Origin of the sequence: Delftia sp. 60, assembly GCF_002754395.1 — a bacterium.
GTDB classification, from domain to species: Bacteria; Pseudomonadota; Gammaproteobacteria; order Burkholderiales; family Burkholderiaceae_C; genus Comamonas; species Comamonas acidovorans.
The window spans coordinates 5,085,616-5,142,590 of record NZ_PEFD01000001.1 but is presented as its reverse complement, the minus strand read 5'-3'; the positions used below and the strand labels follow the sequence as shown (position 1 = coordinate 5,142,590).

The following is a 56,975-nucleotide window of genomic DNA, read 5'->3' as shown; positions in this document are numbered from 1 at the left end:
TCACCGTCCTGGGCTCCACGGGCTCCATCGGTACCAATACGCTGGACGTGGTGGCGCGCCACCGCGAGCACTACGAGGTCTTTGCACTCAGCGCGGCCACGCAAGTGGACCTGATGCTGCGCCAGTGCGCCGAATTCAAGCCCGCCTATGCCGTCATGGCCAGCGCGCCACACGCGAAGCTGCTGGCTGAGCAGCTGCGCAGCAATGGATTGGCGACCGAAGTGCTGCAGTCGCCAGACGCGCTGGAGCAGATCGCCTCGCATCCCGAGGTCGATGCCGTCATGGCTGCCATCGTCGGTGCGGCGGGCCTTGCGCCTTGTCTGGCGGCCGCGCGCGCGGGCAAGCGCCTGCTGCTGGCCAACAAGGAGGCTCTGGTCGTTGGCGGCGCACTGTTCATGGACACGGTCAAGCGCCATGGCGCGACCCTGCTGCCCATAGACAGCGAGCATTCGGCCATTTTCCAGTGCCTGCCGGAAGACCGAGCCAGCTGGCCCGATCGCGTGGACAGTCTGCTGCTCACGGCGTCGGGTGGACCCTTTCGCCTGCGCGATCCGGCCACCTTGTCCGAGATCACGCCGGAGCAGGCCTGCGCGCACCCGAACTTCTCCATGGGGCGCAAGATCTCCGTGGACTCGGCGACCATGATGAACAAGGCGCTGGAGGTCATCGAGGCACGCTGGCTGTTCGACATGGCTCCCGACAAGATCAAGGTCGTCATCCACCCGCAGCAGATCGTGCACTCCATGGTGCAGTTCAAGGATGCCTCGGTGCTGGCACAACTGGGCACGCCCGACATGCGCGTGCCCATCGCCTGCGGCCTGGCCTGGCCACGGCGCATCGCCAGCGGCGCGGCGCCCCTGGATTTCGCGAAGCTGTCGGCCCTGACCTTTGAAGAGGCGGATGCCGTGCGCTTTCCGGGCCTGCATCTTTCCTGGCAGGCGCTGCTCGCCAGCGAGGGAACTACGGCGGTTCTCAATGCTTCCAATGAAGTCGCCGTTGCCGCCTTCCTGGAGCGACGCCTGGCATTTGACCGTATCCACGCTGTGAATTTGCGCACTCTCGAAACCTTGCTGCCGCCTACACTGGGCAGCCTGGACGATCTGCTGGCCCTGGACGCCCAGGCCCGCGAAATCGCGCACACCGTGGCGCGGCAGTGGCAGCTGTAATGCCGGCTTCGCGGGCCAGACCGGGTTTCTCGGTGGGCCTGCGGCGGTATCCAGGTGCGCATTGGATTCAAAGGAGTATCAATTGTTGCTGACCGTAGTTGCATTCGTGGTCGCGCTGGGCGTGCTGATTGCCGTCCACGAGTGGGGCCACTACCGCGTCGCTGTGGCCTGCGGCGTGAAGGTACTTCGGTTTTCCGTCGGCTTCGGTCGCCCCATCCTGCGCTGGAAGCGCAAAGGTTCGGACACGGAATTCGTCATCGGTGCACTGCCGCTTGGCGGCTATGTGCGCATGCTCGACGAGCGTGAGGGCGAAGTCCCGGCCGATCAGCGCCATCTGGCATTCAACACCCAGCCGCTGCGTGCACGTGCGGCCATCGTGGCGGCAGGCCCGGTGGCCAATCTCGTGCTGGCCATTGCGCTGCTGGCCATCGTCAATTGGATGGGCATGCAGGAGCCCGTGGCGCGATTGGCCACGCCGCCGGCGGGCACGGTGCTGCAGATGGCGGGCGTGCAGGGCGGCGATCGCGTGCTGCGCATCGCCTTGGGCGACCAGGAGTGGGAAGAGGTCCGCTCCATCAATGATCTGCGCTGGACACTGACGCGCGCCGCGCTCGATGATGAGTCGGTGCGCATGGAAGTGCTCCAGGGCCGGCGCACCGCACCGTCCGAACTGCGGCTGGCGCTGGCCGGGCAGGTGCAGGGCGAGCCCGATGCCGCCTTCTTCGAGCGCCTGGGCCTGCTGGGGCCCTGGACGCAGCCCGTGCTGGACAAGGTGATTGCCGGTGGTGCCGCCGAAAAGGCCGGCTTGCGCCAGGGCGACCTGGTGCTGCGCGTGGGCAGCACCCCGGTGGATGACGGCACCCAACTGCGCAATCTCATCCGCAAGATGGGTGCATCGGGCCAGGTCCAGCAGCAGGTCTGGCTGGTGGAGCGCGATGGCAGGCAACTGCAGATCCCCGTGCTGCCCGATCTGGGCCGCTCGGAAGATGGCAAGGAGAGCATTGCCCGCATCAGTGCCTACATCGGCAGTGCTCCCGAGATGGCTCTGGTGCAGCGCGGTCCGCTGGAAGGCCTGTGGGCTGGCGTGCAGCGCACCTGGGAGCTTTCGTCGCTGACGCTGCGCATGATGGGCCGCATGGTGATAGGCGAGGCATCGCTCAAGAACATCAGCGGCCCCTTGACCATTGCCGACTATGCAGGGCGCTCGGCCAGCATGGGCCTGGTTCAATACCTCTCGTTCCTGGCGCTGATAAGCATCAGCCTGGGGGTTCTCAACTTGCTCCCCCTGCCGGTGCTCGATGGCGGGCACCTGATGTATTATCTTTGGGAGGGCGTGACTGGCCGAAGCGTGTCGGAAGTCTGGGCCGGGCGCTTGCAGCGTGCAGGCGTGGCGGTTTTGATGATGATGATGTCCGTCGCCTTTTTCAACGATATCAACCGGCTTTGGGGCTAACTTTTCAGCCGTTTTCGGCAAGCCGCAGCGGCGGCAAATCCATTCATGACTAAACGTATCAATCGCCTGGGCGTGCGCGCTGCATCGACCCTGGCTGCCATGGTTTTGGCTGCCAATGCAGCCTGGGCGCTGGAGCCCTTCCGGGTACAGGACATCCGCATCGAAGGCCTGCAGCGCGTGGAGCCGGGCACGGTCTTCGCATCCATCCCGCTGCGCGTGGGCGACCAGTATGACGATGACAAGGGCGCAGCTGCGATCCGATCGCTGTTCGCGCTGGGATTGTTCAAGGACATCCGCCTCGAAGCCAATGGCAACGTGCTCGTTGTCGTCGTCGAAGAACGCCCGACCATCGCTGAGGTGAACTTCGCCGGCACCAAGGAGTTCGACAAGGAAACCCTGCAAAAGGCCATGCGCGATGTGGGCCTGGCAGAAGGTCGTCCCTTCGACAAGGCCCTGGCCGACCGTGCCGAGCAGGAACTCAAGCGCCAGTACATCAACCGCAGCCTTTATGGCGCGGAGGTCGTCACCACGGTCACGCCCATCGAGCGCAACCGCGTCAACCTGACCTTCACGGTGACCGAGGGCGATCCGGCCCGCATCAACGAGATCCACATCGTCGGCAACAAGGCCTTCAGCGAATCCACGCTCAAGGATCTGTTCGATCAGGATACCGGCAACTGGATGAGCTGGTACACCAAGTCGGACCGCTATGCGCGCAACAAGCTCAACGCCGACCTGGAAACGCTGCGCTCGTACTACCTGCAGCGTGGCTACCTGGAGTTCCGCGTGGACTCCACCCAGGTGGCCATCTCGCCCGACAAGCAGACCATCTCGCTGACCCTGAACATCCATGAAGGCGAGCGTTTCGTGGTCTCCGGCGTCAAGCTGGAAGGCAACTACCTTGACCGCGACGACGAATTCAAGTCCCTGGTCAAGATCAAGCCCGGCGAGCCCTACAACGCCGACCAGGTCACGGCGACGACCAAGGCCTTCACCGAGCACTTCGGCAACTTCGGCTTTGCCTTTGCACGCGTCGAGGCCGTGCCGGACATCGACCGTGCAACCAACCGCGTGGCCCTGGTGCTGCACGCAGAGCCTTCTCGCCGCGCCTATGTGCGACGCATCAATCTCAGTGGCAACAACCGCACGCGCGACGAAGTGATCCGCCGCGAATTCCGCCAGTACGAAGCTTCCTGGTATGACGGCGACAAGATTCGCCTGTCGCGCGACCGTGTGGACCGCCTGGGCTTCTTCACCGAGGTCAATGTCGAGACCCAGGAGGTGGCGGGTTCGCCCGACCAGGTGGATCTGGTCATCTCGGTGGCTGAAAAGCCCACCGGCTCGCTGCAGCTGGGCGCTGGTTTTTCCAGCGCTGAAAAGGTTTCGCTGTCGTTCGGCATCAAGCAGGAAAACGTGTTCGGCTCGGGCAACTACCTGGGCGTGGACGTGAATACCAGCAAGTACCGCCGCACCATGGTGCTGTCCACCACGGATCCGTACTTCACGGACACCGGCATCTCGCGCACCTACGACCTGTACTACCGCACTGACCGCCCCTACTACGACGATGCGGCCTACAAGATCGTCACCTCGGGCGGCAGCGTGCGCTTTGGCGTGCCCTTCAGCGAGATCGACACGGTGTATTTCGGCGGCGGCGTGGAGCGCTCCGAAATCAAGCCCGGCACCTACCTGCCCCAGGCGTACAAGGACTATGCCGACAAGTACGGCTACTCCAACACCGGCATTCCGCTGACTCTGGGCTGGTCACGTGATAGCCGTGACAGCGCGCTGGCGCCCAACTCGGGTCTCTACCAGCGCCTGAACACCGAGTGGTCGGTGGGTGGCGAGGCCCGCTATGTGCGCGCCAACTACCAGATCCAGCAGTACATCCCGCTGAGCAAGAAGTACACGCTGGCACTGAACGGTGAACTGGGCTACGGCAAGGGCCTCAATGGCCGTCCGTTCCCGCTGTTCAAGAACTTCTTCTCGGGTGGCCTGGGTTCGGTGCGTGGCTTCGAGCAGGGCTCGCTGGGTCCGCGCGACACCAAGGAAAACCTGGCGCTTGGCGGCTCCAAGAAGGTGACCTTGAACGCAGAGTTCATGATTCCCTTCCCCGGTGCCGGCAATGACAGGACTTTGCGTCTTTTTACATTCCTCGATGTGGGCAATGTCTACGGGGCCAACGAGAACTTCGATCTCGGGGAGCTGCGGGCTTCCACGGGCCTGGGCATCAGCTGGATTTCCCCGCTGGGCCCCCTGCGTCTCGCCTTTGCTCAACCCATCCGCAAGCAGACCGGGGATAAAATCCAGCGACTGCAATTCCAAATCGGAACCTCTTTCTAATGAAATCTCTATCTAGCCATTTTTCCCTGGCTGTGCTGCTTGGCGCCATGGCTGTTTCTGCGCATGCTCAAGAGTTCAAGGCCGGCTTTGTGAACACGGACCGCATCTTCCGTGAAGCGTCGACGGCCAAGGCTGCGCAGTCCAAGCTGGAGCAGGAATTCTCCAAGCGTGAGAAGGAACTGGTCGACCAGGGCAATACGCTCAAGAGCGCTTCGGAGAAGTTCGAGCGTGAAGCGCCCACCATGGCCGAAAGCCAGCGCGTCTCCCGTCAGCGTCAGCTGGTGGACCAGGACCGCGAGTTCCAGCGCAAGCGCCGTGAGTTCCAGGAAGACCTGAACTCCCGCAAGAACGAGGAACTGGCACAAGTGCTGGAGCGCGCCAACAAGGTGGTCAAGCAAGTGGCCGAATCCGAGAAGTACGACGTCATCCTCCAGGAAGCCGTCTACATCAACCCCAAGTACGACATCACTGACAAAGTGATCAAGGCGCTGAACGGCGGCGGCAAGTAAGCCAGCGTCCAGGGCTGCATGCCGTGAGCGTATTGTTGGGTCAGATCCTCGATGCACTCGGTGGCGAACTGGTCGGTGGCGAAAGGGAGATGTCCATCTCCCGCATCGCACCGCTGGATTCCGCCGGGGCCGGGGATCTCAGTTTTCTGAGCAACCCCCGCTACCGCCAGCAACTGGCCGCCTCCGAGGCGGCCTGCGTTATTGTGGCGCCCGCCATGCGTGAACTGGCGCAGCAGCGGGGTGCCTGCATCGTGGTCCCTGACCCGTATGCCTACTTCGCCAGGGCCACGCAGTGGTGGAAGCGGAACTGCAGGTCTGTGGCGCCGGCCGGTATTCATCCAAGCGCGGTGGTGCACGAGAGTGCCATCGTTGATGCCTCTGCCACGATCGGCCCGCTCTGCGTGGTTGAAGAGGGTGCCACCATCGGTGCCCACACCGTGCTCAAGTCGCGCGTCACCATTGGCGAGAACTGCCATGTGGGGGCGCGCTGTCTGCTGCATTCCGGCGTGGTGCTGGGAGCGGACGGCTTCGGGTTTGCGCCTGAGAACGGAGCATGGGTGAAGATCGAGCAGCTCGGTGGCGTGCGGATCGGCGACGATGTGGAAATCGGCGCCAATACCTGCATAGACCGCGGAGCGCTGGACGACACGGTGATCGAGGACGGGGTCAAGCTCGACAATCTGATCCAGATCGGTCACAACGTGCACGTCGGCAAGCATACGGCCATGGCCGGTTGCGTGGGGGTGGCCGGCAGCGCGCGCATTGGCGCGCATTGCACCGTGGGAGGCGGCGCCATCGTGCTGGGCCATCTGCAGCTGGCCGACAGGGTGCATATTTCGGCAGCGACGGTAGTGACCCGTTCGCTGACACAATCAGGTGTTTACACGGGCATGTTTCCCGTGGATGAAAACGCCAAATGGGAAAAAAATGCTGCGACGCTGAAGCAGCTGCACTCCATGCGCGATCGCATCAAGGCCCTGGAGCGGCAACTGCAGCAATCGGCGGATCAAGGCCATAACGGAACGCAATGATGGATATTCACGCAATTCTCAAGCAACTGCCCCACCGCTACCCCTTCCTGCTGGTGGACAAGGTCACGGAGCTTGAGCGCAATACACGCATCAAGGCGATCAAGAACGTCACGTTCAACGAGCCCTATTTCATGGGCCATTTCCCAGGCCGTCCCGTCATGCCGGGCGTGCTCATCCTGGAGGCGCTGGCGCAGGCTGCCGGCCTGCTGGCCTTCGATGCCATGGGCCAGGTTCCCGACGAAAACAACATCTACTACTTCGTGGGCATCGACGGTGCGCGCTTCAAGCGCCCCGTGGAGCCGGGCGACCAGCTGGTGCTGGAGATCACCATCGATCGCGTTCGCGGCGGCATCTGGAAGTTCAAGGGCGTGGCCCGCGTCGAGGACGAAGTGGCCTGCGAAGCCGAGCTGATGTGCACCATGCGCAACGTGGGCTGACGGGCGCATGGCTGGCATTGAACGCATCCATCCCACGGCACTGATAGATTCCGCTGCACAGCTGGATTCATCGGTGTCGGTTGGCCCCTATGCCGTCATCGGGCCGCATGTGGAAATCGGCGCCGGCACCACGATTGGCGCGCATTGCGTTGTCGAAGGCCATACCCGCATTGGTTGCGACAACCGGATTTTCCAGTTCGCGTCCCTGGGCGCGCAGCCCCAGGACAAGAAGTACGCAGGCGAGCCCACGCGGCTTGTCATCGGTGACCGCAACACGGTGCGCGAGTTCTGCACCTTCAATGCGGGCACCGTGCAGGACCAGGGTGTCACGGTCATCGGCCATGACAACTGGATCATGGCCTATGTGCATGTGGCCCACGACTGCGTCGTGGGCAGCCACACCATCCTGGCCAACAATGCCACCCTGGCCGGCCACGTGCATGTGGGCGACCATGTGATCCTGGGCGGCCTGACGGGCGTGCACCAGTTCACCAAGGTGGGGGCCCATGCCATGGCGGGCTTTGCCAGCCATATCTCGCAGGATGTGCCGCCCTTCATGCTGGTGGATGGCAATCCCCTGTCCGTGCGTGGCTTCAATATCGAAGGCCTGCGCCGGCGCGGATTCGGGCCGCAGCGTATCCAGGCCATCAAGCAGATGCACCGTCTGCTGTATCGCCAGGGGCTGACCCTGGAGGCCGCGCGCGACGCCATCGGAGCGCTGGCTGGCGAGCAGCCCGAGGCCGCTGCCGATGTATCGCTGATGCTGGATTTTCTGGCCGCTTCGACCCGGGGCATTGCGCGCTGATCCGGCGCGCGAAAGGACGGCATGACAGAGAACGCGGCGCCATTGGCGCGCCTGAGTCCATCGATTGCCATGGTCGCCGGGGAAACCTCAGGCGACCTGCTGGCGTCCTTGCTCCTGGGTGGGCTGCAGGCCCGCTGGCCCGAGGCTTCGGCCTTTGGCATCGGCGGGCCCCAAATGCAGCAGCGCGGTTTTGAGGCATGGTGGTCCTGCGAGCGGCTGGCCGTGCATGGCTACAGCTGGGAAGTGTTTCGCCGGCTGGCCGAGATTCTGAACATCCGCCGGCAGTTGCGCCAGCGCCTGCTCAAGCAGCCGCCAGCCGTTTTTGTCGGCATCGATGCGCCCGACTTCAACCTGGGCCTGGAGACCGATCTGCGGGCTGCGGGCATCAAGACCGTGCATTTCGTCTGCCCCTCGATCTGGGCCTGGCGTGCCGATCGCGTCGAGAAAATCCGGCGTGCGGCCGACCATGTGCTGTGCATCTTTCCCTTCGAGCCCGAGTTGCTGGCCCGTCACGGCATAGATGCCACCTACGTGGGTCATCCCCTGGCCAGCGTGATTCCGCTGCAGCCCGACCGTGCCGCCGCGCGCCGTCGGCTGGGTCTGCCGGAAGATTGTCTGGTGCTGGCCGTGCTGCCCGGCAGCCGACGCTCCGAAATCCGCTATCTTGCAGCCCGTTTCTTTCAGGCTGCAGCTTTGGTCCGGAAGGCGCTGCCAGCTATTAAAATAGTAGTGCCTGCCGTGCCTTCGCAACTGGACGAGTTGCGGCGCATTGCCCAGGAGTCCGGCATGGCCTCGTCGCTGCACATCGTGCGCGGCCAGTCCCATGATGCATTGGCAGCCTGCGACGTGACGTTGATCGCCAGCGGCACGGCCACGCTGGAAGCCGCGTTGTACAAGCGCCCCATGGTCATCGGCTACAACATGCACCCCTGGAGCTGGCGCCTGATGCGTGGCAAGCAGTTGCAGCCCTGGGTGGGCCTGCCCAACATCCTGTGCGGCGATTTCGTCGTGCCCGAGCTGATCCAGGATGCGGCAACGCCCCAGGCGCTGAGCGCGGCTGTGCTGCAATGGCTGCAGGCGTGCGAACATTCCCCTTCAACCGTCGAGGCGCTGGTACAGCGCTTCACAGCGCTGCACCATGAATTGCGGCGCGATACTGCCGAACTGGCCGCCCATGCGATCGAGAAAATCATTGCCCCCACTGCCGCCTGAACAGGCGTGCCTGCCCTGGCATCCGCCGGGGTTGGTTGCGGGCGTGGACGAAGCGGGCCGCGGCCCGTTGGCCGGCCCTGTCGTGGCCGCTGCTGTCATTCTTGACGATCTCAATCCCATCGAGGGCCTGAACGATTCCAAGAAGCTCACGGCTGCGCGCCGCGAGGCACTCTATGACGAGATCCGTGCCAAGGCACTATGCTGCAGCATTGCCGAGGCCTCGGTCGAGGAGATTGATCGCCTGAACATCCTGCAGGCCACGCTGCTGGCCATGCGCCGCGCGGTGCTGGGCCTGCGCCTGAAGCCGGTGCTCGTGCTGGTGGATGGCAACCAGCTGCCTGTGCTGGATGTGCAGGCCGAGGCCATCGTCAAGGGGGACTCCCTGGTGCAGGCCATCTCGGCCGCCTCCATTTTGGCCAAGGTCACGCGCGACCGCTGGTGCGAACGGCTGCATGAGCAATATCCGGAATACGGCTTCGACGGCCACAAGGGCTACGGAACGGCGGCCCACCTTGCGGCGCTGCGCCTGCACGGTGCCTGCGAGGAGCACCGGCGAACCTTCGCGCCGGTGGCCCATGTCGTGAGCATTGCTCGCATGGCCGAGCCCCTGGCCGCTGCCCGCGTGGCAGCTGCGGCGCAGGGCGCGCAAGCCTTGCTGCTGTCTGCCTGATTGCCTTTGCCGTTTCTTTCTGCGCCGGTGGCGCGCTGTTCCCTTTGCCCGAAAGCCTCGCCATGAGCCGACAACCCGCCGCCACATTGATCCAGTCCCGTGACAACGTCCTGGTCAAGGATTTGCGCAGGCTTGTCCAGGACAGTGGGGGCTACCGCAAGCAAGGGCGCGTCTGGCTGGAGGGGGACCATCTGTGCCGTGCCGCGCTGGCGCGTGGCATGCAGCCCTCCGTGGCCGTGGTGGCTGAATCCTTCTGGCCGCTGGTGCCGCTGGAATGGGTGCAGGGTGCGGGTAAGTGCGTGGTGCTGGCAGATGCCCTGTTTGCCGAAGTCAGCGGCCTGGAGTCCCCGGCGCGCATCGGTTTTCTGATGGACTGGCAGGCATCGGCGGTCATCCGTGCCGGCGTGGCCACGGTGGTGTTGGACCGCGTGCAGGACGCAGGCAACGTGGGCTCCATCCTGCGCAGTGCCGCTGCCTTCGGTTTCAGCCAGGTCGTGGCCCTGAAGGGCACGGCTGCGCTGTGGAGCCAGAAGGTGCTGCGCGCCGGCATGGGAGCGCATTTCGGTCTGCAACTGGTCGAGTCGGCCTCGCCCGAAGACCTGGATGCGCTTGGCTTGCCCCTGATCGTGACCAGCTCTCACCAGGGCGAGCTGATCCAAAATGCCGCGCTGCCCTGGCCTTGTGCCTGGGCCATGGGTCATGAAGGGCAGGGTGTTGGCGAGGCGCTGATGCAGCGGGCAGCGCAGCATGTGCGCATCGGCCAGCCAGGCGGTGAGGAGTCGCTGAACGTGGCTGCTGCAGCGGCGATATGCCTGCACGCAAGCAGCGTGAGTGCCGGCTCACGTCAAGGGTAATCCCGCCTCCTGTCAGGAGGCTGAAGCACGACCAGCCTATAATGGGCGGCTTTCAAGCATTCCACACTACGCCTAGCGACGCTTCCTCGCCACCCCCTGCAGACAAGCTATAACCCGCCCGGATCCGTCCGTGCGGCACGCTGGGCGTAACCGTAATTAGAACCGGAGAACCCAGTGCTTTTGTCTCTCAAGGGAGCATTCCCATCCGCCATCCTGGCGCTCGCAGACGGCACGGTCTTTGTTGGCAACTCGATCGGTGCGCAAGGCACCACGGTTGGTGAAGTCGTTTTCAACACGGCAATCACCGGCTACCAGGAAATCCTCACCGACCCCAGCTACTGCCAGCAGATCGTGACGCTCACGTATCCGCACATCGGCAACTACGGCGTCAACGCAGAGGATGTCGAGGCTGGCAAGGTCCATGCGGCGGGCCTGATCATCAAGAACCTTCCGCTGCTGGCCAGCAACTTCCGCAAGTCCGAGACCCTGCCCGACTACCTCACGCGCAGCGGCACGGTGGCGATTGCCAACATCGACACGCGCAAGCTCACACGGCTGCTGCGCGACAAGGGCGCACAAAACGGCGCCATCGTCGGTTTGGCCGCTGGCGAAGAAGTGACCCAGGCGCGCATCGACGAGGCACTGGCTGCGGCCAAGGCGGCCCCCAGCATGAAGGGCCTGGATCTGGCCCAGGTGGTGAGTGCAGCCCAGCAGTATGAATGGACGGAAACCGAGTGGAAGCTGGGCGAAGGCTACGGCCAGCAGCAGGCCCCGCGTTTCCATGTGGTGGCCTATGACTTCGGCGTGAAGTTCAACATCCTGCGCATGCTGGCCGAGCGCGGCTGCAAGCTGACCGTGGTGCCCGCCAAGACGCCCGCCAAGGATGTGCTGGCACTCAACCCCGACGGCGTTTTCCTGTCCAACGGCCCTGGCGACCCGGAGCCCTGCGACTACGCCATTGCCGCCACCAAGGAACTGGTGGAGTCCGGCAAGCCCGTCTTCGGCATCTGCCTGGGTCACCAGATCATGGCCCTGGCCGCTGGCGCCAAGACCTTCAAGATGGCCAACAGCCACCACGGCGCCAACCACCCCGTCAAGGACCTGGACAACGGCCGGGTCAGCATCACCAGCCAGAACCACGGTTTTGCCGTGGAGATGGAGTCCCTGCCCGACACGCTGCGCGCCACGCACATCAGCCTGTTCGACGGCACGCTGCAAGGCCTTGAGCACAAGGACAAGCCTGCGTTCTGCTTCCAGGGCCACCCCGAGGCTTCGCCCGGCCCGCACGATATCGCCTACCTGTTTGACCGCTTCACGGCGCTGATGGAGAAACACAAAAATGCCTAAGCGCACCGACCTCAAAAGCATTCTGATCATTGGCGCCGGTCCCATCGTCATCGGCCAGGCCTGCGAGTTTGACTACTCCGGCGTGCAGGCCTGCAAGGCGTTGCGCGAAGAGGGCTACAAGGTCATTCTGATCAACAGCAACCCTGCCACGATCATGACCGACCCGGCCACGGCCGACGTCACCTACATCGAGCCCATCACCTGGCAGACGGTCGAGAAGATCATCGCCAAGGAGCGTCCCGACGCCATCCTGCCGACCATGGGCGGCCAGACGGCGCTGAACTGCGCGTTGGACCTGTGGCGCAACGGCGTGCTGCACAAGTACAAGGTCGAGCTGATCGGCGCAACTCCCGAGGCCATCGACAAGGCCGAGGACCGCCTCAAGTTCAAGGATGCGATGACGCGCATCGGCCTTGGTTCGGCACGCTCGGGCATCGCCCATTCGATGGACGAAGCCTGGGCCGTGCAAAAGGAAATGGGCTTTCCCACCGTCATCCGCCCCAGCTTCACGCTGGGCGGCACGGGCGGCGGCATTGCCTACAACCCCGAAGAGTTCGAGACCATCTGCAAGCGCGGCCTGGAAGCGTCCCCGACCAATGAGCTGCTGATCGAGGAATCGCTGCTCGGCTGGAAGGAGTACGAGATGGAAGTTGTCCGCGACAAGGCGGACAACTGCATCATCATCTGCTCCATCGAGAACCTGGACCCCATGGGCGTGCATACCGGCGACTCGATCACCGTGGCACCCGCGCAGACGCTTACCGACAAGGAATACCAGATCATGCGCAACGCCTCGCTGGCGGTGCTGCGCGAGATCGGTGTGGACACGGGCGGCTCCAACGTGCAGTTCTCGGTGAATCCGAAGGACGGCCGCATGATCGTCATCGAGATGAACCCGCGCGTGTCGCGTTCCTCGGCGCTGGCCTCCAAGGCCACGGGCTTCCCCATCGCCAAGGTCGCTGCCAAGCTGGCCGTGGGCTACACGCTGGATGAGCTCAAGAACGACATCACGGGCGGCAAGACGCCCGCTTCGTTCGAGCCCTCGATCGACTACGTGGTCACCAAGATCCCTCGTTTCGCGTTCGAGAAGTTCCCCGCTGCCGACAACCGCCTGACCACGCAGATGAAGTCCGTGGGCGAGGTCATGGCCATTGGCCGTACCTTCCAGGAGTCCTTCCAGAAGGCGCTGCGCGGCCTGGAAGTCGGCGTGGACGGCATGAACGAAAAGACCCAGGACCGCGAAATCCTCGAAAAGGAACTCGGCGAGCCAGGTCCGGACCGCATCTGGTATGTGGGCGATGCCTTCGCTGCCGGCTGGACGCTGGACGAGGTGCACAACATCACCAAGATCGACAAGTGGTTCCTCGTGCAGATCGAAGAGATCGTGAAGATCGAACTCGAGCTGGACCAGGTCTACGAGGAAAAGGGCGATGCCGCGCTGGCCGCACTGGACGCCACCACGCTGCGCACGCTCAAGCAAAAGGGCTTCTCCGACCGTCGCCTGGCCAAGCTGCTGCACAGCAATGAAAAGGCCGTGCGCGAGGCACGCAAGACACTGGGCGTGCGCCCTGTGTTCAAGCGTGTGGACACGTGCGCTGCCGAGTTCGCCACCGACACGGCCTACATGTACTCCACATATGACGAGGAGTGCGAAGCCGAGCCGACGAACAAGAAAAAGATCATGGTGCTGGGCGGTGGCCCGAACCGCATCGGCCAGGGCATCGAGTTCGACTACTGCTGCGTGCATGCTGCGCTCGCCATGCGCGAGGACGGCTATGAAACCATCATGGTCAACTGCAACCCCGAGACCGTGTCCACCGACTACGACACGTCGGACCGCCTGTACTTCGAGCCGCTGACGCTGGAAGACGTGCTCGAAGTCGTGGCTGTCGAGAAGCCTGTTGGCGTCATCGTGCAGTACGGCGGCCAGACGCCCCTGAAGCTTGCGCTGGGTCTTGAAAAGGAAGGCGTGCCCATCATCGGCACCACGCCCGACATGATCGACGCGGCCGAAGACCGCGAGCGCTTCCAGAAGCTGCTGCATGAGCTGGGCCTGCGCCAGCCGCCCAATGCCACGGCCCGTACCGAGCCCGAAGCGCTGGAAAAGGCGGCCGGCCTGGGCTACCCCCTGGTCGTGCGTCCCAGCTATGTGCTGGGTGGCCGTGCCATGGAAATCGTGCACGAGCAGCGCGACCTGGAGCGCTACATGCGCGAAGCCGTCAAGGTCAGCAACGACTCGCCCGTGCTGCTGGACCACTTCCTGTCCAACGCCATCGAGTGCGATGTGGACTGCGTGCGCGACCGCGAAGGCGCCGTCTTCATCGGCGGCGTGATGGAGCACATCGAGCAGGCTGGCGTGCATTCGGGCGATTCCGCCTGCTCGCTGCCGCCTTACTACCTCAAGCCCGAGACCGTGGCCGAGATCAAGCGCCAGACTGCCGCCATGGCCAACGCGCTGAGCGTGGTCGGCCTGATGAACGTGCAGTTCGCCATCAAGGAAACGGCCGAAGGCGACGTGATCTACGTGCTGGAAGTCAACCCGCGCGCCTCGCGCACCGTGCCCTTCGTCTCCAAGGCCACCGGCATCCAGCTGGCCAAGGTGGCTGCACGCTGCATGGCCGGCGACACGCTGGCCCAGCAGGGCATCACCAAGGAAGTCACGCCGCCGTACTTCAGCGTCAAGGAAGCCGTCTTCCCGTTCGTGAAGTTCCCTGGCGTGGACACCATCCTCGGCCCCGAGATGAAGTCCACCGGCGAAGTCATGGGCGTGGGCAAGACCTTTGGCGAAGCCTTCGTCAAGAGCCAACTGGGCGCCGGCGTCACGCTGCCGACCCAGGGCAAGGTCTTCCTGACCGTGAAGAACGCCGACAAGCCGCGTGCCGTGGCCGTGGCCAAGGAGCTGGCAGCGATGGGCTTCGTGCTGTGCGCCACGCGCGGTACGGCAGCGGCCATCTCAGAGGCCGGCATCGAGGTGCAGCTCGTCAACAAGGTGACCGAAGGCCGCCCCCACATCGTGGACATGATCAAGAACGGCGAGATCGCCATGGTCATCAACACGGTGGAGGAGCGCCGCAACGCCATCGCCGACTCGCGTGCCATCCGCACCAGCGCCCTGCTGGCGCGTGTGACCACCTTCACGACCATCTTCGGCGCAGAAGCTGCCGTCGAAGGCATGAAGTCCATGGGCAATATGGACGTGCACTCGGTCCAGGAATTGCACGCCCAACTGCAGGCTGCCTGAGATCCTTCCATTGCCGCTGCGCCTGTTTTTTGATGGCGCGCAGCGAGCGGCACTGTCCGACAGTGCCGCCGGGTTATCCCACCATTTCGGGTGGGTAAACACGGCATAATGGAACGAATCATTCGATGAAACCGCCGCGCGGCAACGTGCGGCGGTTTGCTTTTGGGGTGCAGGTCCAGCCGCAAAGTCGCCGGCCCGCCTGTACCAAAGAAACCGCGCAGCGCGCGGTGTTCGCTGAACATGGAGACTTTTCAATGGCCACCATTCCCATCACCAAGCGCGGAGCCGAGAAGCTCAAGGACGAACTGCACCGCCTGAAAACCGTGGAGCGTCCCTCCATCATCCAGGCCATCGCCGAGGCACGTGCCCAGGGCGACCTGAGCGAAAACGCCGAATACGAGGCCGCCAAGGACCGCCAAGGCTTCATCGAAGGCCGCATTGCCGAGGTCGAGAGCAAGCTGTCGGCTGCCCAGATCATCGATCCCTCTTCCGTGGATGCCGGTGGCCGCGTGGTCTTCGGTGCAACGGTGGAGCTCGAGGATGAAGACAGCGGCGACACGGTCAAGTACCAGATCGTCGGCGAGGACGAGGCCGACCTCAAGCTGGGCCTGATCAACGTCTCCAGCCCCATCGCGCGCGCGCTGATCGGCAAGGAAGAGGGCGATACCGCCGTCGTGCAGGCACCGGGCGGCGAGCGCCGCTATGAAGTGGTGTCGGTGCGCTACCTCTGATGCGTCAGCGCCTGTGCCTCGATCATTGAGGAAGGCCTAAGCCCATGAGCAACCTGTACGAGCGCATTCCCCTGCTGGCTGCTGCCCTGTGGTGGGGCAGCCTGTCGGCCATCGGCTTCATGGCCGTACCCCTGCTGTTCGCCCAATTGCCCACGCCGGCTGTCGCGGGCTTCATGGCAGCCAAACTGTTTGCCGCGCAGACCTGGGTGTCCATCGCCTGCGCGGCCCTGCTGCTGGTCCTGTCCCGGCGCAACAAGGAGCAGGTCCTGCAGCCCTGGGCCAAGGCCTGTCTGGGCTTTGTGATCGCAGGCATGCTGCTGGCATTTCTGGTCCAGTACGGCGTGTCGCCGCGCATCGTTACACGCGACAACCTCAAGCTGTGGCACAGCGTGGGCACGGTGATGTATGCGCTGCAGTGGCTGTGTGCGCTCGTCGTGCTGTGGCGCATAGGCAGTCCTCCGTCTCAAGCGAAAGCCGAGGCCACGGCCTGATCCCGGTCCTGCCGGTCCGGCACCATGCCAAACGAAAACGCCCGCAAGCGCGGGCGTTTTTTTGTGGGCCGAGCTGCTCACTCGTGCCAGTGCTCGGCCACCCAGGTGGCAGGCCGGATATAGCGAAAGCGCCGATTGCGCCGGCCGGCCAACGCGTCGGGCGGGTTGCATTCTCCGTGGAAGATGACCACGCGTGCACCATCCGGCACGAAGGGCGGCTTCCAGTAGTTCGTCGGCCATGCGGGAATGCAGTGGTACTTGAAGCTGGGGCACCAGGCCTGCGGCCAGTACTTGAGCTTGCCCTGCTTGTGCAGCATGTCGGACAGGTAGGCCTGCTCGTTGCGGAAGCTGCTGCGGATCTCTTCGAAATGCGTGCGGAAGTAGTCCAGTACCTCGGGGTGGGCACCCAGCTCGAAGCGGTACACCGAGGAGTTGCCCGTGATGCGCCAGGGACGCTTGTAGTCGTGGATGATCAGGAATTCGCCGGGCTCGGTGAAAAAATCGTCCAGCGGCCCGGTGATGACCACGTCCACGTCAAGAAACAGCGCCGTGCCGCGCAGGCCATGCAGGTCGGCGCTGAAGGTGGCCAGCTTGTTCCAGCCACGCTCGGGAATGCCGGCGGGCAGGTTCAGCGGCGGAATGGGCAGGCATTCGACTTCGTCACGAATCCCCACGCCGTCATCGGTCAGGCAGACAAGGCGAAAATCGCCCTTCAGATGCCGACGCACCATGGCGTAGAGCCTGTTGACATACTCCGGACCGTACTTCTTGCCCCACTTCATGCAGATCACGAAGCGCTGCTGCGCAGAGGGGGAGGCGGAGGGCGGTTGCGCGGCCTGGGCCACGCTGGCGGCATGGGATGCTACGGTCATGGATGCGGCGGACTCAGTCTGCCTGGCGCTTCTTGACCGACTTTTGCTTGGGCTTGGCGCGCTTGACCTGGCCACCTGCCGTCAGGCGCTGGTTGCCCAGCACGCGGATCTGCTTGACCTCGGGTTTCTGGCCGGAGCGCTTGCTGAACTTGAGCAGCTTGACATCGCGAGGACCGGGCATGCGGTTCTCGTCGATGGCTTTTTCCTTTTCTGGCATGGGGCGCCAGAGCACCAGCAGCTTGCCGATGTGTTGAATGGGTGCAGCGCCAAGTTCGTCGCACAGCTGCAGATACATCTGCTCGCGTGCAGCGCGGTCGTCGTTGAAGACACGGACCTTGATCAGGCCATGTGCGTTAAGGCCGGCGTGGACCTCCTTTTGCACGGCAGCCGTCAGGCCGTCACCTCCGATGAGGACCACGGGGTCCAGGTGGTGTGCGTTGGCGCGGTGTTCCCGGCGCTCGGCGGGAGTCAATTGAATTTGGGGCATGGCCGTATTATCGAGGCTGAAAGAATCCAGCATGAAAGTCAACACAAAAAGCAAGAAGGTCAACAAGGCTTGGCTCAACAGCCACGTCAACGATCCTTACGTCAAAGCCGCCCAGAAGGACGGCTACCGCGCTCGCGCGGCCTACAAACTCAAGGAGATAGACGAGCAGCTCAAGCTCATCCGGCCGGGTGCCACGGTGGTGGATCTGGGCTCTACACCAGGGGCATGGAGCCAGTATGTGCGCCGCTGTCTGTCGCCAGAAGGCGCGGCGGTGGGCGCGCTCAATGGCCGGATCATCTCGCTGGATCTGCTGCCCATGGAGCCCATCGAGGGCGTGCAGTTCATTCTGGGCGATTTTCGCGAGGAGCCGGTGCTGGCGCAGCTGCAGGAGGCGCTGGGCGGCGGCAAGGCCGATGTGGTGGTCTCCGACATGGCTCCCAACCTGTCGGGCAACGGGACGACGGATGCGGCGCGCATTGCGCTGCTGGTGGAGCTGGCGGTTGATTTCTCCATCCACCATATGAAACCTGAAGGGGCCTTGGTCGTGAAGCTCTTTCACGGCGGGGCCTACGACGACCTGGTAGCGCTGTTCCGGCAGACCTTCAAGGTGGTCAAGCCGATCAAGCCCAAGTCCTCGCGCGACAAGTCTTCGGAGACGTTTCTGGTGGGCATGGGGCTCAAGTAGCCCTGCACAGCCGCCCGGCGCGGCCCTGACGCGGGTCAAGACCGCATTCAAGCTATGGCTGCTATAGAGGGATATAGGCGACCAGCCAGCTTGAAACACCTAAAATGAACCGCAAATACGCTTCGAGCACGCTGGAAGTCGTTTTATCTGTATCCCCATTGGAGCCCCGCTTGAACAATCAGTGGTTTTCAAAAATTGCCGTCTGGCTGGTCATCGCCATGGTGCTGTTTACGGTGTTCAAACAATTTGACACCCGTGGCGGCGCCGGCGCGTCCCATGTCGGTTACTCCGAGTTCCTGGAAGAGGTGCGCAGCAACCGCATCAAGAGCGCCACCATCCAGGAAAGCCCCGGCGGCACCGAGATCGTGGCCACGACCAACGATGACCGCAAGGTGCGCACCACGGCCACCTACCTGGATCGCGGGCTCGTGGGCGATCTGATCAACAACAACGTCAAGTTCGACGTCAAGCCCCGCGAAGAAGGCTCGGTCCTGATGACCCTGCTCGTCAGCTGGGGCCCCATGCTGCTGTTGATCGGCGTGTGGGTGTACTTCATGCGCCAGATGCAAGGCGGCGGCAAGGGCGGTGCTTTCAGCTTCGGCAAGAGCAAGGCGCGCATGCTGGACGAGAACAACAACACCGTGACCTTTGCCGACGTTGCAGGCTGCGACGAAGCCAAGGAAGAGGTCAAGGAAGTCGTGGACTTCCTCAAGGACCCCAACAAGTTCCAGAAGCTCGGCGGCCGCATTCCGCGCGGCCTGCTGCTGGTCGGGCCTCCGGGTACCGGCAAGACGCTGCTGGCCAAGTCCATCGCTGGTGAAGCCAAGGTTCCGTTCTTCAGCATCTCGGGTTCCGACTTCGTGGAAATGTTCGTGGGCGTGGGCGCTGCCCGTGTGCGCGACATGTTCGAGAATGCCAAGAAGAACGCACCCTGCATCATCTTCATTGATGAAATCGACGCCGTGGGCCGCCAGCGCGGCGCAGGCCTGGGCGGTGGCAACGATGAGCGTGAACAGACCCTGAACCAGATGCTGGTCGAGATGGACGGCTTCGAGACCAACCTCGGCGTGATCGTCGTGGCTGCGACCAACCGTCCCGACATCCTGGATGCCGCCCTGCTGCGTCCCGGCCGTTTCGACCGCCAGGTGTATGTGACGCTGCCCGACATCCGTGGCCGCGAGCAGATCCTCAATGTGCACATGCGCAAGATCCCTGTCGGCCAGGACGTGAATCCGGGCGTGATCGCCCGCGGCACGCCCGGCATGTCGGGTGCCGATCTGGCCAACCTCTGCAACGAAGCAGCCCTGATGGCCGCGCGCCGCAATGCGCGTACCGTCGAGATGCAGGATTTCGAGAAGGCCAAGGACAAGATCATCATGGGCCCCGAGCGCAAGAGCATGGTCATGCCCGAGGAAGAGCGCCGCAACACGGCCTACCACGAGGCAGGCCACGCGCTGATCGGCAAGCTGCTGCCCAAGTGCGATCCCGTGCACAAGGTCACCATCATCCCGCGCGGCCGTGCGCTGGGCGTGACGATGAGCCTGCCCGAGAAGGACCGCTACTCCTACGACAAGGAGTTCATGCTCAACCAGATCGCCATGCTGTTCGGTGGACGCATTGCCGAAGAAGTGTTCATGAACCAGATGACCACGGGCGCGAGCAACGACTTCGAGCGTGCCACGCAGATTGCACGCGACATGGTCACGCGCTACGGCATGACCGACGCGCTGGGTCCCATGGTCTATGCGGAGCAGGAAGGCGAGCCTTTCCTGGGCCGCTCGATGAGCAAGACCAACAGCATGAGCGAGCAGACGATGCAGAAGGTGGACCAGGAGGTTCGCCGCATCATCGACGAGCAGTACGGACTGGCGCGCAAGCTGATCGAGGACAACTCCGACAAGATGCATGCCATGGCCAAGGCCATGCTCGACTGGGAAACCATCGACGCCGAGCAACTCGATGACATCATGGCCGGCCGCGAGCCGCGTCCTCCCAAGGACTGGGTGCCGCGCAACCCGCCATCGTCCGACGGTGGCAACTCGTCCGGCGGCACGCCGGCAGTGGATGCCGACCCTGCGCCCACCACGGCCTGATCTGCTTGCTGCAGAATCTGCCAATCCCATGCAAAGGGCCCCGAGGGGCCCTTTTGCTTTGCTTGCAGGATGTGCTCAATCGCCCGCAACGGCCGAGCGAGGGACCCGGTCCGGCAGGCGCCTACCTTCAGGAAATCCCATGCCGCATCAATGGCAGACATCGCGCTTTGTTCTAGACCTTCAGCGTCCACTGGTCATGGGCATCGTCAATGTGACGCCCGACTCGTTTTCCGACGGCGGGCGGCACAACACGGTGGAGCAGGCCTTGCGGCATGCAGAGCAGCTGGTCGGTGAAGGCGCGCACATCCTCGACATCGGCGGCGAGTCCACCAGGCCCGGATCACCGGCCGTGCCGCTGGACGAGGAATTGCGGCGCGTGCTGCCCGTGGTGCAGGGCGCGGTGAAACTGGGCGTGCCTGTCTCCGTCGATACCTACAAGCCGGAGGTCATGCAGGCCGTGCTGGATCTGGGGGCCGACATCGTCAACGACATCTGGGCGCTGCGCCAGCCGGGCGCGCAGCAGGTGGTGGCCGCGCACCCGCGCTGCGGCATCTGTCTCATGCACATGCATGGCACGCCGCAGGACATGCAGACCACGCCCATGCAAGGCGATGCCGTGCCCGCCGTGCGCGATTTCCTGCAGTTGCACAGCGATGCCCTGCTGGCTCGGGGTGTGGCGCGCGAGCGCATTGTCTGGGACTACGGCATCGGCTTCGGCAAAAGCGTGGCACAGAATTTTTCGCTGCTTGCGCGCCAGCAGGAATTGCTGGGCCTAGACTTCCCGCTGCTGGCGGGCTGGTCGCGCAAGGGCTCGCTCGGGCAGGTCAGTGGCCTTGCGCAGGGCCAGCGCATGGTGCCCAGTGTGGCGGCGGCGCTGCTGGCGGTGGAGCGGGGCGCGCGCGTGGTGCGCGTGCACGACGTGGCCGATACGGTGGCGGCATTGACGGTCTGGCAGACCATGCACGACAACAACTGAACAACAAAGGAGCACTATGGCACGCACATATTTTGGTACCGATGGAATTCGCGGCCTGGTGGGCCGCTCGCCCATCACCCCCGACTTCGCGCTACGCCTGGCGCACGCCGTGGGCCGTGTGCTGCGGCTCAAGGAAGCCCGCCCGATGGTGCTGATCGGCAAGGACACCCGGATCTCGGGCTACATGCTGGAAAGTGCCTTGGAGTCCGGCTTCAACTCGGCCGGCGTGGACGTGATGCTGCTCGGTCCTCTGCCCACCCCGGGCGTGGCCTATCTGACGCGCGCCCAGCGAGCCAGCCTGGGCGTGGTCATCAGCGCCAGCCACAACCCTTACTACGACAACGGCATCAAGTTCTTCAGCGCACAGGGCACCAAGCTGCCCGATGCCTGGGAGGAAGAGGTCGAGCAGGCCTTGACCGAAGATCCCGTGTGGGCCGACTCTGCCGCTCTGGGAAAGGCCCGGCGCCTTGAAGACGCGGCAGGGCGCTACATCGAGTTCTGCAAGAGCACCTTTGACCACGCACTCACGCTCAAGGGCGTGAAGATCGTCGTCGATGCGGCCCATGGCGCGGCCTATCAGATCGCACCCAAGGTCTTCCATGAACTGGGGGCCGATGTGGTGGCCATAGGCTGTGCGCCCGATGGACTCAACATCAACGAAGACGTGGGTGCCACGCACCCCGAGGCTCTGGTGCTGGCCGTGCGCGCCAACAAGGCCGATTTCGGCGTGGCGCTGGATGGCGATGCTGACCGGCTGCTGCTGGTCGATGCGGCAGGGCGGCTCTACAACGGCGACGAACTGCTGTATCTGCTGGCAGCCGACCGGCTGGCGCGCGGCGAGGCCGTGCCGGGCGCCGTGGGCACGCTGATGACCAATATGGCCGTGGAGGTGGCGCTGAAGTCCCAGGGCGTGGGCTTTGTGCGTGCCAAGGTGGGCGACCGCTATGTGCTGGAAGAGCTGCACCGCCAGGGCTGGACCCTGGGTGGTGAGGGCTCGGGCCACTTGCTGGCGCTGGACAAGCACACCACGGGCGACGGCCTGGTCAGCGCGCTGCAGGTGCTGCAGGCCTGCGTGCGCTCGGGCAAGAGCCTGTCGCAGTGGCTGTCGTCCGTGCAGCTGTTTCCCCAGGTGCTGCTCAACGTGCGGCTGCAGCCGGGCCAGGACTGGAAGCGCAACACCCAATTGGAAGAGGCCACCGAGGCCGTCAAGGCCGAACTGGGAGATACGGGGCGTGTGCTCATCCGCGCCAGCGGCACCGAGCCTTTGCTGCGCGTGATGGTGGAGGCGCGCGATGGCGATCAGGCCAGCCGCTGTGCCGAGCGCCTGGCCAGCGTGGCCAAGAATTCGCCGGTTGCCTGAGCGGTTGCGCGCTCCTGTGCATGGAAGGCCGAGGCTTCATGCCCCGGCTTTTTTTCGTCTGGATTCCGGTGCGCGAGGTGATGCGATGCGCGCGGTGATGCGGCCCGGTCAGCCCTGGCTGCGCAAGAAGGACTCCAGCGCCTCTGGTGCCAGCGGGCGGCTGAAATGATAGCCCTGGGCCTCATCGCAGCCTTGCTCGCGCAGGAACTCCAGCTGTGCCTCGGTCTCCACGCCCTCGGCCGTGGTCTGCATGCCCAGGGCCTGGGCCATGCGAATGATGGCGCTGACAATGGCGCGGTCGTTGCTGTCGTGGTCCAGATCCTGGATGAAGGACTGGTCGATCTTGAGCTTGTAGATCTGAAAGCGCTTGAGCTGGCTCAGGGATGAATAGCCGGTGCCGAAGTCATCCATGGCCAGGCGCACGCCGTGCTCGCGCAGCCGGTCCATGGTGGCCGTCGCCTGGCGCGGATCATGAATGGCCACGCCCTCGGTCAGCTCCAGCTCCAGAGAATCGGCCGGCAGGTCGCTGTCGAGCAGGATGCGGTTGATGATCTCGGGCAGTTGCTGCTGATGGAACTGGATGGCCGAAAGATTCACGGCCACCTTCAGGTCGCAAAGGCCCGCATTGCGCCAGACCTGCAACTGCTGCATGGCGCTGCGCAGCACCCATTCGCCGATCTGCAGGATCTGGCCGCTGTCCTCGGCCACGGGAATGAACTCGGCCGGTGAGACCGAGCCCAGTTCCGGGTGCTCCCAGCGCAGCAGCGCCTCCACGCTGCGCACGCGGCCGGTGCTCAGCGTGATCTGCGGCTGATAGTGCAGATACAGCTGATTGCGCTCCAGCGCCCGGCGCAGCGCGTTCTCCAGCTGCAGGGCGCGCAGGGACTGGGCCTGCATCTGCGGAGTGAAGAAGCGGTAGGTGTTGCGACCGGCCTGCTTGGCGTGGTACATGGCCGCATCGGCGGCCTGGGTCAGCGAGTCGATGTCGTGGCCGTCGCGCGGGTACAGCGCAATGCCCATGGACGGCGCAATGGTCAGCTCATGGCGGTCGATCTGGTAGGCCTGGCGCGACGCCTCCTGCAGCTTGCCGGCCACGCGGGCCGCGCCCTGGGCATTGGCGCCGGGCAGCAGCAGCACGAATTCGTCACCGCCGATGCGGGCCACCGTATCGCGGTCGCGCACGACGGCACGCAGGCGTCGGGCAATCTCCACCAGCAGGGCATCGCCCACGCGATGGCCCAGCGAATCATTGACATGCTTGAAGTGGTCCAGGTCCAGGAACATCACGGCCAGCGGCGTGTCGTTGGCCTTGGCCAGCTCGATGGCGCGGGCACTGCGCTCGGCCAGCAGCGTGCGGTTGGGCAGGCCGGTGAGCGCGTCGTAGTGCGCCATCCAGTAGATGCGTTCCTGGTCCAGCTTGCGGTCGGCAATCTCCCGGTGCAGGTTCTCCACCGTGGCGCTGAGTTCGCGTGTGCGGTCGCGCACCTGCTGCTCCAGCAGTTCGTGGGCCTGGCTTAGGGCCTGCTGGGCGCGCAGGCGGTCGTCGATATCGCTCACGATCCAGATCGATCCCTCGCGCGCATCGCCCGGATTGATGAGCCGCCCCGTGAGCTCTCCCCAGAACAGGCTGCCGTCCTTGCGGCGCAGGCGGCGCTGCGTGCGAAAGGACAGGCCGGCGCTCAGCGTGCGGTAGGCCTCGCGTCCCAGGCTGCGCAGCTCATCGCGGCTGGGATGCAGATGTTCGCTGTTGATGCCCACCAGTGCATGCTCGCCCGCGTAGCCGAAGATGTCTGCGTAGCACTGGTTGCAGCGGACGATGACGCGTTGGCGAATGAAGACGATGCCGACGCCGGCATTGTCGAGCAGGGCCTGCTGCTCGCGCAGGCTGCGTTGCAGGGACGCCGCCATCATCGAAGACGGACGTTCGAGTACAGGGTCGTACGCAATCGTCGGCGCGGGCATGGCGAAGCGGTGGGGCGGTAATGGAGGGAGGGTGGGAAGCTTACAAAGTGTAGCACTTGTGCGAAAAACACTCTATCGGCCTTCCCTGACGCAAGCAGGGCCTGGGCCATCATGGGCCGTCACGGGCCGGGTGCAACTTGCCTGCGCCTGTGTTTTCCGGAGGCTTCGGCATCCAGCCGATCGGCCAGCTCATACAGCACGCCATGCCGCAGTGCGCCATGTGTCACGCGCATGCGCTCGATGCCCAGGCTGGAGAAGATCGCCCGCATCACGCTCATGCCGCCGCCGATCATGGGACGCAGTTCTTCCTTGAGCCCGTCCATGTTCACGCGGCTGACATGCCCTGCACGCAGCAACTGCGCCTGCAGCCAGTCCAGTCCCTGCCGCGTGATCCAGCCGGCCGTGCCATCGGGTGCATGGGCCAGCACCTTGACGATGGCGCCGGCCGTGCCCGAGGACCCATAGGCATGGCTCCACTGCCCGGCGGCAAACCGCGCGGCTTCGGGCGCAATGATGTCGGCCACCGCCGCTTCGGCCTGGGACAGTGCCTGGGCCGACAGCTCTCCATCGGGAAAGTGGCGCAATGCCCAGGTCACGCTGCCGAAGGCGAAGGAGCGTGCCTGCAGCACCTGCCGCTGCTGGCCAAGGCACAGCTCGGTCGATCGGCCACCGATGTCCACCACCAGCCGCCGCTGGGGACCAGGCGGCAGCAACTGGGCGACGCCGCGATAGATCAGGCGCGCTTCTTCCTCGCCGTCGATGACTTCGATGGCGCAGCCCAGGATGCGCTGGCCTTCGTCCAGGAAGACTTGGCGGTTCGATGCCTCTCTCAGCGTCTGCGTGGCCACGGCACGAACGCGGTGGCGGGGCAGGTCGCCCAGCACCTGGGCATAGCGCTCCAGGCAGGCCCAGCCACGCTGCATGGCCTCCAGGCTCAGGGCTCCCTGTGCGTCCAGGGCGCTGCCCAGGCGTATGGCTTCCTTGCGGTGGCTGAACAGCTGTACCTTTGCGCCGTCGCTGCGGGCCATGGCCAGCAGGCAGCTGTTGGAGCCAATGTCGATGGCGGCCAGGCGGCTTTCGGGGGGATTGGAAGAGGGCATGCGCGAAAGGCGGACGACGACACGGCTGCGGCAGGTTTGCAGCAGCCAACGCCATCCAGGGGGATGGCAGTGAGCTTAGCACCCTGGCGATACGGCGTGGCCCTCGTGGCTGCGTGACCTGGTCATGACCTTTGCATGACAGCGCCAGCGCAGCCATTCCTTGCCGGAAGTCGCTTGTATGACAGGTGTAATGCGTGGGCGGGATTTATGTCATGAACATGTCACAAACCCGGGGCAGACTGCCCGAATCCCCGGTCCACGGGGTGACTACCGGGTCCTGCACAGGCCGGGCCCCTGCATCCATGCCCCAGACATTCACGCCGATTCCCGCCAGCGCCTCTGCCGCGCCTGCCGAACCAGAACATGAACAGGGGCTGCGCACCATGCCCGCAGGGCCGGCCTCGCTGGGCATGGCCCGCGAGACAGCGCCCATACCCGTCTCTGCACCCTTGAATGTCCCGATGATGCCCCTGGCCAAAAGCCTTTCCACCGCCCTGCTGGAATTGCAGGGCCAGGCGATGCCAGCGTCTGCCCCGGTCTCTGCTGCGGGGCTGGCCGCCGCGGCATACACTGGCCTGTACGCCACAGCCGAAAGCGGTGAAGTGCAAGAGCAACAGCAGCAGCAACAACAGTTTCTGGACCGCGACCATTGCATCCTGGCGTTCAACGAACGCGTGCTGGACTGGGCTGTGCGCGAGGATGTGCCGCTGCTGGAGCGGCTGCGCTACCTGTGCATCGTCTCTTCCAATCTCGACGAATGGTTCGAGGTGCGCTGCGCCCCCCATGTGACGGCGGCCAAGGCCGGCGACGCCAAGGGCCTGTACACGCTGCAGAGCTTTCGCTCGCTCATGGACAAGGCGCATGAGCTGGTATTGCGCCAGTACACGCTGTACAACCAATCGCTGATTCCTGCCTTTGCGGGGCAGGGCATACGCGTGGTCTCCCATGGCGAGCGCAGCAGCGCCCAGCGCAAATGGGTGCGCGAATACTTTCTGCGCGAAGTCCAGCCCCTGCTCATGCCGGTGGGCCTGGACCCATCCCATCCATTTCCCCAGGTGGCCAACAAGGCGCTGAACTTCATCGTGCGCCTCAAGGGTGTAGATGCCTTTGGCCGCGCCAACGAGGTGGCCATCGTCAAGGTCCCGCGCGCCTTGCCTCGCCTGGTGCGCCTGCCGGAGAAGATCGCGGGCAAGCAGCGCCTGTTCGTGAGCATCTCCAGCATCGTGCGCGCCCATCTGGTCGAGCTGTTCCCGGGGCGTGAGGTGGCGGAGTTCGCGCAATTCCGTGTCACCCGCCATTCGGACCTGGCGGTGGATGAGGACGATGTCAGCGACCTGCGCATGGCGCTGCGCCAGGGTCTGCACCACCGCCACTACGGCCAGGCCGTGCGGCTGGAGGTGTCCTTTGCCTGCTCGCCCATGTTGTCCGACCTGCTGCTGGGCCAGTTCGGCCTGCCGACCGAGGCACTGTTCCGCGTCAAGGGGCCCGTGAACCTGGTGCGCCAGTCGCAGCTGGTTGATCTGGTCGATGACCCCGCGCTGCTGTTCCCGCCGTGGCGGCCGGCATGGCCGCGCCAGCTGCAGCCGGGCCGCTCGGTGATGGCCCAGATCCGCAAGCGTGACGTGCTGATACACCAGCCTTTCGAGAGCTTCGACGGCGTGCTGGAGCTGCTGCGCGAGGCCGTCAACGACCCCGAGGTGCTGGCCATCAAGCAGACCATCTACCGCACCGGCTCCGACTCCGAAATCATGCAGTTGCTGGCCGAGGCCGTGCGCCGCGGCAAGGAGGTGCTGGCCGTGCTGGAGCTCAAGGCCCGCTTTGACGAAGAGGCCAACATCAACTCCGCCGAGAAGCTGGAGGCCCTGGGCGCCCAGGTGGTCTACGGCGTGCTGGGGCTGAAGACGCACGCCAAGATGCTGCTGATCACGCGCCGCGAAAAGCGCAGCGGGCAGCTCAAGCGCTATGGACACCTGTCCACCGGCAATTACAACGTGCGCACGGCGCGCCTGTACACGGACATCAGCCAGCTGACCTGCGATGCGCAGATCACGGCCGACATGGATGCCGTGTTCAGCCACCTGTCCAGCCACAATCGCCTGCCCAAGCTGCACCAGCTGGTGATTGCGCCGTTCCAGCTGCACGACCGCATGCTGGCGCTGATCAACCAGGTGGGCGAGGCGGCGCAGCGCGGCGAAGAGGCGCGCATCGTGCTCAAGATGAATGCGCTGACCGACGAGCTGCTCATGCAGGCCCTGGTGCGTGCCGGCCAGCAGGGCGCGCGCATCGATCTCATCGTGCGCAGTGCCTGCATGCTGCCGCCGCAGCGCAAGGGCTGGACCGACAACATCCGCGTGCGCTCCATCATCGGCCGTTTCCTGGAGCACTCGCGCGTCTTCTACTTTGCCTGGGGCAAGCAGCAGGAGCTGCTGCTGTCTAGCGCCGACTGGATGAACCGCAACATGATGCGCCGGGTGGAACTGGCCTGGCCCGTGCGCGACCCCGTGCTGCGCCAGCAGGTGATAGACGAATGCCTGGTCGCTGGCCTGTATGACAACCGCGATGCCTGGACCCTGGAGGCCAATGGTGCCTACCAGCGTGCGCCCTATCCGACCACGGGCCTGGGTGCGCAGCGCGCCTTGATGGAGCGCTACGGGCCCCAGGTCTGAGTTGCGTCACGGCCGGCCGGCCGCCCCGCGCCATCCCCCGGCGCAAGCCGAAGCGGGTGGCCGTGCTCAGTGCAGATGCAGCTGCAAGGTCCAGGGCGTCTTCTGCCAGGCCACGGCCTCGGTGCGCAGCAGCTGGGCGGACTGGGGATAGCTTTTGGCCCAGCCTTCCGGCACGGTCAGGTGAAAGACGCTGTCCGAGCGATGCAGGTGCATGCCCTGCAGATCGGGGTCACGCCGGGCATGGCACAGCTGCACGGCCAGCCGCAGTGCGAGCAGGGGCCAGGCCACGGCCTGGTCCTCGATGGCGGCTTCCAGCTTGCGCAGCTTGCCCTGGTGGCCGAGCACGAGCTGGGTGATGCGCGCGCGCAGCTCCACAGGCCATGTCGCGGCACCGCAGTGCTCGGTGATGTAGGCGCCGTGCCGGTGGTAGGCGCTCAGGGAGATGCGCATGCCGATCTCGTGCAGGCTGGCGGCCGTGTCCAGTGCATGCGTGGACAGGGCATCGGGCGGTTGTTGTGCGTGCAGCGATTGCCAGGCCCAGCGTGCCACCTTGCGCACGCGCAGCGCATGCGGGGCGTCAATGCCGAAGTCCTGCTGCAGCGCGGCAATTTCGGCTGCCTCGCGGTCGGCGGGGGGCTCGTGCTCCAGCAGGTCGTGCAAAACGCCCTGGCGCAACGCGCCCTGGGCGACTTCCAGTTCATTGATGCCCAGCAGGCCCAGGGCCGCAATCAGGATGCTCAGACCTCCGGCGATGACGGCGCGGCGGTCTTCCTTGAGTCCGGCCAGCCGGATGCGGTCCACATGGCCGGCCTCCATCAGCTGCTCATGCAGCCAGCGCAGGCTGTCGGGCGTGATCAGCCCGCCGGAATATCCGTTGGCAGCCAGGATGTCGCCCACGGCGTTGGCCGTGCCCGACGAGGCATAGGCGCAGTCCCATGCAGTGGCCGGGTAGGCCGAGACGGTCTGGGTGAGGGCCGCCTGCGCGGCCTTGATGGCGGCCGAGAAATGTGCGCGCGACAGCGTGCCTTCGCCAAAGAACTGCGTGCTCCAGGCGACGCTGCCTATGGGGTAGGAGGCCACCTGACGCGCTTCGCCATGCTGGCCGATGATGACTTCGGTCGAGCGGCCGCCAATGTCCACCACCAGGCGCCGCTGCTGCGAGGGCGGCAACAGGCTGGAGACGCCGCGATAGATCAGCCGGGCCTCTTCCTCGCCCGAGATGACCTCGATGGGAAAGCCCAGCAGGGCGCTGCCGCGTGCGATGAAGACATCGCGGTTGCGGGCCTCCCGCAGGGTTTGCGTGGCCACGGCGCGGACCTGGTCGGCAGGAAAGCCGGCCAGTCGCTCGCCAAAGCGTGCCAGGCAGTCCCAGCCGCGTTGCATGGCCTCGTCGGTCAGCTCATGGTGCTCGTTGAGCCCATTGCCCTGGCGCACGGTCTCCTTGAGATATTCCACGCGCTCTATGCGCTGGTGGCTGCCGACGCGGCCTATTTCTAGGCGAAAGCTGTTGGATCCGAGGTCAACGGCGGCGAGCAGGGATTCTGGTGCCATGAAAGAAACGCCAATCAAGATTCGTCGAGCAGGAGTGCGCAGCGGTGCCGGGTGGCAGGGCTGCGCTTGTCTGGTGCCGGCTCGTGCGAGGCACAAGACTAAGACGGAATTGTGACACCGCGATGACCCGGGTCTTACAGACTATGGCCCAGCATTTGTGACGCCTTTTTTCCGTGTCATATCAATGTCACAAAGCCTTCTTACAGTCCAGCCATCGCATCTTTCAACCCCTAAGAGGTCTGTACATGAAGTTGTCTGTGATTCACATTCTGGTGGCTGGTGCTCTGTCTGCGGGCGGTATGGGCCAGGCCCTGGCCCAGCAGGAAGCCACCGGCGCCGGCGCCAGCTTCCCTGCGCCGCTGTACTCGAAGTGGGCCGCCGATTACCACAAGGCCACCGGCGTGAAGATCAACTACCAGTCCGTGGGCTCCAGCGCCGGCATCAAGCAGATCGAAGCCAAGACCGTGGACTTCGGTGCTTCGGACGAGCCGCTCAAGGACGACGAACTGGCCAAGAAGGGCCTGGTGCAATTCCCCACCGTGATCGGCGGCATCGTGCCCGTGGTCAATATCAAGGGCATCCAGCCCGGCCAGCTCAAGCTGACCGGCCAGGTGCTGGGCGACATCTACCTGGGCAAGATCACCAAGTGGAACGACGAGGCCATCAAGGCCCTGAACCCCGGCGTGACCCTGCCTGACGCCACCATCGCTCCCGTGCGCCGTGCTGACGGCTCGGGCACCACCTTCGGCTTCACGAACTACCTGTCCAAGGTCAATGCCGAGTGGAAGGAAAAGGTTGGCGAAGGCAAGGCCGTGAACTGGCCCACGGGTGCCGGCGGCAAGGGCAATGAAGGCGTGGCCGCCTTCGTGGGCCGCCTGCCCAACTCCATCGGCTACGTCGAGTACGCCTATGTCAAGCAAAACAAGCTGACCTACACGCAGCTGCAGACCGCTGGCGGCGTCTTCGTGTCGCCCGACGACGCCACCTTCAAGGCCGCTGCCGCCGGTGCCGACTGGGCCAAGAGCTTCTACCAGATCCTGACCAACCAGCCCGGCAAGGATGCATGGCCCATCACCTCGGCCACGTTCATCATCATGCACAAGGCCCAGGACAAGCCCGCACAGGCCGCTGCCTCGCTGAAGTTCTTCGAGTGGGCCTACAAGTCCGGCGACAAGACCGCCACCGACCTGGACTACGTGCCCATGCCTGACGCCGTCAAGAACGTGATCTTCCAATCCTGGGGTCAAGTCAAGGACGCCTCGGGTACCGCGATTTCCCTGAAGTAAACCCTGAAAAGGGGCCGTGGCGCACCGCCGGCAGGTGCATCATGGCCCCCCTGATCTCCCCACAAACCGCGAATAAAGGCGCCTCACGTGTCCACAACGTCGCCCTCGAACTCGCTGGCCGCCTCTGCACAGGCTTCCCAGCGACGCACACCTTCTCCGCTACGCCCCCCGATGCTCTCGGGGCGCGTGGCGGATCGCTTGTTTGGCGCTCTCGCGCGTCTGGCCGCGCTGCTGACGCTGGGCCTGCTGCTGGCCATCCTGGCTTCGCTGCTGGTCGGCGCCTGGCCCGCCATCTATGAATACGGTCTGAGCTTTCTGGGCCGCAGCGTCTGGGACCCCGTTCGCAACGAATATGGCGGCCTGGTCATGATTTACGGCACGCTGGCCACTTCGGCCATCGCGTTGCTGATTGCGGTGCCCGTGAGCTTTGGCATCGCCCTGTTCCTCACCGAGCTATCGCCCGCCTGGCTCAAGCGCCCGCTGGGCACCGCCGTCGAGCTGCTGGCTGCCGTGCCCTCCATCGTCTACGGCATGTGGGGCCTGATGGTCTTCGGTCCCGTGCTCTCCACCTATGTGCAGCAGCCGCTGCAAAAGCTGTTTCAGGGCGTTCCTTATCTGGAAGCCTTCGTGTCCGGCCCGCCCGTGGGCATCGGCATCCTGTCGGCCGGCATCATCCTGGCCATCATGATCATCCCCTTCATCGCCTCGGTGATGCGCGACGTGTTCGAAGTCACGCCGGCCCTGCTCAAGGAGTCGGCCTACGGCCTGGGTTCCACGACCTGGGAAGTGGTCTGGAAGGTCGTGCTGCCCTACACCAAGACCGGCGTGCTCGGTGGCGTGATGCTGGGTCTGGGCCGTGCGCTGGGCGAGACCATGGCCGTCACCTTCGTGATCGGCAACATGAACCAGCTCAACTCGCTGTCGGTCTTCGAGGCTGCCAACAGCATCACCTCGGCGCTGGCCAACGAGTTTGCCGAAGCGGGCGAAGGCCTGCACCAGGCTTCGCTGATCTATCTGGGCCTGGTGCTGTTCTTCATCACCTTCGTGGTGCTGGCCTGCTCCAAGGTGCTGCTCAACCGTCTGCAGAAGAATGAAGGAGCCCGCTCGTGAGCAGCACCTCCACCAAGATGATCAATGCCGCTGAACTGACGCGTGTGCGCCAGGCCAAGTACGCCAAGCGCAAGCGCGTGAACCAGGTGGCGCTGACCCTGTCGCTGGCTGCCATGGCCTTCGGCGTGTTCTGGCTGGTCTGGATCCTGTGGGAAACCATCACGCTGGGTATCGGCGGCCTGAGCCTGGCGCTGTTCAGCGAAATGACGCCTCCGCCCAATGAGGCGGGCGGCATTGCCAACGCCATCTTCGGCTCGCTGATCATGGTGGCGCTGGCCACCTTCGTCGGCACGCCCATCGGCGTGATGGCTGGTGTCTACCTGGCCGAATACGATGCGCGCGGCTGGCTGGCCAATACCACGCGCTTCGTCAACGACATCCTGCTGTCGGCACCTTCCATCGTGATCGGCCTGTTCGTCTACACCGTGGTCGTGGCGCGCTTCAAGAGCTTTTCCGGCTATGCGGGCGTGGTGGCGCTGGCGCTGATCGTGATTCCCGTGGTCATCCGCACCACCGAGAACATGCTGGTGCTGGTGCCTGCCAGTCTGCGCGAAGCGGCCTATGCACTGGGCACGCCCAAGTGGAAGGTCATCATCATGGTGACGCTGCGTGCAGCGCGTGCCGGCGTGATCACCGGCGTGCTGCTGGCCGTGGCCCGCATTGCCGGGGAAACCGCTCCGCTGCTGTTCACGGCGCTGAACAACCAGTTCTGGAATGCCGACCTGTCCAAGCCCATGGCCAGCCTGCCGGTGACGATCTTCAAGTTCGCGATGAGCCCTTACGAGAATTGGCAACAACTGGCCTGGGCCGGCGTGTTCCTGATCACCGTGGCGGTGCTCGGTCTCAATATCCTGGCGCGGTTCCTGACCCGCCAGAAGTAATGCAGCAATAAGCAATCAACAAGGACAAGGATCACGCAATGACTGCGACCTCTTCCACCGCGCTGAACTCCTCCAAGCTGACGGTTCGCGACCTGAACTTCTACTACGGCAAGTTCCACGCCCTCAAGGGCATCAACCTGGACATCCCCGAAAAGAAGGTCACGGCCTTCATCGGCCCGTCGGGCTGCGGCAAGTCCACGCTGCTGCGCACCTTCAACCGCATGTTCGAGCTGTACCCCGAGCAGCGCGCCGAAGGCCAGATCATGCTGGACGGCGAGAACCTGCTGACCAGCAAGCAGGACGTGGCGCTGATCCGCGCCAAGGTGGGCATGGTCTTCCAGAAGCCCACGCCGTTTCCCATGTCCATCTACGACAACATCGCCTTCGGCGTGAAGCTGTTTGAAAACCTCAGCTCCTCCGATATGGACGACCGTGTGGAATGGGCACTGCGCAAGGCAGCCCTGTGGGGCGAGGTCAAGGACAAGCTGCAGCAAAGCGGCTCGGGACTGTCCGGCGGCCAGCAGCAGCGCCTGTGCATCGCGCGCGGCATTGCCATCAAGCCCGAAGTGCTGCTGCTCGACGAGCCCTGCTCGGCCCTGGACCCGATCTCCACGGCCAAGATCGAGGAGCTGATTGCTGAGCTGAAGAACGACTACACCGTCGTCATCGTGACGCACAACATGCAGCAGGCAGCGCGCTGCAGCGACTACACGGCCTACATGTACCTGGGCGATCTGGTGGAATTCGGAGACACCGAGCAGATGTTCTTCAAGCCCCAGCGCAAGGAAACGGAAGACTACATCACAGGCCGCTTCGGCTGAGCAGGAGCAATCGATGAACGAAAAACACCTTTCCAGCCAGTTCGACAGCGAACTCAACCGCGTCTCTGCGCGCGTCATGGAGCTCGGCGGCCTGGTCGAGTCCCAGATCCGCCAGGCGGTCTATGCGCTGTCGCGCTTCAGCATCGAGGCCGTGGAGCAGGTCGATGCCGCGGAAAAGCGCGTCAACGCCATGGAAGTGGAGATCGACCACGAGCTCTCGTCCATCATCGCCCGGCGCCAGCCCACGGCGCGCGACCTGCGCCTGCTGATCGCCTTCTCCAAGGCCACGGCCAATCTGGAGCGCATGGGTGATGAAGCGCACAAGATGGCGCGCATGGTCAAGTCCATCATCGAAAGCGGTGCTGCGCGCTCCCTGCCCACGGGCGACCTGCGCACGGCGGCCGAGATGGCCTCGGGCCTGCTGCGCAAGACGCTGGACGCCTTTGCACGCCTGGACACCAAGGCTGCCGTGGCCATCCTCAAGGAAGATGATCTGATCGACCAGGAATTCGACGGCTTCGTGCGCAAGCTCATCACCTACATGATGGAAGACCCGCGCACCATCTCGGCCAGCCTGGACCTGTTGTTCCTGGCCAAGGCCATCGAGCGCATCGGCGACCATTCCAAGAATGTGGCCGAGCTGATCATCTATCTGGTGGAGGGCAAGGATGTCCGTCACCAGACCATGGATGCCATTGAGTCGGCAGTGCTGTAAGTGCCGGAGGCGAACAACGGATGAAGAAGATGCCCATGGTCCTCATCGTCGAGGACGAGCCCGCCATCGCGGAGCTGATCGCTGTCAACCTGCGGCACAACGGCTTCCAGCCGGTCTGGGCCGAGGATGGCGTGACGGCTCAGCGCGAGCTGGATGCCGTGCTGCCCGACGTGATCCTGCTTGACTGGATGCTGCCCGGCGCCAGCGGCCTGTCCCTGGCGCGCAAATGGCGCGCGGACAGCCGCACCAAGGCCGTGCCCATTCTGATGCTCACGGCGCGCGGCGATGAACCCGACAAGGTGGCGGGGCTCGATGCGGGCGCCGATGACTACATCACCAAGCCCTTCTCGACCCAGGAACTGCTCGCGCGCATCCGTGCCGTGCTGCGGCGCCGTGCGCCCGAGCAGATTCAGGACAAGGTCAATATCGGCGAGCTGGTGCTCGATGCCGCCGCGCACCGCGTGAGCTGGCAGGGCGACATGATCAAGGTGGGGCCCACCGAGTTCAAGCTGCTGCACTACCTGATGAAGCACCCCGAGCGCGTGCACAGCCGTGCCCAGTTGCTGGACAAGGTCTGGGGCGATCACGTCTTCATCGAGGAGCGCACGGTGGACGTGCACGTCAAGCGGCTGCGCGAGGCGCTGGGCATGGCTGGTGCATTGATCGAGACGGTACGCGGCGCCGGCTACCGGCTCAGCGCGCAGGCGCTGGCCTGAGGCCGTTTTTTCCGCATGAATCCACGCATGGCCTTCACGGGTCATGCCAGGGCGCCGCTGCCCAGGGCAGCGAATACAACGCAAAGAAGGCGCAAGTATGGGTTGGCGAGGTTTCCGCTTGTTGGCGTCCCAGATCGCGGGCGCATTGCTGGGCTGGTGGCTCTGGGGCGTCATGTCCGCCTCCAGCCCCGGCATGGCTGCCCAGGCCGTGGCGGCCCTGACGGGGGCGTTGTGCGCGGGCTGGATCTGGTGGCTGGTGGACAGCTGGAACGCCATGCGCCTGCTGTCCTGGCTGCGCCAGTCGGAGCTGCGGGAGGCGCCCGAGCTCAGCGGCATCTGGGGTGAGGCCAGCGTGCGCATGCGCCGGTGGCTGCGCCAAAGCGTGCAGCAGGTGCAGCAGGGCGATCAGCGCCTCAACGACATTCTTTCCGCCCTGCAGGCCAGCCCCAATGGCGTGGTCCTGCTGGACGCCGATGGGCGCATCGAATGGTGCAACCAGATTGCGGCGCGGCAGTTCGGCTTCGATGCCGAACGCGACCTGCTGCAAAGCATTGGCAACCTGGTGCGCGACCCCGAGTTCAGCGCCTATTTCGCCACCCAGGATTTCTCACGCGACCTGGTCATGCAGGGCCGCGAGAGCACGGCCTCGCGGCCCGTCAAACTGTCGGTGCAGCTGTATGGCTATGGCGAAGGGCGCAAGCTGCTGCTGGCGCGCGATGTCACCGCGGTGGAGCAGGCAGAGGCCATGCGCCGCGACTTCGTGGCCAATGTCTCGCATGAAATCCGCACGCCGCTGACCGTGCTCGTGGGCTTTGTGGAGACGCTGCAGAACCTGCCGCTGGAGCCCGAGGAGCGCAACCGCTACCTGGGACTGATGGCCCAGCAGGCCGAGCGCATGCAGCATCTGGTGGAAGACCTGCTGGCGCTGTCGCGCCTGGAGGGCAGCCCCTTGCCCAGCAGCAACGAATGGGTGCCCGTGGCCCAGCTGATGCAGCGCTGCGAGAACGAGGCGCGCGGCCTATCTTCCATGCTCACGCGCAAGCAATCCCTGCCGCATGCGCTGAGCTTTCCGTCGGCCGAGATGCTGGCGCAGGCCGGTGAGGTGGCCGGCGCCAGCGCCGAGCTGCAAAGCGCTTTCTCCAACCTGCTGGCCAACGCCATGCGCTATACGCCGGCAGGCGGGCGCATCGAGGTGACCTGGGAGAGCCTGCCTGATGGATCGGCACGCTTTGCCGTGCAGGACTCCGGGCCAGGCATCGAACCCAAGCACCTGGCGCGTCTGACAGAACGCTTTTACCGTGTGGACCGCAGCCGTTCACGCGACACCGGCGGCACGGGCCTGGGCCTGGCCATCGTCAAGCATGTGCTGCAGCGCCATGGCGCCAAGCTGGGCATCACCAGCGCGCCGGGCCAGGGGTCGGAGTTTTCCGTGACCTTTCCGGCCAGCCGTGTCCGCATCGCGGCCCCAGGCACACGCGAAGTCGGCGAGGCCCGCGAAAGCCGCGCCGCATAGGCATAGGCGTGGGCGTGGCCCCGTGTGAACGGCCGCTGCCGTTCAGCGGCTTGTGGCTTTGCGCACGATGGCGCTGAACACCAGGGCCGTCACCAGCAGCGCACAGGCACTGCTGGCCCAGAACGGGGCGGGCGTGCCATGGTGCAGCCAGGCGGGCAGGGCGCTGTCCGTGCCGTAGGCCAGCCAGTATCCGCCGGCCAGTCCGCCGCCCCACAGCAGCAGGCAGTAGATGGCCAGCGGCGCCACGGTGATGCGGTAGCAGCGCAGCACGAAGAGGCAGAAGGTCTGCACGGCGTCGGCCACATGGTAGGCAGCCACCCAGGCCAGCAGGCTGGCGGTAGTGGCCACCACCTCGGGGTTGCTGCTGTAGATGCGGGCCAGGCCCTCGCGGGACAGGAACAGTGCCGAGGCCAGCACCAGTCCACCCGTTGCCGCAAGCCGCCAGCCCATGGTGACAAGGCGGCGCGCCATGGCCTCGTCCCCCGCGCCGCGCCAGTAGCTGATCCGCGCGCTGGTGGCAATCGCCAGCGACAGGGGCACCATGTAGCACAGCGCCGCAAGATTGGCAGCAATCTGGTGGCTGGCCGAGGACAGCGTGCCCTGGCGCGCCACGAACAAGGCCATCAGCGTGAACGAGGTCACCTCCACCAAAATTGCCAGCCCTGCAGGAACGCCCAGTCGAGCGAACTGCGCCAGTTGCGGCCAGTCCGGGGGCTCCATGCGCTGCCACAGCGCCAGGGGCGCATACAGGCTCTGGCTGCGCATCAGCACGAATGCGAGGGCAACCATGGCGTAGTTCACCACCAGCGTGGCCCAGGCACAGCCCTCGGCGCCCAGCGCAGGCAGGCCGGCGCCGCCAAAGGCCAGCCAGATCGACAGGGGGATTTTCAGCAGCAGCGACAGCAGCTGCAGCCAGGTCACCAGCAGGGGATGGCCCAGCGCCTGGTTCAGTGTGCTGTAGATGCGAAACAGCAGCGCGGCCGGAAGGCTCCAGGCCAGCACCGAAAGATAGGCCCTAACCTCCACCTGCAGCGGTGGCGGCACATCGGCCCAGCGCAGCAGAGCATCGGGAAACAGCAGCACGCCCATGCCAAGGGCGCAGGCGGCCAGCAGCATGTACATGGCCTGGCGCAGCGTGCGGCCTATGGCCTCGGGCTGTCCGGCGCCGCGATGCTCGGCCCACAGCGGCAGCAGGGCCTGGAAGATGCCCATCAGCGAGACATAGACACTCACGAAGATGGCCGAGCCCACGGACAGCGCTGCCAGCGCTTCTTCGGCGTAGCGGCCCGCCACGATGGTGTCGGTCACGCCGAAGGCCATCACCGCCAACTGCCCGGCCAGCACGGTCAGCGCGTGCTGGGCGATGGTGCGCCGTTCGGTGCCCAGTGGCGCGCGCGCGGGCTGGCTCATGGCCTGGCCTGGGCGCGGCTCGCCTCGGGCCTGCGCTTCAAGACCAGCAGGAAGTCCTTGCGATCGGTGGGACGCACCACGCGGGCCACGGTTTCCCAGGTGCCCTGCAGGCGCGCGCTGTGCGGGTCCAGCCAGGTTTCTTCCTCGGCCACCATCCAGTCGCAGCGTGCGGCGCCGGCCATGCTCAGGCGTTGGGTGTCGATGTCGCCGTAGTAGCGCAGCGCCGCAATGTGGGCGCGGGGCAGGCCATAGGTTTGCACGCAGCTGCCGTCCTTGGGCAGTTCGGCCAGCACCTGGCGCATCTGCGGCTCGAAGCTGCGCGCGTGGTCCAGCAGCGGCAGCCACAGCGTCATCAGCAGCAGCCAGCCCAGCGTGGCGCCGCTGGCCGGCAGCACCAGGCTCTTCCAGATGGCGGCGCGGTTGCGCGATGTGCGCCAGGCGACGAGCACGCACCAGGCCAAGGTGGCGGCAACCGCCACGGCGAAGGAGAACACCGAGAATTCCGGCGTGAACTGCGGAGCCAGCCTGGCCACATTGGCAGCCGGCTTGGCGGGAACGCCCGTCTGCAGCGAAAGCCAGATCACCCAGATGGCAATGGCGGCGGCGCTGAAGAACAGCAGGGTGAACCAGTCGATCAAGGCACTGATGCTGCGGCGCAGCGTCGGCAGGGCAAAGGCTGCCAGCGTGGCGATGGCGGGCAGGCCCAGCAGCAGGGCGCGGTCCGCAGGCAGCGTGCTCAGCGAAGCGATCACCGGAATGACGGCGAACCACAGCGGCAGCGCCAGATGGGGATAGCGGCGAGGCGCGGCGATCTGGCGGCGCCACACCCACAGGGTCCACATGGCCAGCGGCCAGGCCGGCCAGCTGAACCACAGCAGCAGCCTGACCAGGCTTTGCCATTCCTTGGCGGTGCCGCTGTCCACCAGGCGCCAGGCCCATTGGTCCAGCCACCAGGACAGTGCAGCCGCCAGCAGCGTGACGCCCAGCCACAGCGCGGTCCAGATGCGCGCCTCGCGCGGTGCGGGCGAGGGCTCGTCACCCCAGGTGCGCGAGAAGAACGCCATGGTCGCACCGCCCAGGCCGAACAGCGAGGCCACGGTCGGCGCGCCGCTCAGCGCCAGGCCCGGCAGGCCCAGCAGCAGCGCCAGCATGGCGGTGCGGCCGTGGTAGGGCATGGCTGCGGCGGCAAAGAACAGCAGGGCCGCGCAGCCGAGCTGGGTCATGTAGCTGGTGGTTTCATGGGAAAGCTGGGCCAGGCCCAGGCAGGCCACCAGGGCCAGCAGGCCGCCATCGGCCATGGCGCGCGCATAGTCGGTGGGCTGTGCCTCGCCGCCAAAGGCAAAGGCCACGGGGCGCGCGCCCGGCGTGCGCGCCAGGTAGTACACGCCCCACCAGGTGGCCGTCAGCGTGAGCACCAGCATGGCGATGAAGGGCAGGCGTGCCGCCATCTCCAGATGCAGCCAGGAAGGCGCTCCCTGCATGGCCAGTGCGCCAAGCCAGTACGACAGCAGGCCCTCGGATTCGGGCAGCAGGCCCGCCATGCGCGGTGCCAGCCACGAGGTATGGCCCAGGGCCAGCTCCCGCATGTAGCCGAAGGCCTCCATGTCGGCCATGCGCCAGGGGCTGCGCCCCACATATCCGGGCACGACATAGGCCAGGCACAGCAGCAGCAGCGACCAGCGGGGCAGGCGGCGCACGGCGCTTTGGGCAACGATGGCAGGGGTGGGCTGGTTCACTCACAGGACTTTCTGCAACGGAGGGCGCAAGAATACGCGAAGCAAGGGCCTCGAAAAGCGTGGAACATGCCTGGCCGGCAGGGATTGGCCGGACTGCGAAAAACAAAAGGGCAGCGCGGTTGCCCGTGCTGCCCTTCTGGCCGGAGAAGCAGGATTTACTTCTTGCCGAAACGGTTGCGGAAGCGCTCCACACGGCCGCCCATGTTGTCCACCGACTTTTGCGTGCCGGTGTAGAACGGGTGCGACTCGGACGAGGTGTCCAGCTTGAACAGGGGGTAGTCCTTGCCTTCGAAGGTGTCGGTTTCCTTCGTGTTCACGCAGGAGCGGGTCACGAACTTGAAGCCGTTGGACAGGTCCACGAACAGAACTTCGCGGTAGTTGGGGTGGATGCCTTCTTTCATGATCTTTCCTTCTGATGCAAGTGCGGTAGCCGTGCCTGACCCGCTGCAACCTTTGTAGCGGTTCAAATCAAGCGTACTTTCCGCAAGAAAAAGCCCTGCATTATCGCATAGTGCTCAATTGCGTGCCAAGCCGGCGGGCCTGAGCCCCGTGTACGCCGCGCGTGGCCGGATGATCTGCCGTGTGGCGCGCTGCTCCAGCGCCTGTGCCAGCCAGCCTGCGCAGCGGCCCAGCGCGAACAGCCCGAAGGCGCTGCCCGCCGGCAACTGCAGGTGCCGCCGCAGGGCCACCAATGCGAAATCGACCGAAGGGGCCAGGCCAGTGAGTGCCATCACTTCGGCCGCCAGGGCCGCCGCCGGTCCCTGCCTGGGCAGCATTTCCAGCAACAGGGCGGCGCGCACATCGCCTTCGGGGTAGAGGTGGTGGCCGAAGCCGGGTAGGGTCTCGCCGCGCGCCAGGCGCTGGCGCAGGCGTGCCGGGGCCTGCGCCTCGCCCAGCTCGTCCCAGAGCGCCTCGACGCGCGCGGTCGTGCCGCCGTGGCGCCCGCCCGTCAGGGCGGCAAGGCCTCCCACCACGGCCGCCCGCAGGCTGGCGCCCGTGGATGCCACGCAGCGCGCCGTGAAGCCGGAGGCGTTGAGTTCATGGTCGGCGCACAGCACCAGGGCCATGCGCACCAGGTCGGCGCCTTGTGCGTCCAGCGCCCAGGCCTGGGCGCATTGCAGGTGGATGGGGGTCTTGTCCGGCGCCGTGCCCAGCAGGCAGGCCGCCAGCAGGCGCAGGAGCGCTCCGCAGCCTGCCGCCAGCCGTTCTGGCGATTGCTGCCATGCGGCGGTGGCCGCGTCATCGCTGGCGACGGTGAACAGGGCCAGCAATGTGTTTTCGCAAGGCTGGCCGGCCATGCGCTGCTGCAGGTCGGGCAACACAGGGGCAGCCTCCACGGCGTGTGCGGCGAAGGCGGCATCGGCCGGGTATTGCCAGAGCAGGGCGGCGGTCTCTTCCAGCGTGTGCGAGCGTGCCCAGTCCACGGCGTCCTCGCCACGGTAGTAGAGGCGGCCCTGTTCTATCAGCGTGATCGATGACTCCAGCACCGGCAGGCCCCAGTTGAGCGCGGCCTGGGCGACTTCGCGGGGTTTGCGGCCCTGGCCGCGCTGGCGCGCGAGCTGCTCGACCTCTTCGCGCAGGTAGCGGCTTTCGCGCGGCGTGTCTGCCGCATGGGCATGGAGCAGACCCCGGCTGACATAGGCATACAGCGTGGCGCGGCTCACGCCCAGCAGTGCGGTGGCTTCGGTCGAGTTCAGGTAGTCGGGCATGGGTGTGATGATATGTTGATTTATTTAATCAATATTGACAATATTTTCTGGAAATCTATGGTGCGGGTTCCAACCCTTGTTTCCGTTGCCAGGAGTGCTCCATGTCCAGTCTTCCATCCCCTTGCGCTTTTGATCACTGCGCCGCCCAGATCTGGGCGGCACTGGGAGGTGCCCACGGCGCGCTGCACCGTCTGGAGATGCGCGGGCAAGGCGCCTTGGCCTCGGTGTTCCCGGTCTCCGATCTGGCGGCAGCCAGCCTGGGTGTGGCAGGCCTTGCCATCTCCGAGTTGGTGGCCCAATGCGGCGCTGCCGCGCCGCAGGTGGTGGTGGACCGCAGGCTCGCGTCCCTGTGGTTCGGCAGCAGCCTGCATCCGCTGGGCTGGGAGATGCCCGCGCTGTGGGACGCCGTGGCCGGTGACTACCGCACGGCCGATGGCTGGATCCGCCTGCATACCAATGCGCCCCACCACCGCGCAGCGGCGCTGGCTGTGCTCGATGCGCCGGCCGATCGGGAGGCTGTGGCTGCGGCGGTCAGGTGCTGGACGGCGCATGAGTTGGAGTCGGCCGTTGTCGCGCAGGGTGGCTGTGCCGCCGCCATGCGCGGGCTGGCTGCCTGGGCTGCGCATCCGCAGGGGCAGGCCATGCAGCAGGAGCCTTTGCTGGCGTGGCAGGTGCATCCGCAGCCGGGCCAGCCCTTCAGTTTCAGTGCTGGTGCGTGGCAGCCATCGGCGCAGCGGCCGCTGCAGGGGCTGCGCGTGCTGGATCTGACGCGCATCCTGGCCGGTCCCGCCGCCACGCGCTGGCTGGCGGGCCATGGTGCCGAGGTGCTGCGCATCGATCCGCCCGGTTGGGAGGAGCCGGGTACGGTGCCTGAAGTCACGCTGGGCAAGCGCTGTGCCCGGCTGGACCTGCGGGCGTCCCAGGATCGTGCCGTGTTCGAGCAACTTCTGGCCGGCGCCGACGTGCTGGTCCACGGTTACCGGGACGGTGCGCTGGAGGGGCTGGGATTCGGGGCCGCGTGGCGCCGTCGACTGAATCCCTCGCTCATCGATGTGTCGCTCAACGCCTATGGATGGAGCGGGCCCTGGCAGCGGCGGCGCGGCTTCGACAGCCTGGTGCAGATGAGCGCCGGCATTGCCGATGCAGGCATGCACCGGCTGGGCCGTGACCGACCCACGCCGCTGCCGCTGCAGGCGCTGGACCACGCCACCGGCTATCTGATGGCTGCCGCCGTGGTGATGGCGCTGGTGCGGCGCATGCAGGGGCAGGGCGGCAGCACGGTGCGCGCCTCGTTGGCGCGCACGGCCCATCTTCTGGCGGGGCATGGCGTGAGCGACCCGGATGCCTGCCCGCTGGCGCCGGTGAACGGTGCCGAGGATTTCAGCGCGGCGATCGAGGCGACCTCCTGGGGCGCGGCGCGGCGCCTGCGGGCGCCGGTGGAGGTGGCGGGTGCGCCCATGCATTGGGAGCGCGCGGCCTGTGCGCTGGGCACGTCTGTCGCAGCGTGGTGAGACGGGCGGCTGGAATGCAAAACGCCCCGCGTGAGCGAGGCGTCTGTGGGGGCCGTGGGCTGGATCTGTGCGATCAGCCGCCGCGGCGCATCATGTCGAAGAAGTCCACGTTGGTCTTCGTGGCCCGCATGTTCTTGATCATCAGCTCCATGGCCTCGATCTCGTCCATGTTGTACATGAACTGGCGCAGGATGCGGGTCTTTTGCAGGATCTCGGGAGCCAGCAGCAGTTCTTCGCGGCGTGTGCCGCTCTTGTTGAGTTCGATGGCGGGGAACACGCGCTTTTCGTAGAGGCGGCGGTTCAGGGCCAGTTCGCTGTTGCCCGTGCCCTTGAACTCTTCGAAGATCACTTCGTCCATGCGGCTGCCGGTATCGACCAGGGCCGTGGCGATGATGGTCAGCGAGCCGCCTTCTTCCACATTGCGTGCCGCGCCGAAGAAGCGCTTGGGGCGCTGCAGGGCGTTGGAGTCCACGCCGCCCGACAGCACCTTGCCCGACGAGGGCACGACGTTGTTGTAGGCGCGGGCCAGGCGGGTGATGGAGTCCAGCAGGATGACCACGTCCTTCTTGAGCTCGACCAGGCGCTTGGCGCGCTCGATCACCATCTCGGCCACGTGCACGTGGCGCGTGGCGGGCTCGTCGAAGGTGGAGGCGATGATTTCGCCCTTGACCGAGCGCTGCATCTCGGTCACTTCTTCGGGGCGCTCATCGACCAGCAGCACCATCAGGTGCACGTCGGGATGATTGGCCGTGATGGAATGGGCGATGCTCTGCATCATCATGGTCTTGCCGCTCTTGGGCGGTGCGACGATCAGCGCGCGCTGGCCGCGGCCGATGGGGGCGATGATGTCGATGATGCGGCCGGTGATGTTCTCCTCACCCTTGATCTCGCGCTCCAGGCGCAGTTGCTGGGTGGGGAACAGGGGGTCAGATTCTCGAACAGCACCTTGTGCTTGTTCTGCTCGGGCGAGCCGCCGTTGACGGAGTCGAGCTTGGTCAGTGCGAAGTAGCGCTCGCCATCCTTGGGCGTGCGCACTTCACCTTCGATCATGTCGCCGGTGTGCAGGTTGAAGCGGCGGACCTGGCTGGGCGAGATGTAGATGTCGTCGGTGCTGGCCGTATAGCTGGTGTCGGGGCTGCGCAGAAAGCCGAAACCGTCCGGCAGGATTTCCAGCACGCCGTCGGCGAACACTTGTTCGCCTGCCTTGGCTCGCTTTTTGATGATGGCGAACATCAACTCTTGCTTGCGCATGCGACCGACGTTTTCGATCTCAAGCGCTTCGGCCTGCTTCAGGACTTCAGACACGTGCAGTGCCTTGAGTTCATTAAGGTGCATGGAGTGACTCCAGAACGGAGTGGAAAGAAACCAGGGGAAGGCGTTGAGCCAAGCGAAACACTGTGGAAGTGGGCTGGCTTGCCTGAGGGTCTCAGCGCGGCCTTCAATGCATAAGGCCGGTGATGAAGGGCATTATGACAGGAAAAAATCCGAAGGTCACAGGGAAATTTGCGCTGGCGCCTCGTTTATGCGCCAGTGCGATGCGGTGCCGCGGTCAACGCCGGCCCGCATCTGTGACGGCCCCGTGTGCGGGGCCGTCGGGGGAATCAGGCCAGGTGCTGTTCCAGGAAAGCGGACAGCTGTGCCTTGTTGAGGGCGCCCACCTTGGTAGCGGCCAGCTGGCCATCCTTGAACAGCATCAGCGTGGGAATGCCGCGGATGCCGAACTTGGCGGGGATCTCGCGGTTCTCGTCCACATTCATCTTGGCGATGGACAGCTTTTCCTTGTAGGTCTGCGCTGCTTCGTCGAGGATGGGGGCGATCATCTTGCAGGGGCCGCACCATTCGGCCCAGTAATCGACCAGCACCGTGGTGCCAGGCTGCAAGACGTCGGCTTCAAAGCTTGCGTCGGAGATGTGTTTGATCAGTTCGCTGGCCATGGGTGGAGTCCTTGATTTTTCGCAATGAGGAAGGCGCAGGAAAATCCGCACCGCAAAAAGATTGTGACAGAAACCTATCACCTGCTGCACCGTATGGGCGGTAGCTCAATGCTATGACTGTCATAGCTGTTTATGGGGTGGCGACAGGGTTGCCGGGACTCCGGGAATTAGTGGCGCCTGCGCGCAGACCGGCCTGCGGCAGGGTATTCTGCGCGCCCGCGCTGCAGGCATATGTGCCGGCCGGCAGCGCCAAGTTGAATGCGAGCATGGAATGGAAACTGATGTGATGGATGCTTTTGAACCCGGTGCGGCAGCGCGCACGATGGACTGCGATGTGGCGGTGATCGGTGCGGGGCCTGCGGGCCTGATGGCGGCCGAAGGGCTGGCCGGCAAGGGGCTGGATGTCCATGTGTTCGAGGCCAAGTCCTCCGCTGGGCGCAAGTTCCTCATGGCAGGCAAGGGCGGGCTCAACCTGACCCATTCCGAAAACCTGCCCGCCTTTGTCTCCCGCTACGGCGAGCGCAGTGCCGAGGTGTCGCGCTGGCTGGAACTGCTGTCGCCGGATCAACTGCGTGCCTGGGCCGGTGAACTGGGCGTGGAAACCTTTGTGGGCAGCTCGGGCCGCGTATTCCCCAAGGACATGAAGGCTGCGCCCTTGCTGCGTGCCTGGCTGATGCGTCTGCAGACCCGGGGCGTGGTGCTGCACACGCGCCACCGCTGGGTGGGCTGGCAAGACGGCGATGCGCTGGGCTTTGATGCACCCGAAGGGCGGCTGCAGGTGCGGGCAAGGGCCGTGGTGCTGGCATTGGGCGGTGGCAGCTGGGCGCGCCTGGGTTCGGATGGCGCCTGGCTGCCCTTGCTGGAGCAGCGCGGTGTTGAAGTCGCTTTGTTGAAGCCTTCCAACTGCGGGTTCGATGTGGGTCTGGATGGCGCGGCTTCGGGCGGACAGATCGATCGCCGGGAGTTCATGGCCGAGCTGCTGGGCGCCAGCCCCCAGCCTGCGCGCGGCTGGAGTCCTTATTTCACCGAGCGCTTTGCGGGCCAGCCGTTCAAGTCTGTGGCGCTGTCCTTTGATGATGGCAATGGCCATGTTTTCTCGCGCAAGGGCGAATTCATTGCCACGACCACGGGCGTGGAAGGCAGCCTGATCTATGCCGTCTCTGCGGCGCTGCGCGAAGCCATTGCGCGCGACGGGCAGGCCACCGTACATCTCGACCTGCTGCCCCAGTTGACGCCCGAGCGCGTGCTGGTGGAAGTGCGCCATCCGCGCGGCTCGCGCAGCCTGGCCAGCCATCTGAAGGGGCGCCTGGGCCTGGACGGCATCAAGGCCGCCGTGCTGCATGAGGTGCTGGGCAAGGAAGGTGTGGCCGACCCTGTGCGGCTGGCCCATGCCATCAAGGCCCTGCCCATCACCGTGGTGGCGGCCCGACCCATTGACGAGGCCATCAGCACGGCAGGTGGCGTGCGGCTGGAAGCTCTGGACGCCAACGGCATGTGCGCAGCCGCTCCTGGCGTTTTCTGTGCCGGCGAGATGCTGGACTGGGAGGCTCCCACGGGCGGCTACCTGCTGACGGCGTGCATGGCCAGCGGCCTGCAGGCGGCGCAAGGCGTTGCGCGCTATCTCAAGGTGGATGGCGCAGAGCGTTAAGGAGGAGAGGGTGCCGCAGCGGGCCTGGACGGGGCAGGCGCCCGCAGGGCCTGCTGTTCAATGAAGGTGACGAGCCTTGCCCTCGGCACTGGTTTCACGGTTAGGGCTGCTTGGTTCCCCACCTGACCCGGTTGGCCGCTTCCCCATGCGAGGAGGCCCGTCACTCTCGATTATAGGGGCAAACACCGGGCCGCCCGGACGACATGGCCGGCCAAACCCGGGTCGCCTCGGGCAAGGGCGCCCAGCCCCGTAGAATCGCGGGATGTCTTATCTTGTGCTGGCCCGCAAATACCGCCCCCGCAATTTCTCTGAAATGGTGGGGCAGGAGCATGTCGTTCAGGCGCTCACCAATGCCCTGACGCAGCAGCGCCTGCACCATGCCTATCTGTTCACCGGCACGCGCGGCGTGGGCAAGACCACGGTCTCGCGCATTCTGGCCAAGTCGCTCAACTGCCAGGGCGCTGATGGCCAGGGCGGCATCACGGCAACGCCCTGCGGCGTCTGTGCGGCCTGTACCGAAATCGACAGCGGGCGCTTTCCCGACTACACGGAGCTGGACGCTGCCTCCAACCGTGGCGTGGACGAGGTGCAGAGCCTGCTGGAGCAGGCTGTCTACAAGCCGGTGCAGGGACGCTTCAAGGTCTTCATGATCGACGAAGTGCACATGCTCACGAACACGGCCTTCAACGCCATGCTCAAGACGCTGGAGGAGCCGCCCGAATACCTGAAGTTCGTGCTGGCCACCACCGATCCGCAGAAGGTGCCCGTGACCGTGCTCAGCCGCTGCCTGCAGTTCAACCTGCGGCCCATGGCGCCCGAGACCGTGCTGGAGCATCTGGGCCAGGTGCTGGGGCAGGAAGGCGTGGCCTCCGAGCCCCAGGCCCTGCGCCTGCTGTCGCGCGCCGCGCGTGGCTCCATGCGCGATGCGCTGTCGCTGACGGACCAGGCCATTGCCTTTGGCAGCGGACAGCTGCAGGAGGCCACGGTGCGCCAGATGCTGGGCAGCGTGGACCGCAGCCATGTGTTCCGCCTGATAGAGGCACTCGCCCAGGCTGATGGCCAAGTGGTTGTGGAAACCTCCGACGCGCTGCGCCGCAATGGCCTGTCTGCCGCCTCCACGCTGGAGGAAATGTGCGCCGTGCTGCAGCGCATGGCCGTGGCACAGGCCGTGCCGCAGATGGCCGCCGACGCCAGCGATCCAGAAGCCGCAGAGATCGCCCGCCTTGCGGTGCTGATGCCGCGCGACGAAACCCAGCTGCTCTACAGCATCTGCCTGCATGGTCGGGCCGAACTGGGCCTGGCCCCCGACGAGTACGCGGCGCTGACCATGGCGCTGCTGCGGCTGCTGGCGTTCAAGCCGCAATCTGCAGAGCCCGCCCCGGGCGCGGCTGAAAAAAAAACTCCAGCGCTGACCCCCTCCACGGCGAAGCCTGAATCTCCCGCGCCCGTGGCGCAGGCGCGGCCCGCACAGCCCGCTGTGCCTGAGGCTCCCGCTGTGCCGGCCAAGGCGGCCATGCCCGTCCCGGTCGCGCCTCCTGCTCCTGTCGCGCCTGTCGCATCTCCCGTGACCGCTGCGCCCGCCGTGGTCACTCCCGTGGTGCAAGCCGTTGCGGCTGCAGCACCTGTTCAGGCGCCCGTGGCCGTGGCCCCAGTTGCCAGGCCGGAACCCGTGCTTGCGCCTGTCCGGGAGGCCAGGCCTTCCGCTGCTCCAGAGGTTAAGCCGGCCGCCGGTGTCGCCCAGGAGCCCCTGGACGAGCCTGTGGATGAGCCCGTGGACGATGTGCAGGAAGACGAAGACTCTTCTGCCGATGAGGCGCCGCAGGCGCAGGATGCCGATGCACCGGACGAGGGTGCCTGGGCCGGGATGCCCGATGAAGGCTGGGCCGACGAAGGCCGCTGGAGCGATGACGGAGATCTGGCCCTGGAGCCGCCTGCCGCTGCCGTGGCACGGCAGTCCGAACCGCAGATCGACACTCAGATCGATGTGCAGGACTTCGCTCCCGAACGTGGCCGCCAGTCCCCCGGTGCGCCTCCCGCGCCGACCGTGGAGCGCACGCCCGACGGCGATGTCTGGCACGCTGCCGTCCAGCAACTGGTGCAGGCCGAGGCCGTCACGGCGCTGGCGCGGCAGCTGGCGCTGCAGTCGCAACTGGTGGCGCGCGATGGCGATGCATGGACGCTGCGCGTGGAAAGCAGCTCGCTGGCCCAGCCCGCCACGCGCGAGCGCCTGCGTGCGGCGCTGGAGGCCGCTGGCCTGGCGCGGCAACTGCATGTCGAGCAAGGCGCCGTGGCAGACAGCCCCGCGCGGCGCAATGCGGTGGCCAGCCATGAGCGCCAGCGCATTGCAGAAGACATCGTGATGAATCATTCTCTGGTGCAGACCCTGATCCGCAGCCATGGCGCGAAAATCGTGCCCGGCAGTATCAAGCCCGTATCCATTCAGCCCTGACACGCTCTAGAGCGTTTCGTTTTTACCCTACAGAAGAAGGAACTCACATGTTCAACAAAGGACAACTGGCCGGCCTGATGAAGCAAGCCCAGGCCATGCAGGACAACCTCAAGAAGGCCCAGGATGAACTGGGCAACATTGAGGTGGAAGGCGAGTCTGGCGCGGGCCTGGTGAAGGTGGTCATGACCTGCAAGCACGACGTCAAGCGCATCACCATCGACCCCAGCCTGCTGGCCGAAGACAAGGACATGCTGGAAGACCTGGTGGCTGCCGCCTTCAACGCCGCCGTGCGCAAGGCCGAAGAGACTTCCAACGAGAAGATGGGCAAGCTCACGGCCGGCATGCCCGGCCTGCCGGGCGGCATGAAGTTCCCGTTCTGAGGCAGGCCCTAGCGGTTGTGCCGAACAGCCTGGAGAGGCCATGCCGGCTTCTCCAGCTGCCCACTCGTGTGGAGTGGCCATCGAGCGATCTGCCCCTGCAGATCGCTTTTTTTCTGAGAACCTTCTCCATTGAAAGGAAGCTGCCATGTCGGACGTGCAATCGCTCGATGGCCTGATCGAGGCCTTGCGCAGGCTCCCGGGTGTGGGCATCAAGTCGGCGCAGCGCATGGCCTTCCACCTGCTGCAGCGCGACCAGGACGGCGCGCGGCAGCTGGCCCGTGCCCTGACCACGGCCGTGGAGTCGGTCACCCACTGCGAGCGCTGCCATACCTTCACCGAAGGCCGCATCTGCTCCATCTGCCAGGATGAAGGGCGTGACGCGGCCCGGCTGTGCGTGGTGGAGGCGCCCGCCGATATGGCGGCCATGGAGCGCACGGGTGCCTACCAGGGCTATTACTACGTGCTGATGGGGCGGCTGTCGCCACTCGACGGCATAGGTCCGCGCGATCTGAACCTGTCATCCCTGCTGGAGCGTGCCGGCGACGGCAAGGTTCAGGAGGTGATCCTGGCCACCAGCTTCACGGCGGAAGGCGAGGCCACGGCCCATGCGATCAGCGAGGCCCTGAAGGCGCGCGGCATCCATGTGACGCGCCTGGCGCGCGGCGTGCCCATAGGTAGCGAACTCGAGTACGTGGACCTCGGTACGATCGCCCATGCGCTGGTGGACCGCCGGTAGTGGCCGAGGCGGCTGGCGTTTCTTGTCTATTCATCAGGAGCCTGTATGCCGACCTCTGTCATCCTGCCGCCTGGCGGCTTCTCCATAGCGCATTGGTGCCTGCTGGTGGCGGCCCTGCTGCCGCTGGCCTGCGCCTACATCGCCAAGGCGCCCGGCATGAAGCACCGGCCGGGGCAGCGCGGTTTCGACAACCACGAACCCCGGGCCTGGCTGGCGCAGCAGACGGGCTACCAGGCACGTGCCAACGCGGCGCAGGCCAATAGCTTCGAGTGCCTGCCTTTCTTCATTGGCGCCTTGCTGGTTGCCTGGCAATTGGGTGCACCGTCCGCGCGTGTCGATGGCCTGGCCGTGGCCTTTGTTGTGTTGCGCATTGCCTACATCGCCTTCTATGTGACGGACCGCGCCACGCTGCGCAGTCTGGCCTGGGCGCTGGCGCTGGTGGTGAATCTGCTGCTGTTTTTCGCGGGCTACCGCTGAGGCCTGGGTGAGACCTGGGTGAGGGCCGGGCGCGTGTTCACCGCGCGCCGTGCTGGCCCTGAAGCCTACGGTGTTTCACATACGGGCAAGCACCGATGCTGTGCATGCGGGCTCTGGGCATGATCGTGTTGCACTGCAGCAAAATAACCACCATGTCTTCCCACGTGCTTGATCGCCGAACCTTGTTGAGCCTCATGGGGCTGGGTTCCCTTTGGTCGTTTCCTTCCCTCGGTTCGGCCGAGCTGGTGACGATTTCCGTGGGCGGTCAGGGCCTGCTGTATTACCTGCCGCTGGTGATTGCCCAGCAACTGGGGTACTTCGAGGCCGAGGGCCTGACCGTGCGCATCGATGACTATCCGGGCGGGTCGCAGTCGCTGCAGGCGCTGGAATCGGGCGCCGCCGATGTGTGCGCGGGTGCCTATGAACACACGCTTGTCGCGCAGCAGCGCGGCAGTGTGCTGCGTGCCTTCGTCGTGCAGGGGCGTGCGCCGCAGATTGCGCTGGGCGTGTCCTCGCGCTGGATGCCGCGCTACCAGACGCTGGCCGACCTGCGCGGGCGGCGCGTGGGCGTGTCCTCGCTGGGCGCATCCACGGCCCGGGCCGTGCAACTGATGCTGCTGGGCGATGGTCTGGAGGCCGATCTGGTGCAACTGGTGGGTGTGGGCTCGGGGCCTGACGCCATGGAGGCGCTGCGCACCGGGCGCGTGCATGCGCTGTGCCATGCGGACCCGCTGATGAGCGTGCTGGAGGACAAGGGTGCCGTGCGCATCGTCAGAGACCTGCGTGATCTGCGCAGCAGCGCGCAGCTGTACGGCGGCTCCATGCCCTCGGGCACGCTGTACGCGACCCAGGCCTTTTTGCGCAAGAACCCGGCCAAGGCCCAGGCGCTGAGCAATGCCATGGTCCGATCGCTCAAGTGGCTGCAAACCGCCGCGCCCATGGATGTGCTCAGGGCCGTGCCTGCACCCTATCTGCTGGGCTCGCGGCGCGCCTATCTGTCGGCCTTCGAGCACATGCGCACCACGATCTCCCCGGATGGCCTGATGCCCGATGACGGGCCTGCCACGGCCCTGCGCGCCCTGGTCCGGCTCAACCCTGCGCTGGCGCGCAGCGGTATCGACCTGGAGCGCTCGTTCACCAACGAATTCGTGCGGCAGTCCCGCCAGCGTTTCCACACCTGAGCCCCCGGGCCGCACGCAAAAGAGCCCGCGAAAGCGGGCTCTTTGGAGTGGGGCAATGGCGGTGCCTTCAGCGCCTTCAGCGCTTTTTCACCTTGGATGGCTTGCCGCCACGCGGCGCCGTGGTGACCGACACCTTGGCGTTGCGGTTTTGCGGCTGCACGGCCACCTTGCGTGCGGTTCCGGTGGACTTGGCCGCCCGGGCATTGCCGCCGCTGCTGGCGCGCACCGGCAGGTAGGCCACCAGCGATTGGCCGGCATGCAGGGTGGCGGAGGACTTCAGGTCATTCCAGTCCGCCAGATTGGATGCGCTGACGCCGTAGCGGTTGGCCACGCTGATCAGCGTGTCGCGCTTGCGGGCCTTGATGGTGGTGCGGCGCGTGACGATCTCGGGGGCAAAGCTGATCTGGCCGTTGTCGGCCACGTGGCCGGCCACGTCGGCACGCACGTTGGCGCCGCGCGGCACCATGAGCGCGGAGCCGGCCTTGATCAGCATGCGGGGCGGGATGTTGTTGAGGGCGCGCAGGTCGGACTCGCCCAGGCCCACGCGCTGGGCCGCCTCGGCCACGCTGATGGTGGAAGGCACGGTCCACACGGTCCAGCTCGCGTACTGGCCTTCGTCGAAGGCCTGCATGTTGCGGCGGAACACCTTGGCGTTGTCCCAGGGCAGCAGGATCTCCGGCGTGCCGGCCGCAAAGATCACCGGCTTGCGGAAGCTGGGATTCAGCGCCTTGAAGTCATCGGTCGACACGTCGGCCAGCTTGGCCACCAGTTCCACGTCGATGTCACGGGTGATGGTGACGGTCTGGAAGTAGGGGTGGTTCTCGATCAGCGGCAGCTCGGTGTTGAACGCATCGGGGTTGGCCACGATGTTCTTGACGGCCTGCAGCTTGGGCACGTACATGCGGGTCTCGGCCGGCATCTGCAGGTCGGTGTAGCCCGTGGGCAGGCCCAGCTTCTCGTTGCGCTTGATGGCGCGGCCCACGCTGCCTTCGCCCCAGTTGTAGGCGGCCAGGGCCAGGTGCCAGTCGCCGAACATGTCGTAGAGCTTTTGCAGGTAGTCCAGCGCGGCGCGCGTGGAGGCCAGCACGTCGCGGCGGTCGTCGCGGAAGGCGTTTTGCTTGAGGTCGAAATAGGTGCCGGTGGCCGGCATGAACTGCCACATGCCGGCCGCCTTGGCGGTGGAGACGGCCTGCGGGTTGAAGGCGCTCTCGATGTAGGGCAGCAGCGCCAGCTCGGTGGGCATGTTGCGCCGCTCCAGTTCCTCGACGATGTGGAACAGGTACTTGCTGGAGCGCTCGGTCATGCGCTGTATGTAGTCGGGCCGGCTGGCATACCACTGCTCGCGGTCCTTTACCAGATCCTGGTCCAGGTCGGGCATGGCGAAGCCCTGGCGAATGCGTACCCACAGATCGCCCGTGGTCTCCAGCGAGGCCACGCCGCCGTTGCCGGCGCTGCCTGTGCCCAGCGGGCTCAGCGGTCCGTTGGGGTACATCGGGGAGTGCGGTGCGGTGCTGGGGGCGGGGGCCGTGCTGGCCAGGTCCGGGCTGCTGGTGGTGGCGCAGCCCGCAAGAGCCAGCAGGCTGCCCAGCAGCAGGGTGTGTAGCAGTTTCATCAGAAGACGTTTTTCCATTGACGCAGGCCGGCCAGCACGCTGGCGGGGTCCTGCTGTCTCACCTGTGCGTCGAAGCCTGCGGCGGCGGCGGCCACTGCGGATTCGCGCGTTCTAAGAAAGGGATTGATGGAGCGCTCGGTCTCCATCAGGGAAGGCAGCGTGGGCCGGCCGGCCTCGCGCAACGCCTGACAATGCCTCTGGTAGTGAGCCAGGGCCTGGTTGTTTGGTTCCACGGCCTGCGCAAAGCGCAGGTTGGACATTGTGTACTCATGTGCGCAGCAGACCAGGGTGTTGTCCGGCAGCGCGGCCAGATCGTCCAGCGATTGCTGCATCTGCTGCGGCGTGCCTTCGAACAGGCGCCCGCACCCCCCTGAAAACAGCGTATCGCCGCAGAACAGCACGGGCTGCGCCTGCGCCGCCGTGCTGTAGAAGGCGATGTGGCCGCTGGTGTGGCCGGGCACGTCAATGACCTGCCAGGGGCCGCCCAGGGCCTGCACTGTATCGCCACCCTGCACGCGCTGCACGGGCTCGGGCAACTGCTCGTAGGCGGGGCCCCAGACCTGGGCGCCCGTGGCCTGGCGCAGCTGCGCCACGCCGCCGACATGATCGGCATGGTGGTGGGTGACTAAAATGCCCTGCAACTGCAAGTCCAGCTGGCGCAGGCTGGCCAGCACGGGCGCTGCATCGCCGGGATCGACGACCAGGGCCTGCCCTGCGTCGTACAGCAGCCAGATGTAGTTGTCGGAAAAAGCGGGGATGGGCAACAGGTTCATGAGCAGCAAAATTATAGGGACGCATCACTGGACGCAATCTGCCCTCGGCCACTACCTGCTGGAATGGGAGCAGCAGCGCTGCGACGAGGCGGTGGCCGATATTTTCGGCTATCACAGCCTGCAGTTGGGCATGCCCATGCTCCAGGGGCTGCGCGCCAATCGCATGCCGCATCGCTGGCTGGCCCTGGATTCCATGCAGGATGCGGTGCCAGCCGAGGGCGTGCCGCCGCTGGAGGTGCCCGTGGCGCTGTTGGCCGATCCGGCCGCGCTGCCGTTTTCCGAGGCCAGCCTCGACCTCGTCGTCATGCCGCACACGCTGGAGACCTCGCCGGACCCGCATGCCGTGTTGCGCGAGGCGGCCAGGGTGCTGATGCCCGAGGGCCGTATCGTCGTGTGCGGGCTCAACCCCGCCAGTCTGCTGGGCGTGCAGCGCCGTGCCGAGCGCGGCGTGTATCTGCCCGATGTGGGCTGGGGCGTGGGCTACTGGCGGCTGCGCGACTGGCTGCGATTGCTGGCCTTCGAGATCGAGGCCGTGCAGTTCGGCTGCTATCGTCCTGCCGTGCAGACGGATCGCTGGCTGCGGCGCTGGCAGTTCATGGACCGCGTGGGGCGGCTGGGCTGGCCCATGCTGGGCGGTGTGTACTGCGTGGTGGCCGTCAAGCGCGTGCCAGGCGCACGCATGCTGGAGCCTGCCTGGCGTGGCCGCGCAGCCGTGTCGGGCGCCTCCGTGCCTGTGGCCCACCGCATGCCGGCGCAGGCGGTGCAGGGCAGCGATCCGCATTCCAACCGGCCTGAAGGCCGGGTCATTCAACCCAAGGAAATTTTTTGAATCAAGTTGTTATCTACACGGACGGCGCCTGCAAGGGCAATCCGGGTCCCGGCGGCTGGGGCGTGGTGCTGGAGGCCGGCAGCGCCAGGAAAGAGCTGTTCGGCGGCGAGCTGAACACGACCAACAACCGCATGGAGATGATGGCCGTGATCGAGGCGCTGTCCGCGCTCAGGCGGCCCTGCGATGTGGTGCTCTACATCGACAGCCAGTACGTGCTCAAGGGCATCACCGAATGGATCCATGGCTGGAAGGCCAAGGGCTGGAAGACGGCCTCCAAGGAGCCGGTCAAGAACGTCGAGCTGTGGCAGCGGCTGGACGCCCTGGTCCAGGGCGGCGGCCACCGCATCGACTGGCGCTGGGTCAAGGGCCACGCAGGCGACCCTGGCAACGAGCGGGCAGACGCCCTGGCCAACAAGGGCGTGGACCAGGCACTGGGGCGCTGAGCGCCTGGTGCGGGGGCGGGTGCAATGCCCGTCCCTTGCTTCCACCTCCCGAGACCTACCTACAACGCGGTAGATGAAAACCCCAGAACCAGAATTCGGCCCGCGCAGCTAATATTTCCATAAGTGGAAATTAGTTCGCGCCTTGCCAGGCATCTTCCGTGGCGTGGTGTCCAAAATTGCCACTTGTGGAATTTTTAACCATCTCACGATGAAAGAGCCTTGCGATGAAATACAAAGCAATTGCCGCATTGGCGATGCTGGGCGGCGCGGGAGCGGCGCTGGCCCAGAGTTCGGTGACGCTGTACGGCAGCATGGACCTGACCATGCCCTGGATCAGCGATGTGCGCGGGAGCCGGCTGACGCGCATGGATTCGGCCATTTCCCAGCCTGACCTCTGGGGCCTGCGCGGCTCGGAGGACCTCGGCGGTGGCATGAAGGCCTCGTTCCAGCTGGAGAACGGATTCCTCACGGACATCGGCTCGCCGATCTCGCCGACCAGCTACTTCAACCGGGCTTCCTGGGTGGGTCTGGACAGCGCGTCGATGGGCTCGGTGCGGCTGGGTCGCCAGGTCGATTTCACGGCCGGCACGCTGAGCCAGTGGGGCAACGGCTATCAGCTCTACAACTTTTATCTCTACCACCCCGGCAACCTGGACGGCCTGTCCAGCCAGTTCCCCGTGGACAACTCCGTGGTCTACCTGACGCCCAGGATGGGCGGCATGCAGTTCGGCGCGCAGTACGGCTTTGGCGAGGTGCCGGGCCGCTCGCAGGCCAACCGTACCTACAGCGTCATGGGCAGCTATTCCAGTGCCAAGCTCAATCTGGCCGTGGCCTACACCGATGCGCGTGGCCGTGCCTTCGATATCGCCGGGCGCACGGGCCTGGCGAACGCGCTGGGCCAGGACCTGGTGGCGGGCCGCCCCCTGGTGCTCGATACCTTCCAGGTGCTGGGCATCGGCGGCGGTTACCAGCTCGATGCGCTTCCGGTCCGGCTCAACGCGCTGCTGACGCGCTCCACGCTCAAGTACGGCGCAGCCTCCAGCAACATGAGCGCGCTCGACCT

48 protein-coding genes, 1 other RNA gene and 1 pseudogene (2 of these 50 only partly in view) are annotated in these 56,975 nt (G+C 65.5%); 36 read left to right on the top strand and 14 right to left on the bottom strand.

Going from position 1 to position 56,975, the window contains the following annotated elements:
- From ispC to CLV01_RS23130, 14 genes are all read left to right on the top strand, one after another.
- Positions 1-1,166 carry the 3' portion of a 1-deoxy-D-xylulose-5-phosphate reductoisomerase gene (gene ispC / locus CLV01_RS23195; RefSeq protein ID WP_043819021.1) on the top strand. Its footprint begins 13 nt before the window's first position, so only the last 1,166 of its 1,179 coding nucleotides appear in the window; its start codon lies off the left edge, out of view; the stop codon is at positions 1,164-1,166.
- Positions 1,167-1,248: 82 nt separating this feature from the next.
- On the top strand, positions 1,249-2,619 hold the full coding sequence (gene rseP / locus CLV01_RS23190; RefSeq protein WP_034396168.1) for an RIP metalloprotease RseP: 1,371 nt from the start codon (positions 1,249-1,251) through the stop codon (positions 2,617-2,619).
- A gap of 45 nt (positions 2,620-2,664) precedes the next feature.
- Complete coding sequence (gene bamA, locus CLV01_RS23185; protein WP_013801452.1) at positions 2,665-4,962, top strand: outer membrane protein assembly factor BamA; 2,298 nt, start codon at positions 2,665-2,667, stop codon at positions 4,960-4,962.
- Positions 4,962-5,471 carry an OmpH family outer membrane protein gene (locus tag CLV01_RS23180; RefSeq protein WP_013801453.1) on the top strand — a complete coding sequence of 170 codons (510 nt, stop codon included), beginning with the start codon at positions 4,962-4,964 and terminating at the stop codon, positions 5,469-5,471. Before bamA ends, CLV01_RS23180 begins: the two co-directional genes overlap by 1 nt.
- Positions 5,472-5,494: 23 nt before the next feature.
- Entirely contained in the window at positions 5,495-6,502 is a 1,008-nt protein-coding gene (gene lpxD, locus CLV01_RS23175; protein ID WP_034365561.1) for a UDP-3-O-(3-hydroxymyristoyl)glucosamine N-acyltransferase, read from the top strand.
- Complete coding sequence (gene fabZ, locus CLV01_RS23170; protein WP_012206736.1) at positions 6,499-6,939, top strand: 3-hydroxyacyl-ACP dehydratase FabZ; 441 nt, start codon at positions 6,499-6,501, stop codon at positions 6,937-6,939. The genes lpxD and fabZ overlap by 4 nt, the downstream gene beginning before the upstream one ends.
- Before the next feature lie 7 nt (positions 6,940-6,946).
- On the top strand, positions 6,947-7,744 hold the full coding sequence (lpxA, locus tag CLV01_RS23165) for an acyl-ACP--UDP-N-acetylglucosamine O-acyltransferase (protein ID WP_099733104.1): 798 nt from the start codon (positions 6,947-6,949) through the stop codon (positions 7,742-7,744).
- 21 nt (positions 7,745-7,765) lie between these two features.
- Complete coding sequence (gene lpxB / locus CLV01_RS23160) at positions 7,766-8,956, top strand: lipid-A-disaccharide synthase (RefSeq protein ID WP_097201686.1); 1,191 nt, start codon at positions 7,766-7,768, stop codon at positions 8,954-8,956.
- Positions 8,919-9,626: a ribonuclease HII gene (gene rnhB / locus CLV01_RS23155; protein WP_012206733.1), complete on the top strand. Its 708-nt coding sequence runs from the start codon at positions 8,919-8,921 to the stop codon at positions 9,624-9,626. The genes lpxB and rnhB overlap by 38 nt, the downstream gene beginning before the upstream one ends.
- 62 nt (positions 9,627-9,688) lie before the next feature.
- On the top strand, positions 9,689-10,480 hold the full coding sequence (locus tag CLV01_RS23150; protein ID WP_099733105.1) for a TrmH family RNA methyltransferase: 792 nt from the start codon (positions 9,689-9,691) through the stop codon (positions 10,478-10,480).
- A 174-nt stretch (positions 10,481-10,654) separates the two neighbouring features.
- On the top strand, positions 10,655-11,827 hold the full coding sequence (gene carA, locus CLV01_RS23145) for a glutamine-hydrolyzing carbamoyl-phosphate synthase small subunit (protein ID WP_016447475.1): 1,173 nt from the start codon (positions 10,655-10,657) through the stop codon (positions 11,825-11,827).
- Complete coding sequence (carB, locus tag CLV01_RS23140) at positions 11,820-15,068, top strand: carbamoyl-phosphate synthase large subunit (RefSeq protein WP_099733106.1); 3,249 nt, start codon at positions 11,820-11,822, stop codon at positions 15,066-15,068. The genes carA and carB overlap by 8 nt, the downstream gene beginning before the upstream one ends.
- A gap of 254 nt (positions 15,069-15,322) precedes the next feature.
- Entirely contained in the window at positions 15,323-15,799 is a 477-nt protein-coding gene (gene greA, locus CLV01_RS23135; RefSeq protein WP_012206729.1) for a transcription elongation factor GreA, read from the top strand.
- 44 nt (positions 15,800-15,843) lie between these two features.
- Entirely contained in the window at positions 15,844-16,290 is a 447-nt protein-coding gene (locus CLV01_RS23130; RefSeq protein ID WP_099733107.1) for a DUF4149 domain-containing protein, read from the top strand.
- A 77-nt stretch (positions 16,291-16,367) separates the two neighbouring features.
- On the opposite strand, the gene CLV01_RS23125 is transcribed toward CLV01_RS23130, so the two are convergent.
- Entirely contained in the window at positions 16,368-17,162 is a 795-nt protein-coding gene (locus tag CLV01_RS23125) for a hypothetical protein (protein WP_013801461.1), read from the bottom strand.
- A 13-nt stretch (positions 17,163-17,175) separates the two neighbouring features.
- On the bottom strand, positions 17,176-17,649 hold the full coding sequence (locus CLV01_RS23120) for a YhbY family RNA-binding protein (RefSeq protein ID WP_099735069.1): 474 nt from the start codon (positions 17,647-17,649) through the stop codon (positions 17,176-17,178).
- A 31-nt stretch (positions 17,650-17,680) separates the two neighbouring features.
- On the opposite strand from CLV01_RS23120, the gene CLV01_RS23115 reads away from it, so the two are divergent.
- The 4 genes from CLV01_RS23115 to glmM all read left to right on the top strand — a co-directional run bounded on the left by CLV01_RS23115 (position 17,681) and on the right by glmM (position 22,763).
- Positions 17,681-18,334 carry an RlmE family RNA methyltransferase gene (locus CLV01_RS23115; RefSeq protein ID WP_012206725.1) on the top strand — a complete coding sequence of 218 codons (654 nt, stop codon included), beginning with the start codon at positions 17,681-17,683 and terminating at the stop codon, positions 18,332-18,334.
- A gap of 170 nt (positions 18,335-18,504) precedes the next feature.
- Positions 18,505-20,427, top strand: a complete 1,923-nt coding sequence (ftsH, locus tag CLV01_RS23110; RefSeq protein ID WP_016447469.1) for an ATP-dependent zinc metalloprotease FtsH — start codon at positions 18,505-18,507, stop codon at positions 20,425-20,427.
- Positions 20,428-20,566: 139 nt separating this feature from the next.
- Positions 20,567-21,403, top strand: coding sequence for a dihydropteroate synthase (gene folP / locus CLV01_RS23105; RefSeq protein ID WP_099733108.1), 837 nt, complete (start codon positions 20,567-20,569; stop codon positions 21,401-21,403).
- A gap of 16 nt (positions 21,404-21,419) precedes the next feature.
- A complete protein-coding gene (glmM, locus tag CLV01_RS23100) occupies positions 21,420-22,763 on the top strand; it encodes a phosphoglucosamine mutase (protein ID WP_099733109.1) in 1,344 nt (447 codons plus the stop codon).
- 108 nt (positions 22,764-22,871) lie between these two features.
- Here the strand turns inward: glmM and CLV01_RS23095 are convergent, their stop codons facing one another.
- Positions 22,872-24,725 (bottom strand): EAL domain-containing protein, encoded by a 1,854-nt coding sequence (locus tag CLV01_RS23095; RefSeq protein WP_099733110.1) that lies wholly within the window; start codon positions 24,723-24,725, stop codon positions 22,872-22,874.
- A 119-nt stretch (positions 24,726-24,844) separates the two neighbouring features.
- Positions 24,845-25,825, bottom strand: a complete 981-nt coding sequence (locus CLV01_RS23090; RefSeq protein WP_013801468.1) for a Ppx/GppA family phosphatase — start codon at positions 25,823-25,825, stop codon at positions 24,845-24,847.
- Positions 25,826-26,037: 212 nt separating this feature from the next.
- Here CLV01_RS23090 and ppk1 point away from each other — a divergent pair, with 212 nt between their 5' ends.
- Entirely contained in the window at positions 26,038-28,491 is a 2,454-nt protein-coding gene (ppk1, locus tag CLV01_RS23085) for a polyphosphate kinase 1 (protein ID WP_071956494.1), read from the top strand.
- Between the two features lie 66 nt (positions 28,492-28,557).
- Here the strand turns inward: ppk1 and CLV01_RS23080 are convergent, their stop codons facing one another.
- The gene (locus CLV01_RS23080; protein ID WP_099733111.1) at positions 28,558-30,042 is read right to left on the bottom strand and encodes a Ppx/GppA phosphatase family protein; all 1,485 of its coding nucleotides are present in this window, start codon (positions 30,040-30,042) and stop codon (positions 28,558-28,560) included.
- Positions 30,043-30,287: 245 nt separating this feature from the next.
- Here CLV01_RS23080 and pstS point away from each other — a divergent pair, with 245 nt between their 5' ends.
- The 7 genes from pstS to phoR all read left to right on the top strand — a co-directional run bounded on the left by pstS (position 30,288) and on the right by phoR (position 37,084).
- A complete protein-coding gene (gene pstS / locus CLV01_RS23075; protein ID WP_099733112.1) occupies positions 30,288-31,328 on the top strand; it encodes a phosphate ABC transporter substrate-binding protein PstS in 1,041 nt (346 codons plus the stop codon).
- Positions 31,329-31,499: 171 nt separating this feature from the next.
- Positions 31,500-32,438, top strand: coding sequence for a phosphate ABC transporter permease subunit PstC (pstC, locus tag CLV01_RS23070; protein ID WP_012206716.1), 939 nt, complete (start codon positions 31,500-31,502; stop codon positions 32,436-32,438).
- 17 nt (positions 32,439-32,455) lie between these two features.
- A complete protein-coding gene (gene pstA, locus CLV01_RS23065; protein WP_034398840.1) occupies positions 32,456-33,319 on the top strand; it encodes a phosphate ABC transporter permease PstA in 864 nt (287 codons plus the stop codon).
- 38 nt (positions 33,320-33,357) lie between these two features.
- A complete protein-coding gene (pstB, locus tag CLV01_RS23060; RefSeq protein ID WP_012206714.1) occupies positions 33,358-34,140 on the top strand; it encodes a phosphate ABC transporter ATP-binding protein PstB in 783 nt (260 codons plus the stop codon).
- A 13-nt stretch (positions 34,141-34,153) separates the two neighbouring features.
- A complete protein-coding gene (gene phoU / locus CLV01_RS23055; RefSeq protein ID WP_012206713.1) occupies positions 34,154-34,855 on the top strand; it encodes a phosphate signaling complex protein PhoU in 702 nt (233 codons plus the stop codon).
- Between the two features lie 20 nt (positions 34,856-34,875).
- On the top strand, positions 34,876-35,571 hold the full coding sequence (gene phoB / locus CLV01_RS23050) for a phosphate regulon transcriptional regulator PhoB (protein WP_012206712.1): 696 nt from the start codon (positions 34,876-34,878) through the stop codon (positions 35,569-35,571).
- 118 nt (positions 35,572-35,689) lie between these two features.
- Positions 35,690-37,084 carry a phosphate regulon sensor histidine kinase PhoR gene (gene phoR, locus CLV01_RS23045; RefSeq protein ID WP_012206711.1) on the top strand — a complete coding sequence of 465 codons (1,395 nt, stop codon included), beginning with the start codon at positions 35,690-35,692 and terminating at the stop codon, positions 37,082-37,084.
- A gap of 42 nt (positions 37,085-37,126) precedes the next feature.
- Here phoR and CLV01_RS23040 read toward each other — a convergent pair whose 3' ends face one another.
- From CLV01_RS23040 to CLV01_RS23025, 4 genes are all read right to left on the bottom strand, one after another.
- Complete coding sequence (locus CLV01_RS23040) at positions 37,127-38,494, bottom strand: MATE family efflux transporter (protein WP_099733113.1); 1,368 nt, start codon at positions 38,492-38,494, stop codon at positions 37,127-37,129.
- Positions 38,491-40,230 carry a hypothetical protein gene (locus CLV01_RS23035; protein WP_099733114.1) on the bottom strand — a complete coding sequence of 580 codons (1,740 nt, stop codon included), beginning with the start codon at positions 40,228-40,230 and terminating at the stop codon, positions 38,491-38,493. The genes CLV01_RS23040 and CLV01_RS23035 overlap by 4 nt, the downstream gene beginning before the upstream one ends.
- A gap of 155 nt (positions 40,231-40,385) precedes the next feature.
- Entirely contained in the window at positions 40,386-40,631 is a 246-nt protein-coding gene (locus CLV01_RS23030; RefSeq protein ID WP_013801474.1) for a type B 50S ribosomal protein L31, read from the bottom strand.
- A gap of 114 nt (positions 40,632-40,745) precedes the next feature.
- Positions 40,746-41,939 carry a citrate synthase family protein gene (locus CLV01_RS23025; protein WP_034396128.1) on the bottom strand — a complete coding sequence of 398 codons (1,194 nt, stop codon included), beginning with the start codon at positions 41,937-41,939 and terminating at the stop codon, positions 40,746-40,748.
- Between the two features lie 101 nt (positions 41,940-42,040).
- On the opposite strand from CLV01_RS23025, the gene CLV01_RS23020 reads away from it, so the two are divergent.
- The gene (locus CLV01_RS23020) at positions 42,041-43,450 is read left to right on the top strand and encodes a CoA transferase (RefSeq protein WP_099733115.1); all 1,410 of its coding nucleotides are present in this window, start codon (positions 42,041-42,043) and stop codon (positions 43,448-43,450) included.
- A 73-nt stretch (positions 43,451-43,523) separates the two neighbouring features.
- On the opposite strand, the pseudogene rho reads toward CLV01_RS23020, so the two are convergent.
- Both rho and trxA read right to left on the bottom strand, forming a co-directional pair.
- Positions 43,524-44,785, bottom strand: a pseudogene (rho, locus tag CLV01_RS23015) (transcription termination factor Rho).
- A 266-nt stretch (positions 44,786-45,051) separates the two neighbouring features.
- The gene (gene trxA, locus CLV01_RS23010; protein ID WP_012206704.1) at positions 45,052-45,384 is read right to left on the bottom strand and encodes a thioredoxin TrxA; all 333 of its coding nucleotides are present in this window, start codon (positions 45,382-45,384) and stop codon (positions 45,052-45,054) included.
- A 271-nt stretch (positions 45,385-45,655) separates the two neighbouring features.
- Between trxA and CLV01_RS23005 the strand changes: the two genes are divergently transcribed.
- On the top strand, positions 45,656-47,032 hold the full coding sequence (locus tag CLV01_RS23005) for a TIGR03862 family flavoprotein (RefSeq protein WP_099733116.1): 1,377 nt from the start codon (positions 45,656-45,658) through the stop codon (positions 47,030-47,032).
- 65 nt (positions 47,033-47,097) lie between these two features.
- Here CLV01_RS23005 and ffs read toward each other — a convergent pair.
- An RNA gene (gene ffs / locus CLV01_RS23000) (signal recognition particle sRNA small type) lies at positions 47,098-47,194 on the bottom strand.
- Positions 47,195-47,294: 100 nt separating this feature from the next.
- Here ffs and dnaX point away from each other — a divergent pair.
- The 5 genes from dnaX (at position 47,295) to CLV01_RS22975 (ending at position 52,255) form a co-directional block, all read left to right on the top strand.
- The gene (gene dnaX, locus CLV01_RS22995) at positions 47,295-49,481 is read left to right on the top strand and encodes a DNA polymerase III subunit gamma/tau (protein ID WP_013801478.1); all 2,187 of its coding nucleotides are present in this window, start codon (positions 47,295-47,297) and stop codon (positions 49,479-49,481) included.
- Positions 49,482-49,528: 47 nt separating this feature from the next.
- Positions 49,529-49,861, top strand: coding sequence for a YbaB/EbfC family nucleoid-associated protein (locus CLV01_RS22990; RefSeq protein WP_012206701.1), 333 nt, complete (start codon positions 49,529-49,531; stop codon positions 49,859-49,861).
- Positions 49,862-50,006: 145 nt separating this feature from the next.
- Positions 50,007-50,597 carry a recombination mediator RecR gene (gene recR / locus CLV01_RS22985; protein ID WP_012206700.1) on the top strand — a complete coding sequence of 197 codons (591 nt, stop codon included), beginning with the start codon at positions 50,007-50,009 and terminating at the stop codon, positions 50,595-50,597.
- Between the two features lie 45 nt (positions 50,598-50,642).
- Positions 50,643-51,074, top strand: coding sequence for an MAPEG family protein (locus CLV01_RS22980; RefSeq protein WP_012206699.1), 432 nt, complete (start codon positions 50,643-50,645; stop codon positions 51,072-51,074).
- Between the two features lie 95 nt (positions 51,075-51,169).
- Complete coding sequence (locus CLV01_RS22975; protein ID WP_012206698.1) at positions 51,170-52,255, top strand: ABC transporter substrate-binding protein; 1,086 nt, start codon at positions 51,170-51,172, stop codon at positions 52,253-52,255.
- Positions 52,256-52,331: 76 nt separating this feature from the next.
- Here CLV01_RS22975 and CLV01_RS22970 read toward each other — a convergent pair whose 3' ends face one another.
- The gene (locus CLV01_RS22970) at positions 52,332-53,867 is read right to left on the bottom strand and encodes a transglycosylase SLT domain-containing protein (RefSeq protein ID WP_012206697.1); all 1,536 of its coding nucleotides are present in this window, start codon (positions 53,865-53,867) and stop codon (positions 52,332-52,334) included.
- Complete coding sequence (gloB, locus tag CLV01_RS22965) at positions 53,867-54,640, bottom strand: hydroxyacylglutathione hydrolase (RefSeq protein ID WP_012206696.1); 774 nt, start codon at positions 54,638-54,640, stop codon at positions 53,867-53,869. Before gloB ends, CLV01_RS22970 begins: the two co-directional genes overlap by 1 nt.
- Here gloB and CLV01_RS22960 point away from each other — a divergent pair.
- The 3 genes from CLV01_RS22960 to CLV01_RS22950 form a co-directional block, all read left to right on the top strand.
- On the top strand, positions 54,639-55,469 hold the full coding sequence (locus CLV01_RS22960) for a class I SAM-dependent methyltransferase (RefSeq protein WP_099735070.1): 831 nt from the start codon (positions 54,639-54,641) through the stop codon (positions 55,467-55,469). The genes gloB and CLV01_RS22960 overlap by 2 nt on opposite strands.
- Complete coding sequence (gene rnhA, locus CLV01_RS22955; RefSeq protein WP_013801482.1) at positions 55,466-55,912, top strand: ribonuclease HI; 447 nt, start codon at positions 55,466-55,468, stop codon at positions 55,910-55,912. The genes CLV01_RS22960 and rnhA overlap by 4 nt, the downstream gene beginning before the upstream one ends.
- 224 nt (positions 55,913-56,136) lie before the next feature.
- Positions 56,137-56,975: the 5' portion of a porin gene (locus CLV01_RS22950; protein WP_065346092.1), read on the top strand. It continues 247 nt past the right edge of the window; 839 of the gene's 1,086 nt are visible here — the first part of the coding sequence; the start codon lies at positions 56,137-56,139; its stop codon lies beyond the right edge, outside the window.

What these genes read in the sequence shown, in the direction of transcription:
- bamA (WP_013801452.1), top strand. Translation starts at nt 2,665, where the DNA reads ATGACTAAACGTATCAATCGCCTGGGCGTGCGCGCTGCATCGACCCTG.
- CLV01_RS23180 (WP_013801453.1), top strand. Translation starts at nt 4,962, where the DNA reads ATGAAATCTCTATCTAGCCATTTTTCCCTGGCTGTGCTGCTTGGCGCC.
- fabZ (WP_012206736.1), top strand. Translation starts at nt 6,499, where the DNA reads ATGATGGATATTCACGCAATTCTCAAGCAACTGCCCCACCGCTACCCC.
- lpxA (WP_099733104.1), top strand. Translation starts at nt 6,947, where the DNA reads ATGGCTGGCATTGAACGCATCCATCCCACGGCACTGATAGATTCCGCT.
- lpxB (WP_097201686.1), top strand. Translation starts at nt 7,766, where the DNA reads ATGACAGAGAACGCGGCGCCATTGGCGCGCCTGAGTCCATCGATTGCC.
- rnhB (WP_012206733.1), top strand. Translation starts at nt 8,919, where the DNA reads ATGCGATCGAGAAAATCATTGCCCCCACTGCCGCCTGAACAGGCGTGC.
- CLV01_RS23150 (WP_099733105.1), top strand. Translation starts at nt 9,689, where the DNA reads ATGAGCCGACAACCCGCCGCCACATTGATCCAGTCCCGTGACAACGTC.
- carB (WP_099733106.1), top strand. Translation starts at nt 11,820, where the DNA reads ATGCCTAAGCGCACCGACCTCAAAAGCATTCTGATCATTGGCGCCGGT.
- greA (WP_012206729.1), top strand. Translation starts at nt 15,323, where the DNA reads ATGGCCACCATTCCCATCACCAAGCGCGGAGCCGAGAAGCTCAAGGAC.
- CLV01_RS23130 (WP_099733107.1), top strand. Translation starts at nt 15,844, where the DNA reads ATGAGCAACCTGTACGAGCGCATTCCCCTGCTGGCTGCTGCCCTGTGG.
- CLV01_RS23125 (WP_013801461.1), bottom strand. Translation starts at nt 17,162, where the DNA reads ATGACCGTAGCATCCCATGCCGCCAGCGTGGCCCAGGCCGCGCAACCG.
- CLV01_RS23120 (WP_099735069.1), bottom strand. Translation starts at nt 17,649, where the DNA reads ATGCCCCAAATTCAATTGACTCCCGCCGAGCGCCGGGAACACCGCGCC.
- CLV01_RS23115 (WP_012206725.1), top strand. Translation starts at nt 17,681, where the DNA reads ATGAAAGTCAACACAAAAAGCAAGAAGGTCAACAAGGCTTGGCTCAAC.
- folP (WP_099733108.1), top strand. Translation starts at nt 20,567, where the DNA reads ATGCCGCATCAATGGCAGACATCGCGCTTTGTTCTAGACCTTCAGCGT.
- glmM (WP_099733109.1), top strand. Translation starts at nt 21,420, where the DNA reads ATGGCACGCACATATTTTGGTACCGATGGAATTCGCGGCCTGGTGGGC.
- CLV01_RS23095 (WP_099733110.1), bottom strand. Translation starts at nt 24,725, where the DNA reads ATGCCCGCGCCGACGATTGCGTACGACCCTGTACTCGAACGTCCGTCT.
- CLV01_RS23090 (WP_013801468.1), bottom strand. Translation starts at nt 25,825, where the DNA reads ATGCCCTCTTCCAATCCCCCCGAAAGCCGCCTGGCCGCCATCGACATT.
- ppk1 (WP_071956494.1), top strand. Translation starts at nt 26,038, where the DNA reads ATGAACATGTCACAAACCCGGGGCAGACTGCCCGAATCCCCGGTCCAC.
- CLV01_RS23080 (WP_099733111.1), bottom strand. Translation starts at nt 30,042, where the DNA reads ATGGCACCAGAATCCCTGCTCGCCGCCGTTGACCTCGGATCCAACAGC.
- pstS (WP_099733112.1), top strand. Translation starts at nt 30,288, where the DNA reads ATGAAGTTGTCTGTGATTCACATTCTGGTGGCTGGTGCTCTGTCTGCG.
- pstC (WP_012206716.1), top strand. Translation starts at nt 31,500, where the DNA reads ATGCTCTCGGGGCGCGTGGCGGATCGCTTGTTTGGCGCTCTCGCGCGT.
- pstA (WP_034398840.1), top strand. Translation starts at nt 32,456, where the DNA reads ATGATCAATGCCGCTGAACTGACGCGTGTGCGCCAGGCCAAGTACGCC.
- pstB (WP_012206714.1), top strand. Translation starts at nt 33,358, where the DNA reads ATGACTGCGACCTCTTCCACCGCGCTGAACTCCTCCAAGCTGACGGTT.
- phoU (WP_012206713.1), top strand. Translation starts at nt 34,154, where the DNA reads ATGAACGAAAAACACCTTTCCAGCCAGTTCGACAGCGAACTCAACCGC.
- phoB (WP_012206712.1), top strand. Translation starts at nt 34,876, where the DNA reads ATGAAGAAGATGCCCATGGTCCTCATCGTCGAGGACGAGCCCGCCATC.
- CLV01_RS23040 (WP_099733113.1), bottom strand. Translation starts at nt 38,494, where the DNA reads ATGAGCCAGCCCGCGCGCGCGCCACTGGGCACCGAACGGCGCACCATC.
- CLV01_RS23030 (WP_013801474.1), bottom strand. Translation starts at nt 40,631, where the DNA reads ATGAAAGAAGGCATCCACCCCAACTACCGCGAAGTTCTGTTCGTGGAC.
- CLV01_RS23025 (WP_034396128.1), bottom strand. Translation starts at nt 41,939, where the DNA reads ATGCCCGACTACCTGAACTCGACCGAAGCCACCGCACTGCTGGGCGTG.
- CLV01_RS23020 (WP_099733115.1), top strand. Translation starts at nt 42,041, where the DNA reads ATGTCCAGTCTTCCATCCCCTTGCGCTTTTGATCACTGCGCCGCCCAG.
- trxA (WP_012206704.1), bottom strand. Translation starts at nt 45,384, where the DNA reads ATGGCCAGCGAACTGATCAAACACATCTCCGACGCAAGCTTTGAAGCC.
- CLV01_RS23005 (WP_099733116.1), top strand. Translation starts at nt 45,656, where the DNA reads ATGGAAACTGATGTGATGGATGCTTTTGAACCCGGTGCGGCAGCGCGC.
- dnaX (WP_013801478.1), top strand. Translation starts at nt 47,295, where the DNA reads ATGTCTTATCTTGTGCTGGCCCGCAAATACCGCCCCCGCAATTTCTCT.
- CLV01_RS22990 (WP_012206701.1), top strand. Translation starts at nt 49,529, where the DNA reads ATGTTCAACAAAGGACAACTGGCCGGCCTGATGAAGCAAGCCCAGGCC.
- recR (WP_012206700.1), top strand. Translation starts at nt 50,007, where the DNA reads ATGTCGGACGTGCAATCGCTCGATGGCCTGATCGAGGCCTTGCGCAGG.
- CLV01_RS22980 (WP_012206699.1), top strand. Translation starts at nt 50,643, where the DNA reads ATGCCGACCTCTGTCATCCTGCCGCCTGGCGGCTTCTCCATAGCGCAT.
- CLV01_RS22975 (WP_012206698.1), top strand. Translation starts at nt 51,170, where the DNA reads ATGCTGTGCATGCGGGCTCTGGGCATGATCGTGTTGCACTGCAGCAAA.
- CLV01_RS22970 (WP_012206697.1), bottom strand. Translation starts at nt 53,867, where the DNA reads ATGAAACTGCTACACACCCTGCTGCTGGGCAGCCTGCTGGCTCTTGCG.
- CLV01_RS22960 (WP_099735070.1), top strand. Translation starts at nt 54,639, where the DNA reads ATGAGCAGCAAAATTATAGGGACGCATCACTGGACGCAATCTGCCCTC.
- gloB (WP_012206696.1), bottom strand. Translation starts at nt 54,640, where the DNA reads ATGAACCTGTTGCCCATCCCCGCTTTTTCCGACAACTACATCTGGCTG.